The following is a 57671-nucleotide window of genomic DNA, read 5'->3' as shown; positions in this document are numbered from 1 at the left end:
TCACTGAGGATGCGATTGATCGCGACATTCGAATCGGCCGCGTCGAAGTTGTAGCCGCCGTTCGGGCAGTTGGGTGCGGCGGACGTGTAACTGCCATTGAGGCAACTGTTGCCCAGCACGGCGGCGAGATCGAAACGGAAACCATCGACACCCATCGTGTTGGTCCAATAGGCGAGGGAATCGACGATCAGGTTCTGCGCGACGGTGTTGTAGGTGTTGTAGTTGGCGCCAATGCCGGTGTTGTCGTAGTAGTACTGGTTGCCTGAGGTGAGTTCGTAATAGGTTGTGTTGTCCAGGCCACGCCAGGAAGTGATAGTTGCCGTGGTGGGATCAGAGCTGCTCCACGTGCCGCCTTCGCTGGTGTGGTTGTAGACCACATCCATGTAGACCTTGATGCCGGCGTTGTGGAACGCCTGCACCATCGCCTGGAACTCGGCGGTGGGACCGCCTGCCGCCTTGTTGTAAGCATAGTGCCGGTCTGGTGCGAAGTAGTCTTCGGTCATGTAACCCCAGTAGTTCTGGTTCGCGTCCGAATTAGGCGCGACGTCGTTCGCGTCGTTCTGCGTTTCCTGCATCGGCAGAAATTCGACGGCGGTGATGCCGAGGCTGGCGAGTGCGGCGGCCTTGAGTCCGGCGCCGCGGTAGGTGCCGCGATAAGCGGCCGTGATGCTGCTGTCCTGCTCGGTCAGTCCGCGCACATTCACTTCGTAAATCACGTCGTCCTTCTGCGCTCGCGTCGGCTTGGTGCCGGTGCTTTGCGTACTTGGTACCAGCACGATGCCTTTCGATGCATATGTGCCACTGTCGGTATTCCGGTAGCTGGCGCCCGAAGCAAAGATGTCGGCATTCTGGTTTGACGCGTTAAGCGGATCCTGGCTCATCTCCTGCGCGTAGGGGTCAAGCAGCAGCTTGTTTGGATTGAAGCGGTTGCCACTCGCATCAACATCCGAGATGAAGCCTGCCGCCGAGCCTTTGCCCCAGCTCGCGCTGTAGGGCCAGTTCGGCCCCCAGGCGCGATAGCCGTAATACACCGATCCGGTAATCCCTGCCGCCTGGATCGACGACACCGGCACGGTGACCGACCAGACCCCATCGCCAACCGAGCTCAGCACATAATTCGCGGAATCCTGTACGCCGTAACCGCTGGCATACAGGTACAGCATCATTCGCGTGGCCTGAGAGGAATAGACTCGGAAGGTGATGCTGGTTTTCTGGGCGTTGTAGCTCGCGCCAAGCGTCATGCTGTTGATGGCAGCATGTGTGGGCATGATCGGAGCGCCGGCGAGGCTGACACAGACGAGCAACGCGGCGAGAATCTTTGGACGCTTCATTCGGGTCTGCCTCCATCCTGTTTCGTTGACGATCAGGTGCTACAGAGTCGACGTGATGGAGCGTATGTGAGGTGTCGGGACAATCTGGCGTAACGGGCTGCGTTTGCCGCCGTGATGTCAAAGACCACTACTCATCGCACGTCATGGGCGCGATAGAAGTCATGCGGCGCTCAGTGCATGGATAGTAGGTAGCATCGCAATGCAGCAACCAGCGTCTGCATACGTATTCATTGAAAAGAGTTCGGAGATTGCGAGGAGATAGAGCTTTTTGCTTTGTCGTCTCAGCGGGCGTGTTTTTGCCTTCCGCTGCGGCTCGGCGAAGATGGATCGCCGAAACAGGCTTTGTGGGCGCACATGGCTGCGGGCGAGCTCGAGTTTGCCTTGTCGTTCTCTATGGAGTGCTGCTTGTAGCAGCGTGCCACAAGTGGCTACATCATCTGCTTGCCATAGCGATACTCCGCCAATAGCCAGAGCTTGCGCTGGTTCACGGTGAAGCTGTCGGCGCGGTAGTCGCCGTACTGCAGCTCGAGGGTGAAGCGCGTACTGACCTGCGCTTTGACGCCGACATCGGTCTCGCTGCCGTAGCGCGCACCGCCGCCGCTTTGCGGATCAAATTCGTGATGGGTCACCAGCCACGTGAGCGAGTGCCAGGGCAAGACGCCATAGAGGCCGGCGTAGCGATCGCGCAGACCATGTGCCGGGATGCTGAAAACGCCGACCCAGCCATCGAAGCTATGTCCCGAGCCGTAGGCGATGTTGAACGCCGTTTTGCCGTCACCGCCCAGCGACTCTTCGCCAAGACGTCCAGAAATGGCGGGCAGCCCGTAGCTCAACTCGAACAGGTGATAAGGCAGACTGAAATGCGCCGGGTTGTTGGCGTAGTCGTTCTGATGTGCGCCTTCGAGTGTCCAGCCCAGGTTGGTGCCGGTGTCGGCCAGCGGCGCGGTACCAGTCCAGCGCGCGCCAAACGTACGTACAGAGTTCTTCGCCAGAGTCAGGTTTTTCACGAAGTAGCCGTAGGCAGTCAGCTGCCCAAGCGGAAGCACCTGATCAAGGTGTATCAGGTGACCGTCGAGTTCCCATCGGCGCTGGGTGTAGTCGGGAAAGTCCGCGCCGACGGTGCGATTGACCTGATTGATCCAGTCGTAGCTCAGCGTGGTTTTGTCGGCGAGCTTGACATAGGTGGTGATGCCATCGAACGACTGTGGATTCTGCCGCCAGTAGTTCGGGCTGAAGAAACGATTGTTATCCAGGTGCAGGTATTGCCGTCCGACTCGAATGCCGACATCGCCGTTGTCGTAACCCAGCCATGCGCTGCTGAGTTCGGTCGAGCGCGGGTCGGGCTCGGCCGGATACGGTGTGCGACGACCGGTGGTGTCGTCGTATTGCCGACCGAATAGTGGCTGTACCTTGGTAACTTCCGCGTACGCCGCAAGGTGCGGTGTAAATGCCCAGAGGTAGCCGAGTTGGAGCCGCAGCGTGTGTGCGCGACCGGTCTTTTCGAAGCTGTCCGAATGCAGGGTGCTGTCGCGATAGCGTAGACCCAGGTAAGGCGAGTTCACGTAAGTGTTTTCATCGGCATGGATCACCGGAGAAAATACGATGGCGGCGGCAAGGGCTGCGTAACGTGGGATCGTCATAGATGATTTATTTGGCGGTATGGACGTCCGTTTTATCGTGTATTGGCTATTCGTCAAAAACATATTTCGTCATATCCACATGACCGTGCGGCATGTGTGATCAGCTACATCAGTCTTTCATGTGGTCAGCAAAGGCTTGTTTGTAATCCGGATGCCAGCGTGAGAGCGCGGGGCGGTTCTTGATAATGTCATCGGCAGCCCAGCGAATGCGCTTCTCATCGGTGACGCGCGCCACGTCATTGTCGGGACACAGGATGTAGAAATCGCCGCGCGCGAGCGCTGGCCACATGAACTCAACGACTTGCTCGGCCGTCCACGCGGCGGCTGGCTTTTCCTTGATGCCGCGTGCACGGGTAAGTCCGGTATAGGTAAAGCCCGGGATCAGCAGGTGAGCGCTCACACGATCGTTCGTCGCCAGCAGCTCGTGCGCCAGCGACTCCGTCAGCGCGCGCAGGGCAGCCTTGCTGACGTTATAAGCGGTATCGCCGGGCGGCAGGGTGATGCCCTGTTTCGAACCGGTGTTGATCACCATGCAGGGCCAGTTCACGCTAATCATGTCAGGCACGAACAGCTGGATGCCGTGCAGCACGCCGCCGACGTTGATATCGAGCGTGGCCTTCCACTTGGCAATATCGGCGAACAGACCATCGCCACCTTCACGTGCGGCGTTGTTCATCAGTACCGACACTTCGCCGAACGCATCAGCCTCGGTCTTGACGCGCGCCATATCTTCGCCCCGGCTCACATCGGCCCTCACTGCACGCGCGTTGATTCCGGTCGATTTGAGATCGGCGACTGCACGTTCCAGCGAATCGGCGTCGATATCGACAAGCACAATCCGCATTCCGGCTTCGCCCAACTTGCGGGCCGCGGCAAGGCCAATGCCACTGGCAGCACCGGTGACTACCGCAACGCGGCCGGAAACAACAGCAGAGTGGTTCGACATGGTCGGTTGCTCTTCGCAGGAAATGTGATGAGTAAATCTAGCGGCAGCGGTGTGATCGTTTCCTGTTGATCAAGCTGCGGTTCACTGGGGGAAGCTCGGATACACCATGCAGCGCGTCAAGCATTGCGACTGCCGAGGTGGTTAGAATCGGAGGCTCTGATGCCGCGACCGTGGGGCCGCGACGCGCAATGAGGAGAGCTGCATGCCTTAAGCCGCCGTCAACGGACAGAAGTTGTATTACGAAGATACCGGCGAAGGTGCGTCAGTCCTGGTGTTTTCGCACGGTCTGCTGATGGACCACACGATGTTTGCGCCACAGGCCGAGGCGTTCAAGCATCGCTATCGCTGCATCAGCTGGGACGAGCGCGGCCATGGTCGCACCGCCAACAGCGAGACATGCGAGCCTTTCAGCTATTACGATTCCGCCGACGATCTGGCGGCCTTGCTCGATTATCTCGGTATACAGCGTGCGATCCTGGTCGGTATGTCACAGGGCGGCTACCTGTCATTGCGCGCGGCGATCAAACATTCGATGATCGTACAGGCGATGGTGCTGATCGATACCCAGGCGGGTCCTGAGGATCCAGCGAAGATGCCAGGCTACGCAGTCATGATCAACGACTGGGTGACCCATGGATTGAGTGACCAAACGGCGGCGATCCTCGAACACATCATTCTCGGCGATGGCTGGGGCGGAGCGGCGGCCTGGAGGGAAAAATGGGCGGCGTGGCAATCGCACAATCTGCTGCAATGCTTTCACACACTGGGCTCGCGCGATGATATTCGCGACATGCTTGGTACAATCAATGTCCCAGTGCTGGTGATCCACGGCGATGTTGATGTGGCGATTGAGCCAGAGCGAGCCAGGGCCATGACGGATGCGATGCCCAACGCGTGCATGGAGCGGATTGTCGGCGGCGGACACGCGTCGAACCTCACGCATCCCGATCGAGTCAACCCGTTGATCGAGGCTTTCGTTTCACAGCTGAGCCGGCCGCTTCATCACATGGGATGATTGTGAAGTACCCTGGTGCGTGACATTCGCCCATCCACACGTTTGGGTCCGACTACTGCGTCAGATTGAGCTCGAACGGATCGAGGTAGGGCGCACGTGGCGGTGCTGGCACTGTCCGGTTCTCCAGCACGCCGGTGATGCAATCGGCAAGGGTGCCTTTCGGTTCAAGCACGACGCGGTAGTGCGTCGCCGACGTGAACTCGAAATAGCCATGCAGAGAAGGCTGGCCCGGATTTTTCATCGCGCAGTCATGCATTGCCGAGACCAATCCAGGAAGGCTCTGCATGGCCGTACCCAACTGCTGATCGTACCTCGCACCTGCGCCACCTGCAGCGTTGGCCTTTGCCTGAACGTATTTTTGTTCAAACGTAGACGTCTGTGCATGTGAGTAGAGTGGCAGGCCGATGCAGATCATGGTGACGAGCAGGGTGATATATGGATTGCGCATCTGTGACTCCATTCGGATGTTGTGACACAACAAAAGGGTTGAGCAAGAGTTCTGGATTCTGTCAAAGCAGCGATCAGCTATCGAACTGTTTGAATACGCCTGACGTGATATTTCCGTTTCCGCCGAACTGGGCTGCAACAGCTATCGACCTGCGGAAATCGGTGGTGGCATGCTTGGCTTGGCTTGAAGTTGTTGTCTTGCCAACTGCAGACGAACAACTCGCTCAAAATCTGCGCTCGCCCGCTCTGGCTGACGGCGACAAATGCCACTGATGTTCCGAGCTATCTGGATTGGTGTGACCAACAACCCCCAGGGAAACCCCCACCATCCCAAAGCGGCGGCGTAAAACGCGCTGCCAATTTGTCCCCGGCGGCCGCAGCGACGGCAGCAGACACTGCGCTGAGTGTGCCATTGCGTCATCAAGACGAACGAGTGAACGCGGTGATGGGAGTGAACATCGATGGGGCCATCCTGGCGCTTGCAACGAGGGCATGGGCCGTTACGCCATTGCTCCACATATTGCTGCAAGATATTTGCGGGAATCTGCTCTGCTGCCCTATGTAAAGGATGTGACTTGCTGCAGCTCGCGCCGCAATAGCGATAGCCTTCCATCGTGCGGCCACCGAACAAGATGGATTTGCCGCAGTTATTGCACTGGCTCATGGTCATTCCCTGAATTTCCCCAAGGCAAAAGTACTTGATTCGGAGATGATTTCCAATTGACGGCGCAGGTCATTGGGACCGGGCCGATTTTCGGCGTTGCGGCGCAGCCTTGGCTTCCTCTCTCAGCGCGCGCAATCAAGTCAGCAAACGGCGCAGATTTTCCAAGGCCTCTCGGATATCTTCGGGTGCGCGCATCGCCTTGCGCGCGGCGCCAAGGGTTTTGCGCACGCCGCCGGGTGTTTCGCCGCTCTCGATTAGCGTGACGGCATGCGCACGACAGGCAATCAGGGCGTCTATCCAGTCCGCCGGCTGCACGGTGCGTAAGTGTCGTGTCACCAGTCGGCTTGCGCGGAATGCCGGAGCGACCTTTTCGACGCGAGCGAGTGCCTCCACAAAATCATTGGATGGGCGCGTTGGCGTCACGGGGTCCAAAGCGTCGGCCAGCGTGGCCAGCGCATCGGCGATCCGCCGGCGCAACACGCCAGTGGATCGAACGGGCAGCACGAACCACGCGGCAGCTACGCCGATAATCGCGCCGATAACGATTTCCTCCAGCCGCAACCAAAGGACGTGCTGTGCGGAGGGGCCTTCGATGCCCTGCAGCAGCGCGAGCGCCAGCGTGACAAATAGCGCCCACCACGCGTAGCCAAGTGGACGCAACCACATGCCAAGGAACACCGCGGCAAGCATGAGCACCACCGTTGTCGCATCATGCGATCCGGCGTGAACGGTAAACGTCAAAGCCGCAAGCGTGCCGGCACCAGCACCGAGTACCCGCAGCACGCTTTTGTACGCGACATCCAGACGTCCCTGATTTCCGCTGCCGACGATATAGGCGGTGAGCACGATCCAGGCCCATCGTTCGGCAAAGAAGACGTAGCCGACGATAAAGGCCACAGCAAGAGCAATGCCCATCTGGATGGCCATCCGGCTGCTTGCCATCGGGCGCATGGAGCTGGTTCGCGTTGGTGTTTCAGCTACTTCTTTCGATATACGAGTGGGCGGCAGCCAGTGCAGGCGACGGGCGAGCAGATGAAACGCGGAGACCCACAGGAGCGCCAGCAGCGCGACGATGATCGGCAGAAGTAGGGCCATCCCGTGGCCGACGCGCGTTGTTGGCACGTAGGGTGTGGTGAGGATGACGACAAAGGGAAGTGCAATGAGCGATCCAGCGCGACGCACCATGGGGCCGAATCGTCGCAACCAGATGGACAGCGACATGCCCGCGACGAAAACCACCGCGCCGATCCACGGTGCGCGATGCAGCAGTGTGGCGACGCCGAGCGCGGCAAGGCTGACGGCGGGTAGCGTGATCGCGGCCTCCAACCGGCCACGCAGGTCCCGATCGAGCTGGCTGCGCGACAGCGAAAGGCAGAGCACGATCGCGAGTATCGCTGGGCCCGGTTCCGGGTCGATTGTCAGTGTACACAGCATTGTGGCCAATGCCGCCAGCATGGTCACGATGGCTTCTCGCAAGGAGCGGAAGATTACGTCAGCGGTCATGGCTTAGTGTTGCTCCGCCCTTGTCGATGCTTTGGGAATGACTCTCGGACGAGAAGGTAGCAATTACTGCCTGTGTGCCGCCATAAAAAAGACCCGGCTGGTTGGCCGGGCCTTTTTTCCCCAATGATGCGCATCCCTGCGCGGGACAAGTTACTGCTTGGGCGTCGTGCCGCTGGTATTGTTGGACACGCGCGAAATGGCATTCGTGCTTGCGCTGCCGATGTTCGCCGATACGTTGCCGACATTGAGGCTGCCGAAACCGGTGGTGTAATCCCAGCCCACGGCGGCGGTCTCACCGTCGTTGTTGCCGGATGTGACGTCGTGGAAGTCGCCCGAGTTGGCAGCGGCATCCGCGTAGATCAGTGGTGCGGCAAAGCCCAGGCTGCCATTGGCCTGCAGAATGCGCGCCCACGAACCGACGAACAGTGGTGAAGCGAGGCTGGTGCCGCCGATCTGTTGATTGGTTTGCCCGTCGACGACGACCAGCGAGCCAGTGTCCGGACTGGCGTCGAAAGCCACGTCCGGCACACCACGAAAGCTGGAGCTGCCGTTTTGCCCTACGCCCTGCTGCCAGCTGGGAATCGACTCGATCGTGCTGGGGCTGCCACCGGTGGCGCCTTCGTTCTCGCTGAGGTTGTTCCAAACGGTCTCCCTGCTGAAAGTCGTGGTGTTGGTGGTGTACAGCTCAGTACCACCCACGGCCACCACGTAAGGTGAGCTGGCTGGATAACTTGGCGTGATACCGCCATTGCCACATTCATCGGCACCGGAATCGCCAGATGAAACCGAGAAGGTTTGTCCTTGCGACTCGGCTTGCTCAAAGATCTGGTCGTCGGTGGAAGTGGCTGCATCTGTCTCGCATTCGCCCAGCGACACATTGATCACCGGTACGGCGTTGGCCGACACCACGGCGTTGTAATCGGTGCTCAGATCGGCATCGCTTAGCGAAGCGGCGTCGTACAGAACAAGTTGCTGCACGCCGCCAGTCATGCCGATGATGTCCTGCGTATCCAGGTCCCACTCGCCATCGCCGCTGGTATCGCTGCTGCCGCTGCCGACGACCTGCACGCTGACAGTGGACAGTCCGTTGTTGGATGTAAACGTCTGCAGGTCGCTCTCGACGTTGCTCATGCTGCCTTCGGTGATCACGCCGACCGAAATGGAGGTGGCAGGTGCAAGATTGCTGGCATTGTAGATCGAGGCAAAATCAGTTGGGTTATGCGCGACCGCCGAACCGCTGGCATTGGTATGCACGGCATTGGGGTTGATGCGCTTCGCGAACGTATGCGCAATATGCACGTTCTGCAGACCGACGACTTCCAAAACAGAGCCCTGCAGTGATGCGGGAATCTTGACATCATTATCGTTGGCGTAAGCATCACGACCATCATGCGTATGTACATGCACGAAGGTGGTGTTGAAGGCGGCCTGCGCCGTATCGGCATGACCGTAACCCTCAACCAACATGCGATTCGGCGCGATCGTCACATGGGTGAAGCCGGCCTTGGTCATATAGGCAGCAACGGCTTGTGCCTGCGCAGTGGTGGGGGAGTACTGGGCACCGAACTGCGCGGGGGTAAGCGGCTTGTGTCCCGGTGTCTTTAGATAACTCTGCAACTGCGCCTGATTGCGCAACTTCAGCGACATCACCACGTGCATCGGCTGCGAGGAGGCCAGTGCCCCAACGACCGTATCACCTTGACGTAGCGTGGTGGCGTGCGCGACGGTCATCAGTGCGGAATTGCCTATCGCGCTGCTCGGCGAATCGGCATGGACGGACGAGACGACGGCCAGACTGATGGCGGCGATCAGTGTTTTGGTACGAATATGACTTGGCATTATTTCTTGACTCCCACTATTTCGAGGACAGCCGACCCTGCTGCGGTCGCGAAACCCCATGACAGTTGTGTCGCGCGCTAACGCGACGGCGTAATTCGAGATTGCCTGGCGATTCCTTGAGCTTCGACGGGCTGCTGACCCCCTGCAGTCCTCATGCAGGCAGTGCCGACGTAACGCTCGAACGTCGCATGATTCCAACCTCATGGTATGCGGCGAACTGGAACCATTCGTCGCGTATTCCCTGTGACGAATGCCGACAAACTAGTTCACTGGAAAATAGGTGTCTATAAGAAATAATCAGAGATATAATTAAATTTCTATATGCAAATTAATTAGTATTCATAATCGTGAGTATCGAGTAAAATTTAAGTTACGCAATAAATCGTATTCATACTTTATTAATGGTCAATAATAAAATTATTTATTTCGTAATTGACTTGATTGCACGCCAGTGGCGAAGCCGACCATAGACGTCGGCGCTGACTCGTGATTTGGCTCGCGCGATAGGGTGTCCGCCACGCTGCCCCGCATCCACGTGGTTCTGACGCTACTACCGCCCACACGTTGTGTGCATTGTCGAGCCGTCAAGACGGCTCGCCTAAAAGGCGTGTGTGTCGATGGGTGGCAATGCAACCCGACACGCACCTGCACCGGTAGCGAGGGTTCAAAAAAGGCGATTGCCCCGTTCATAAAGAGCGGCAGGGCTGTTTATTGCCGTCAGAGCGCATGGGCCCGTGTACCAAACCGGAAGATTTCGTATAGTCTTAGTCTGATGCGCATCACATTTTGCTGGTGCGGGTGAATACGCATCGCTCAACTTGGCCGTGACTCTAAAAATGTCGGTTTCCGCTCATGGCGCGTTTCGTGGCTTGTTCGGTCGTGACTGATGCAATCTGTACCTGTGAGGTAGTGCGCTAATGGATTCGCAAGCCGAGTTCAAGCTATCCCCAAGCCGCCGGCTGCTGGACGGCGTCAACATGTTCTTCGCCATACTTCCGGATAAGGAAGCCAAGGCCGAGATCATTCGCATTGGCGAGCGCTTCGTGAAGTCGCATCGGCTTGGGGCCTCGTCAGTCGATATCGATCGATTGCACATCACGCTTAGTCCCATCGGCAAACCGGATCGCCTGCGTCAACCGTTGGAAGGTGCTTTACTGGCCGCCGCAGAAGAAGTACGAGTGAAAGAATTCAAGATCACGCTGGATAGCGCCATGCGCTTCAGCAGTGCAGGCAAGGATGGCCGGTTTCCGTTTGTGCTTTGCGCGGATACGCTCACGACCGAAGTGACGCTGAAGTTGCGCAAAGCGCTGGCCGATGCGCAATATGCGCAGGGACTGCATGTCGCTGGCGTATCAAGCTATCTACCTCATGTAACGTTGCTTTATGCACAGGGCGTGGAAGCCATCGAACAGCCGATTCCGCCGATCAGCTGGATGGCCCGCGAGTTTGTGCTGATCCGCAGTTTTTTCGGCCAGTCCAAACACGAAGTGATGGGTCGCTGGCCACTTGGTTCGGGAGATTGATACCAGTGAGCTATGTGCGTTGATCGCGTGCGATCCAGCTACACGACGGATCGCTCGTCGCTAGCGATTGACAGTGCCGTGCTATCGAAATAAGTCGCGCAAGATCATCAATGATTTCCGCAATTTTTAATGCGGGGTCTCGCACCTGTCACACAAATATGGACGGTGATCGAACAAAATGTTGCTTGTTGTCAGTCGATTTGTTGTCTACTGCATCGGCTGAGCGAACGCGGTGGGATAGATGCACGAATCTCTCTTCAGCCGTTTGATTTAGGAACGGTGCGCGTAACAGCCAAGGCATTGGCAATGGCTTGATGCCTGGCAGTCCGTACACCATGAAGGAAACTGCAGGGCATGTCGTTCCAGATGCTGCACCCGAGCTATGACGATGGCGGAGTGTTGCTATCCGTACTAATCGCCGTCTATGCGTCTTACGTGGCGCTGGATCTGGCACGGCGAGTTCGCGACAAGAGTCGTGGCTCGGTCATCCTGTGGACTGTTGGCGGTGCGTTGGTGATGGGTAGTGGTATCTGGTCGATGCACTTCGTCGGCATGCTGGCGATGAGTCTGCCAATCTCCATTACCTACGATCCGCTGTTAACGCTGCTGTCATGGTTGGTTGCTGTTAGTGTATCGGTCATTTCGCTACGAATTGCTGCGCGCGACCAGCTCGCGCCGTCGGCATGGCTCGTTGGTGCCCTGGTGATGGGGGCTGGTATCTGCGGCATGCATTACATCGGCATGACGGCGATGCTGCTGACACCGATCATCATCTGGAATATGTGGCTGGTGGCTGCCTCGGCGGGGATTGCGATACTGGCATCGGCGGTGGCGCTGCGCGTGCTTTTTTCCATGCGCCAGCTGCACGGTCTACGCGCCTATCTCACCCAAGGTGCTGCAGCGCTGATCATGGGCGCGGCTATCGCGGGCATGCACTACACCGGCATGGCGGCAGCAAGTTTTCCGGCGGGCGCCATCTGCCAGACAATCAATGGCTTGGGTGGACACAATCTCGGCACGATGGTGGTGCTCGCCTCGTTGATCCTGCTGTCGATCACGCTTCTCACCTCCATATTCGATGCGCGGCTGCAGGCTCGCGCGTTCACCATGGCGCAGTCACTGGAGGAGGCCAATCAACAGCTGCAGGGCGCGAATGCCGAACTGCAGCGCATGGCTTTTCGCGATCCGCTGACCGGGCTGGCCAACCGAGCCCTGCTTGAGGACCGCCTCGAACATGCGTTGAATCGAATCAGCCAACAGGCGACGTTTCCTGGCAAGCGCACGTTTACCAAATTGGCCGTGCTATTCATCGATATCGATGGCTTCAAGCCGGTCAATGACAGTTACGGTCATACCGCCGGCGACCACGTGCTTCGGCAAGTATCCGCCCGCTTGAGTGAGCTGGCTCGCGATACGGATACCGTCGCACGCATTGGTGGCGACGAGTTTCTGCTCCTGCTGGAGGATGTGCAGGGTGCATCGGACGCCGTGGTGCTGGCCGACCGCATCCTGCAATCGCTGACTGTTCCGTTGCAGCTGATTGATCGTGAAATATCCCTCTCGTGCTCCATCGGTATCGCACTATTCCCCGATCACGCTGCGCGGGATCGATTAATAAGTTGCGCAGACGCCGCGATGTACGTAGCCAAGCACAACGGTGGCAATACCTATGCCATTTATGAGCGCCACATGCAATCCGGTGCATTGGGCCAGATGGATCTGCAGCAGGCGTTACGTGGCGCCATCAGCCGAAACGAATTTCAGTTGCATTACCAGCCAAAAATGGATGGCAGTAGCGGAAAGCTCGTGGGCCTGGAAGCGCTGCTACGCTGGAAAAACAGCAGCTTGGGTGCCGTGCAGCCGGAAGTTTTTATTCCACTTGCCGAACGCTTTGGTCTGATCGTGGCGATCGGTGATTGGGTGATAGAAGCGGTCTGTCGACAACTGGAGCGCTGGTCTCACGAAGGCATCCACATGCGCGTCGCGATCAATCTTTCCGGCTACCAGTTACGCCAGCCCGATCTTGTCGCACGGATGTGCCAGCTGTTCGAACGCTACTCGGTCGACCCTAAGCAGGTGACATGCGAAGTCACCGAGTCGGTAGCGATGGAAGACACCGCGTCGACACAGCGCGTTCTGCGCCAGCTCTCCGAGCTTGGCGTGTCGCTTTCCATCGATGACTTTGGTACCGGCTATTCGAGCCTTGCCTATCTCCGACAATTGCGCGTACAGCAGCTCAAGATCGATCGCAGCTTTATCAGGGATCTGGACACCTCCAGCGACGCACGTGCCGTCGTCGATGCAGTGATCCGGCTCGCGCACTCGTTAAGCCTGCGCGTGGTTGCCGAAGGCGTGGAGACCATCGAGCAATACACGGCTCTGGTCGAGCTGGGTTGCGATGAGCTTCAAGGTTTTTATTTTGCCCAGCCCATGACAGCGGATGCGCTCATTGAGTCCGGTCTGCTCACGTCATTGGCGTAGTCCTGATCGAGCACAACCGTCAGTGCGATTGATCGCCAGGATCGGGCATGGCATGTCCGATCCTGGCAAATTTTTTTGCGCAGGCTACGACGGCAGGCTCGCCAGAAATACTGCGGATTTGATAAATGAACCGCTTTCCCACGGTTGCGGGATTCAAATGCAACGCACCTGAACTTGCAAGGTCTGCGCTTACATACAGCTTTTCACTTGCTGGAAAAACCAGGTGTCGTCGTCGGGCATCTGCGAGTAGTACTTGGCAGTCGTGGTTCCTCCGGCTGTAGGTGTAACGTCGACGAGTGCCAAGACTGGGCCACTGTCGTTTTCTCGAAGCTGAAGGCTTGTTCCGCTCGGGAGTGGCACGGTGTCTATTTGAAAATGCTTCGTCGCCCATGCATTTGATACACAGGAAATGACATCGCTCGCGCTGCTACTTCCGACGTAGACGGCTGTAGGTACGGTGTCACGTAATTTTCCTGCGCTTGAGCACGCGGACAACAGCGTCACGGCAATAATGCCGGCCATGTATCGTTTCACGGTTGCCACCTTCTGTTGATTTTGCATTTCTTTAAGATACCGATTTCGAGTTGCTGTATGCACGCCATATTAGCGTGTCGCGGCATGGCACCTTACCTGTAACCGTACCCATCATCAGCTCTGGATGAGTACTCGTATCAAGGGGATTCGGGATTTCCGGTACCCGCGTCATTGGGCATTAGCTTGATCACGATTTAGCCGCGCTAGCCACGCTCACATCCAGAGCTGCATTGGCAAACTTGAATCGTAAAACCTAAGTTCGCTGCCCAATTGGGTAGCATTTCTTGACGCCAATCACAGTGCGGGACGTAAGAAATTACACAGCCAGGACTTCCTAAAAGTCCTATTGCCAACGCGTGCAGCGCTATCTAGATTCGAACGGCTGCAGCACGAGTCATGGGGCGCAGTGAAAGGCAAATACGATGCTCGATGGCATCGTTTACAACACTAAAATGGGAGAAATGGATTGTGAAATTACTGCCAAATAGCTCGGCAAATCGCAAGAAAACCGTTCTCAAGAAGTCTGTGCCGGCGTTACTTTTTGCTGGTGCGTTAGTCTTTGGCTTCGCCGCGCAAGCTGCTGAGACAGTGGCTGGAGCCAACCACTTGCTCAGCACCAATCTGCCGGCCGCGGTGTCATCCGGACAGGCTGCACATGTAGGCACCATGGCGCAGACGCAGAGCATGAAGCTTGGGCTGATTTTACCGCTGCGCAACGAGAGCGAGCTGGACAGCTTGCTGCTGCAGCTGCGTGATCCGCAAAGCCCCAATTATCATCACTACCTCTCCTCTGCCGAGTTTACCGAGCGCTTTGGCGCGACCCAGAAGGATTACGACGCCGTGGTGGCCTGGGCCAAGTCCAATGGCCTGACCGTGACGCAGACCACAGCGAATCGCCGCGTGGTGGACGTGCAGGGTTCGGCCGCCACCGTCAACCGCGCGCTGCACATGCAGCTTTCCAACTATCAGCATCCAACAGAAAATCGCGTCTTTTTTGCGCCTGATCGTGAGCCTACGATGGATCTGGCCGTGCCGCTGCTGGGCATCACCGGTCTGACCAATATCAGCCTGCCAAAAAATCATCTCGTGCATGGAACCAATGCGCAGCATATGGAGGCCATTACGCGCACCCACGGCTCGGGTCCGTCGGGTGAATATCTGCCCAGCGACATGCGCGCGGCCTATTACGGTTCGGGTTCGCTCACCGGTTCCGGCCAGACGGTTGGCATCTTTTCGTACGATGGCTACAAGACCGCTGACGTCACGCTGTATTACACCAAGACCGGCATGACGTCGTCGGTGCCAGTCAAGAATGTGCTGGTCAACGGTTACAGCGGTGTTTGCGATGCTGGCGATGGCAGCGGCACCTCCACTTGTGACGACGGCGAGCAGGTGCTCGATATCGTCAACGTCATCGGCATGGCGCCAGGGCTCACGCAGGTGATTTTCTACGAGGGTTCCAGTGCTACTGACATCCTCAACCAGATGGCCACGGACAACACCGCCAAGGTGATCAGCAGCTCGTGGGGCGGTGGTGATTTCGGCAGCGCCGACGACGCCATCTACAAACAGTTTGCCGCGCAGGGTCAGACCTTTCTCAACGCTACTGGTGATGACGGCGCTTACAACGCCGATACCTGGGCGGCGCCCTCACTGGATCCCAACATCCTGGATGTCGGCGGTACCGATCTCACTACTACGGGCCCAGGCGGCTCATGGAGTTCGGAAACCGGCTGGACTGGCAGCAGTGGTGGTTACTACAAGCCGGCTGGCTACACGATTCCTGCCTATCAGACGCTTGCCGGCGTGATCACCAGCACCAACAAGGGCTCGACCACGCTGCGCAATGATCCAGACGTGTCGGCCGAAGCCAACTTCGATAATCCCACCGTCGTCAACGGTACCTTCGAGACCGGCTACGGCGGCACCAGCTTTGCCGCGCCGCGCTGGGCTGGTCTGTTGGCACTGGCCAACCAGCAGTCGGTTGCTGCGGGTAAAAGCACACTCGGCTTCGTTAATACCAAGATCTACAACATCGGCGTGAGTTCGACTTTTGCGAGCGATTTTCACGACATCACCAGCGGCAGCAACAAGCCGGACGAAGGCAGTGGCGCTGGCTTCAAGGCGGTAGCCGGGTTCGATCTGGTCACCGGCTGGGGCAGCCCGCAGGGGCCAGCTCTGATCAACGCGCTGACGCAGTGATGTAACGTATGGAGTAAGTCACAAGCGTTTTGATCAAGCGCTGTCACTCAAGCTGTAACCGAAGAGAGTCGCCATGTGCGGCTCTCTTTTTTGTTCAAGAATGGCATTCTGATCGTATTCGTCATCAAAGCTGGATACTGGCGATTGTCACGATGCAGTGCATGGGTCGTGATGGTTTGACGCCACCCCAACCGGATCACAGCGATGCAGTTCCCAATCAACCGCGCTTTGCTATCAGTGATTCGACGTGCGCGTGCAATGCTGGCGAATACGCTGAACTCCGTTGCGTACGTGATGCTGGTTCTGGTTGCCATGTCATCTGCCGAGGCCACACCCGTCGATGCCCCTTCAACGGGAAACCCCGATGGTTACGTGCTCAACGAGCAAGTCAATTATTATTCGGTAACCGGTGATGACGGCAGCACACTACGTCGCTCACTCGACAGTCAGGGCCCGGTCGGAGTCGACGGCAAACGTTACGACGGCTATACCCGGTGGAATGTGCACTGGGACTATGTCACTGAAAGCGATGCGTCCAACACCTGTGCCGTAGTCTCTTCCAACATCGTGTTGAACGTGGAGATCACGTTGCCGCAATGGCAGCCCGCGATCGATGTGCCGGACTCACTGCAACGGCGGTGGTCGCTTTATCTGAAAGCGCTGCGCGGGCATGAGGATGGCCACCTGGAAAACGCCGAGATGGAGGCGATGGCGATCGATCATCTGCTGCAAACGATCGGTCCGCAGTCGGACTGCCAGATACTCGATGAAAAGCTGCAGACCCTTGGTCAGCAGATCCTGCAACATTTCAGGGACAATGACGTCGAATACGACCAACGTACCGAGCACGGTCGAACGCAGGGCGCTGTATTTCCTTGAGTGCCGGCATCCTCATTACCAATACCGGAGAGAAACGATGCGCAAGAAATGGGTAAGTGCGGCGACCGTCATTGCCAGTGCGGTGAGTATGGCCCATGGCCAAGCAACACCTGTAAAGTCGCCGGCCGTCGAGGCCTTCGGCAAGGGTGTGCAGATCTATACTTGCAAGGCAGCGGGCACCGACTATGCGTGGACGTTGAAAGCACCCGAGGCAACGCTGAGCGACGTGAAAGGCAAGCTTATCGGCAAGCATTTCGCAGGCCCGACTTGGCAGGCCAGCGATGGCAGCGCCGTGGTGGGCGAGTCGCTGAATGTTTCGCCATCGCCGAACGCAGGCGCCATCCCATGGATCGTATTGCACGCGAAATCGCATGAAGGCGATGGCGTGATGGCGACTGTCGACTACGTGGTTCGTACGCGCACCGAAGGCGGCGTGGCGCCTTCGACGGGGTGCAACGCTGGACGTATCGATGCAGAGGTGCGCGTGCCTTACAGCGCAATCTATCTGTTCTTTCGGCACTGACACAAGCATGCATCCCAGTCTCGACAGTGGCACTCGTGCTTTCGCCACTGTGCATCCGTCATTGCTGCTGTGTCTGAAAGACGAAGGCCGGCGGGACCAAGTATTCGCAGAATTTGTATGACATCAGTCGATGATGTGCGATGCGATCGGGTATAGGGGTGCTGGGCTGAGTTGCGGATAGCGGCGCAGCAACCATCGGATGCTCAGGGGAATTTGATTGGCCATAAATATTTGCAACTCAGATCGCTCGGCGAGTGCACCATGATCCGATCATAAAAAGCTCCCTGAGCGGCGACGACCGCATTGACGTCTTCCGGCAGTAGCTGATGAGCCGCGACAGCTTTGTTCGCTGCGGCTTGCGTCTGTTCAATGAAGGCGGCTCTGGATTTATAGCGAACCGCGAGCGACGGACGCGGATCACCGGAAGATGCTCGCTCGGCTTCGGTACGGGCGAACGGCTGAAAGGATCCCTCGAAGCGATCGAATGCCCAGTCAAAGCCGGTGGTTGCGCTGCCGGGATTCCAGCCGGTATAGGTGCCAAGCGGAACGCTCACCTCGACCGGCCGCAAACCGGCGATATCGGTACCGTCGGTATCCGGCTTCGGCACCAGCACCGAGTAAGGTTGGCCATGTTTGGGAGGCAGTCGATCAACGAGGCCCTGGCTGTCAAAACGAGCGCCGAAATCGAGGCGCTCTGGGACGAATGGATCACTTGGTGGTGTAAGGCCAATACCTTTGGGAAATATTTGCGCATATTGCATCGCCGTTACCAGCGTTCCGTTACCCAGGGTCGGGTACGCATCGGCTGGTGGCGCTGATCCATCACGAACCCACCGGTCGAGATCAATCAATAGTGCCCGCAGGGTCGGTAGATCATCGATCGGATCCGAGCAGTTGACGGTGCTTCCGCGAATGGGACTCGGGGAGAGGAAGTGCTGTATTCCGGTGAGTAGATAGCGACGTGTGTTCGGATTTTCCGAAACGTCAGCGCCACCGTCAGGTGTTGTTTGCAGCAGTGACGCCGAGCGACCCCAGAATTCGGTCGATTTGTTGACCAGAAAAAGCTTGGGAGTCTTGCCATTCGCGTCACGCGCATGCGCCAGCAATGAGCCCGTTTGTCCGGTGATACTGTCGCGTTCGCCTGCCGTGGTGAACGGAAACAGATCAGTCGGGTAGTCACGATCCACCACCAGATTCGCGGCCCGCGTGGGAAAGGCGAACCGGTGATTGAAACTGCCTCTGCCGCTACCTGCAACGAGGCTGAGGGCACCATCGAACACCAGCTTGTTCTGTTCGTCGACATCAAAACCGTCATAAAGCATTTGCGTGATGAGTCGGCCCGTCTGGCTGGCCCCGAATAGCAGCACGTGCCTGGGTGGTGGTAGTCCGGCGAAGGGATGTGTGCGAAACCACGACAACAGGTCGCGGATGCTGGCCAACCCCGCACCGACGACGTAGGGATCGCGCGCAGTGTAAGTCAGTTCGTAGATCAGTCCCGGCTTGAAGCCGCCTTTCAAAGCGATCTCAGTCGGCGGCTGTTTATCCGTCGCGGCTACGAAGTGCCACAAATCGCGACCGACAGCGATACGTGGGTCGTCAGGATGAGCACGCTGCGTCAGGACTGCCCTGGCGTCATCAGCGATCGCGGCAGCGTAGGCACGCCCGTCGATACCGACGAACGATGCCGTATCGACAGGTTTTTCAACGGTAAATTCGTTGGCGACTTTCCCTGTGATGGTACGGCCGTGATCGGTTGCTATGGGCGGTGTGAAAACCAGTGGATGGTCATCTGCATTCTCCGGCTTCACGTCCCATTGCCAGGCGGATGCCAGTACCGTGAATCCGTTACGCTGCAGAAATCCGGTATCAACAAAGGGCGGTTTCTTGTTCAAGTCCAAACCAAAGTTGAAACTGTCAGTGACTTGATGGCCGCGATTGTTGACGTCGTATAACAGGGTGGAATCGATCGCTTTGGTCGGTCTTACCAACACGAAATCTGCCGAGAACTCAACAAGGCCTTCATGATCGCGCGGGGCGTATTTGAGATCGACGATGCGGCTGTTCGCCTTGCTGTTAGGATCGAGCTTGAACCATGCGCGCCCGTGAATTTCTTCGTAAGTTCCTATGCCTGGAAAAATCTTGCCATGTTGAAACGGCTTGCGTTCGGTCACATCGACATGGTCTACCCCAGCCCGTGCGAGATGCGGCACGCTGAGCGCGATTAACGCGAACCCACACACCCAGGTCCAACGGACTATGTGCAGCGTCTTGACCGTTCCATTCACAGATATTCTCCGAAGGCGGTGCAGGTAATGACTCGGAAGAGTAACGCAGTGATGCCGTATGCGCTGCCCCGTTTTGATGGCGCCGCCATCACGCGTTGACGGCGACTATGGACAATTGTCGCGATCGACATAAAGTCCACAGGCGATCCTCAGAACTGCCCACCATCGACCAAGAAGAGCATCCATCTTGAATAGCCCGCCGAAGCCGCACGAGTCCGACAAGCCGCAGTCGATATCCACCGCCCTGGTGATGAGCGCGCTAGGCGTGGTGTTCGGGGACATCGCGACAAGTCCACTGTATGCGCTGCAGGCGGCGTTCGACGCGCATGGCGTGGCGGCGACTCGCGACAACGTGCTGGGTCTTTTGTCGCTGGTGTTTTGGGCGCTGATCATCGTGGTGTCGTGCAAGTACGTAGCTTTCATCATGCGTGCGAACAACAACGGTGAGGGCGGCATCATGTCGCTGACGGCGCTGACGCGTGATGTTTGCACGGACAAGATTCCACGTCGCCTGCTGATGGTCGCGCTCGGCCTTGGGCTGATCGGCGCGGCGCTGTTTTTCGGCGACGCTGTGATCACGCCAGCGGTGTCGGTGCTCTCCGCGGTCGAGGGGTTACAACTGGCTGCACCTGCGCTCAAGGAATGGGTGCTTCCGATCAGCGTGGTAATTCTGCTCGGTCTTTTTTTCGTGCAGCGGTTCGGGTCCGCTCATGTTGGCAAGGTATTCGGGCCGGTGATGGGACTTTGGTTGCTAGTGATCGCGGTGCTCGGCGTCTATCGGTTGATCGACCGACCCGACGTGCTGATGGCGATCGATCCGATATATGCGCTGCATTACTTCGGGCAGAACGGTTTTCGCGGATTTGAAACGCTGGGCGCGGTGATTCTGGTGCTCACCGGTGCGGAGGCGCTATATGCGGATATGGGCCACTTCGGCGCTGGCTCGATTCGCGTGGCATGGTTTGCGTGGGCGCTGCCGTGTTTGCTGTTGAGCTACTTCGGACAGGGCGCGTTTTTGCTGGGTTCGCCAGCGGCGGCGGTGATGCCGTTCTATCGCATGGTGCCGCATGTGCTGCTATATCCGATGATCGTGCTGGCCGCGATGGCGACGGTGATTGCCTCGCAGGCAGTCATTGCAGGTGCGTTTTCGATGGCGCGCCAGGCCATGCTGTTGGGTTATCTGCCGCGCATGAGCGTGGAGCACACCTCGCATCATGTGGAAGGGCAGGTCTATCTGCCCGGCATCAACCTGATGTTATTGATACTGGTGATGGCGGCGGTGCTGATCTTCCGCTCTTCCGATGCGTTGGCATCGGCTTATGGTATTGCCGTCAGTGGCACGATGCTCGCTACTACGATACTGGCATTGCTTTACGCGCGTTTCGGATGGCATTGGCGTTACGTGGCGTTGATTCCGTTGGGTCTGGTGCTAATCACCATCGATAGCGCTTTTTTCGGCGCGAACATTCTCAAGATCCGTTCGGGTGGCTGGTTTCCACTGCTGCTGGGCGCAGTGATGTATCTATTGATGTCGACGTGGCATCGCGGCCGGCGCATTCTGATAAGTCACCTTAGCCGCGACGGCCTGGAGCTCAAGAGTTTCGTTACCAGCATCATGGCGCATCCACCTCATCGCATCGAAGGCACGGCGGTCTTTTTAACGGCGCGCAGCACGGGTGTGCCGGTCGCGTTGCTGCATAATCTCAAACACAACCAGGTTCTCCATCGCACCAACATCGTGCTGACCCTGGAGTTCGCCAATGTGCCGTTTGTGCGAACCAAGGATCGTATCCATCAGGTCGAACTCGGTGAAGGTTTTCATCAGGTGAATCTGCGCTTCGGCTTCGCGGAGGACACTCACGTGCCTGAGGCCCTGAGCGGCATGGAGATCGATGGCGCTGCTGTCAATCCCGAGCAGTTCACCTACTTTGCCAGCCGCGAAAATATCGTCGCTTCGCGGATGCGTGGCATATCATTGTGGCGCGCGCACTTGTTTGCACTGATGGCACACAACGCCCTGCCGGCCACCACGCACTTCGGGTTGCCCGACAACCGCATGGTGGAGATCGGCATGCGCGTTGATGTGTAAGGCCAGATCGCGTGTGGATCTTGCTATTGGGTGACTGTCGCGCGAAGCCTTGCTGATGCTGTGGCGCGGGGCTTTCTCGTAGTAACGGTCTTGCCGGTGGTGCAGTTGCCATCGGACTGGCTGCAGCAATGGTCGGTGAGATAGCTGATCAGATCGTTCATCGCGGTAATCACTGGCGAGTAGTAAATAAACCGCCCCTCTTGCCGACTCGCAACTAGCCCCGCATGCGATAGCTCCTTCAGATGGAAAGACAGCGTGGCGTTAGCCAACCCTAGCTTCTGCGCGATTACGCTGGCGGCCAGACCATCGGGAGCGTGCTCGATCAGCAGGCGATAGACCGCCAGTCGCGACTCCTGCGCCAGCGCGGAAAGGATGTTGACGGCCTGTTTGCTCTGCATGGTGATGGCGGTAACTCCTCTGCAGTTGGTTGGTTGCAAGAATCACTGTATAGGCTTGGTCTCTATTGAATCAATGATTGGCATCCGTGCTGCCGTCCGGCATGTGCCCCATTGCTTCCAACCGGCTGGACAGCGTCAAGCGGTCCAGCGCGGCGATGTTGAGATTCAGCATGTGCGAGATTCGGTGAGCGCTGGGAAACTATGTAATTCGATATTTCCATAATGATAGAATTGTTGAATCGAAGCAACGGTATCGAATTCACCCATGACCAATCCATTCATGACGATTGATGATTTGCCGAACATCGTGGCCGATGCGCTGGACCTTCCCAGCAACGTCAAGCTAGGCCTGCCCGAAGGCGCAGACCATCCGCCGCGTATCCTGATTCTTTACGGATCGCTGCGGCCGCAGTCGTTCAGTCGCAAGCTGGCGCTGGAGGCGGAACGCATTCTGCGGCGACTGGGTGCCGAAACACGCGTGTTCGATCCGCATGATCTGCCCATGCTGGACAGCGTGGCGAATGATCATTCCAAGGTTCGCGAACTACGTGAGCTGTCGCTGTGGTCGGAAGGGCAGGTATGGGTAAGTCCGGAACGCCACGGTGCGGTGACCGGTGTGTTCAAGAACCAGATCGACTGGCTACCGCTGGAGGACGGCAGCGTGAGGCCGACACAGGGGCGTACGCTGGCAGTAATGCAGGTCTGCGGTGGCTCCCAGTCGTTCAACGTGGTCAATGCGCTGCGCCTGCTCGGCCGCTGGATGCGCATGGTGACCATTCCCAACCAGTCCTCGGTTGCCAAGGCCTGGCAGGAGTTCGATGATGCCGGCCGCATGAAGCCCTCGCCTTATTACGACCGCGTGGTGGATGTGATGGAAGAGCTGTTCAAGTTCACCCTGATGGTACGTGAGCGTAGCGATTACCTGGTCGATCGCTACAGCGAACGCAAGGGCGCGGTCGAGGCGGGCGTGCTGTCGCAAGCGGCAGGTGTGGTATCTGCCATCAAAACACCAATTCGCGGAGAGACGTGATGCAGAACCTGATCGCCACTATCTATCACAACCCTGCCTGCGGCACGTCGCGCAACACGCTGGAGTTGATCCGGCATGCGGGCATTGAGCCCACGATCGTTGAATATCTGAAGCATCCGCCCAGCCGTTCGCTGCTTATCAAGCTGATCGCGGATGCAGGTCTGGTGCCACGTGCTGCGCTGCGCGAAAAAGGCACGCCGTATGCCGAACTGGGCCTGGCTGCTCCCGATCTCAGCGACGATGCGCTGCTCGATGCAATGATCGCGCATCCGATCCTGATCAACCGGCCGTTCGTGGTCACGCCTCTTGGCACACGGCTTTGCAGGCCATCCGAAGCAGTGATCGATATTCTTCCGGCGTTCGCCATGCCTTTCATCAAGGAAGATGGCGAGGTTGTTGCGCCACGCCAATAGAGTGAAAGCACTTGCGCTCATCGATTTGATCGACAATCGAAGCAGTCATTTCGGATTCACCGCATGACGGTGAGCATTGGCATTCCGGAATCATGAGGATGCTGCTTTGATCATTGCACTCGCCATGGCCGCATTTGCCGGCGCGACAGCTTTTCGGGCGGCGTCGGGCTCGGCTTTGCCCGACTGCATCGCATCCCAGGTAGCGATCAACTTCGATAACAAAGGCGGAATTTTTTCCGGCATGTCGCAGTCCGGAACGTTGCTGGTAGTGCGCAATATCAGCACCAGCGCCTGCCGAATGCCGGCGCTGCCCATGCTGCATTTCGAAGATGCTGCACACCACTTGCTGTCGATCGTGCGACAGGTACCCAGGGGCATGCATCCCGGTCCTGTCCTGCTACCGGTGAGTATGGCGCCTGGCGCCGAAGCTACCGCCGAACTGCACTGGGTATCCGGTGATGTCTACGACGGTCATAACTGTGTATCGCCCACGACGGCCGTCGTGCAGGTTGGAGCCGATACATATCGCCAGCCTTTTTCGAACCGGTTCTGTTCAGCGGCCAACGCACCCGCGACGTTCACCCAGACGTGGTTGAAAGCCGATGCCGTCGTGACGACATCCGACGGCAGGCCTGCGGTGGCAAAGTAGGCAATCGATTGGCACAACAGTCTCGCGAATACAGGCAGCAAGACTCATGGCCACCTGTCGCGAGGAAACGGCTGTATCCGCTTATTGCGAGAAGTCGAGATTTACCGGGGCATCGGGGATTTGTGCAGTGGTGTCGGTGACCGGAACATTGTTATCGACGATGTCCAGTTGAAAGCTGTCGCCCCACACTTCACCTTTGCCTACGAGGAAAAAGCCGAAAGCGATATCTTTCGCATCAACAGGCACATCGAGCACGATCTCGCAGCGACGCCAAGGCTGGTCACCCTGTAGCGCGCGCTGCTCCATGTTGTCGAAGCCCAGGTTTTTCCCGGCAGTGTCGCCGTCAATGCGCATCCACATCTGCCCTTTGCCAGCATCATTGGTACGCAGGTAACCTGATAAACGAACGCGTTTTCCCCGATAGTGGCCTGCTTTGATGATTTGCATCAGCCCGCCGAATCCATCGCTGTTCGTCTTGGCGTGGATGAAAGCGTTATGGCTGCCCGGTCTGCGTGTACCCGGTTCGCTGCCAAAGATGAAGTCGGCAGACTGCGACCCTGTGATGAACCATCCCTTGGGCACATTTGCATAACTGTTGCCGGCGAGCAGGCAACCGATGCCGAAGGCGATGGTGAGGGTTTTCTTCATGTGGTTCTCCTGGAATATGGGTGTGGTTGCTCAATGGGATGGCGTGTTTTGCATCAACAGATAATGCGCTGTGGGCGAGCGTGGTGGTGCGGTATCCATGCTCAGAAGGTAGGCGCGTGTGCGGCCGTCGAGATATCCCGGTGTAGCATCATCAAGGGAGAGCCGCGCCGTTGGTGACGGACGCGATGCCGTTTGATGTCCCACCAGCCATAAAACGGCGGTGGCGGCGATGGCGGCGGCAAACCATGTCCAGCGCTGATTTCGGTGACGGGCGTTGCTTGCACTTTCGGCAAGCTGGAGCATCCGCGCATCGACGTCAGGTCGTGGCGCCTCACGGGCTGCTTTGCGATAGCGCGCAACAAGATCGTCCATCGATTCATCATTCATCGCCACGCCTCCAGCGCATCACGCAGTCGTCGCTGGGCATAACGCAATCGACTCTTGACCGTCTCGCGCGACACCTGTGTCGCCATCGCGATGTCATCGAGACTGAGGTCGCCGTCTGCCTTCATGAGGAAGGCTTCCCGCTGTGGCAGTGGAAGATTCCTGATCGCTTCGAGCAGAGCCAGACCCATCTCGTCGTTGTGGGCGAGTCGTTCGGGCGTGTGTGTAGCGACGGCTGGGCGTTGTTCGAAATCCCGGTCATCGTCGCCATGACTTTGCCAGTCGGGCGCGTGCCGGCTGAGCGTGCGCCAACGATCGGCTGCACGACGATGGGCAATGGAAAACAACCAGGCGGCAAAAGGAGCGCTGGGTTCGTAGCGATCCTTGCCGCGAATGACGGCGACCCAGACCTCCTGAAATACCTCTTCGGCTTCGATGGAACGATCGGCAAGTCGCAGCAGGTAGCGATGCAGCTTTTCTCGGTAACGAAGATAGAGCATCTGAAACGCCCGGTTATCGCCTCGCCGGTATCGAGCCATGCAGTCTTCGTCGGTGACATGGTGAGTTTCGGCATTTGGTGTTTCAGACAAGCCGACCTGCTTGTGCCACGGCAGCTGCATCTGCAGAAAGGCAAACATATCGACGACAGTCCAGTCGTTTGGCATGGTTGGGGTGATGAGCATGGGACTCCGATCCCGTGGTGATACCTGATAATCGCTGTAAACCCGTCAGTGGGGTTAAAAGTCGGCATTTGCCAACATGCTCTGGCAGAATCGACGAACCTGCATCGTTGGGACATCTGTGGAATGACTGTTGTCGAGACCGCGCCGGCCAATTCGCCGCGCCGCATTTTATTTGCCAGCCTGATCGGCACCACGATCGAGTTTTTCGATTTCTATATTTACGCTACTGCGGCAGTGCTGGTTTTCCCGAAGCTGTTTTTCCCGTCTGCCGATCCTGCATCGGCCGCGCTGCAATCGTTCGCGACGTTCGCGCTGGCGTTTTTTGCACGACCGATTGGATCGGCAGTGTTTGGGCATTTTGGCGATCGGGTGGGTCGCAAGGCGACGCTGGTGGCAGCGCTGCTGACGATGGGTATTTCCACCGTGGCGATTGGCCTGCTACCGACCTACGCGAGCATTGGTGTGCTGGCGCCGCTGCTGCTGGCTCTGTGCCGCTTCGGTCAGGGACTGGGTCTGGGCGGCGAGTGGGGCGGAGCCGTGCTGCTGGCGATCGAGAATGCACCGCCAGGCAAACGCGCGTGGTATGGCATGTTTCCGCAGCTGGGCGCGCCGATCGGTTTTTTCTTTTCTACCGGACTGTTCCTGTGGCTGACGCAGGGCATCGGCGATGCCGCGTTTTTTGCGTGGGGCTGGCGCGTGCCTTTTCTGGCCAGCGCCGCGCTGGTGCTGATCGGTCTGTGGATGCGATTGAAGCTGCACGAGACGCCGGCTTTTGCGAAGGCCATGGCGCATCACGAGCGCGTAAAGCTGCCGATGCTTACCGTGATCACGCAATACCCGCGCGCGCTGCTGGCAGGCACCTTCGCGGCGCTGGCCACGTTTGTGCTGTTCTATCTGATGACCGTGTTTGCGCTGAGCTGGGCGACCACCAAGCTGGGTTATTCGCGCGAGCAGTTCCTGATACTGCAGATGGTCGGCGTGCTGTTTTTCGGGGTGACCATTCCACTGTCGGCCTTGCTCGCTGACCGTCGAGGCGGCCGCTTCACGATGATTCTTTCCACGGTACTGATCATTGCGTTCGGTATCGGTTTTGCACCGCTGTTTGCCGCGGGCAGCAGCGGTAGCGTGCTGCTTTTTCTGGCACTGGGACTGGGTGTGATGGGTTTGACTTACGGCCCGCTGGGCACGATTCTGGCGCAGATGTTTCCCACGGCGGTGCGTTATACCGGTGCGTCGCTGGCGTTCAATATGGCGGGTATCTTCGGCGCGTCGCTGGCGCCGTATATCGCCACCTCGCTGGCCAAATCCTATGGGCTGGCCTACGTGGGCTATTACCTGGCCGCCGCCGCGGTATTAACCCTGCTGGCGCTTTTGGCCATGCCGCGGCAGTCGGACTGACGGGCTGGAGCCGGCCGTGGGCCTCGAGATAGAGATGCCAGGATCCTTTTCGCGGAATTAGGGATAATGTGGGTGTCGGCTCGCTGTTGCCGACGCGCTATCCGGGGGTAGCCATGAATCTCGATCTGCATACGCTCGGTGTCATCGGCATCGCTGTCGGCGTGTCCATATCGTTGAGCTTTACCTTGCTGGGTATGGTGCTGCGTGGGTTGCCGGCGCTGCGGATCTGGGCGATGGCATTCTGGGTGCTGACGCTGGCGGCGCTGGCACAGGGCCTGGACGAGTCGAGCACGCTGATGTCGGCGATTCTCGGCAACGGCCTGATCGCATTGGCGAATGCGCTGATGTTGATGGGCATTGCCGTGCACGTGCGTTATCCGCTGCGTTGGTTCTGGCCGATCGCTTACATCGTGTTTTACGTGACGGTGCAAGCCGCCTTGGTGCTGTTGCCGCAGTCGCCGAAGGTCGAGGCCGTGGTGTTTGGCACGAGTAGCATCGTCTGGGATGTGTGGATGATCTGGTTGCTGGTGTGGCACGCGCCGCGCGACCTCCGTCGTACCTGCTGGTGCACCGCACTGGTGTTTGCTGTCGATGCCGGTTTCTATCTGGTGCGTTCGGTCATGGTGTTATTCCCTGGCATGATCAGCAGCGCGATGCTCAATGAGGTGCTGGTCACCGGCAACTACATCTTCGGCATACTCTGCACGTTCCTGTTGAGTACCGGTTTCACCCTGATGCTGGCGCAACGGCTGACACTGGATCTCCGTCGACTGGCACGTACGGATGGGCTTACTGGCCTGCTCAATCGCACGGCTGTATTTGAAGAGGGCCGATGCCTTGTGGAGCGCTGCCATGCCCGGCTCGAACCGTGCTGTGTAATGGTGTTTGATCTGGATAATTTCAAAGCTGTCAACGATCGCTGGGGTCACGTGGCCGGCGATGCGGTGATCAGACATTTCGTCGAAGTTGTGCAGGATGTCGGCCTGCCGAAAGATGCGCTGTTCGCACGCTACGGTGGCGAGGAATTTGTGTTGGTGCTGCCGTCGGTTGATCCGCGGCAGGCGACCATGATTGGCGAACAGATGCGTATGCAGGTGGCACGCCGTCCGGCGCGGTTCGCGGAACACGATATCGCGGTCACTACCAGCGTCGGCCTTGCCACGGTCACGACTGACACCCGCTTCGAGGCCTTGATTATCGCCGCCGATGCCGCGCTTTATCGTGCCAAGGACAAAGGTCGCAATCGCATCGAATGGAACGAGAATGCTGATGCGTTGCCATTGGATTTGCTGGCCGATGATGCGCGTGTCGGCTGAGTCGAATACGCCGTTCATCGCGTATGGTGTCGGAAGTCAGGCATCTGAATGAGCCATGTCGGCTTGCTGGTAGTGCTTCGCCAACGCCCATATGTTCATTCCAAACAGGGCTCATGCCTGCGAGATCAGGCTTTCAGTCAATCTTCTGATGGGAGACTTTCATGGCAACCGGTTGGGCAGGCGACGGTGCGGTGCAGGACCAGATCGATGCCACCGTCAATGATGCGGTGACACGTGCGCGGCAGCAGCTGCGACAGGGTCCGGGTCTGAAGCATTGCGAGGAATGTGATGCCAGGATTCCCGAGGCGCGCCGCAAGGCGGTGCCGGGCGTTCGCCTTTGCGTGACATGCCAGGAGGCGAAGGATCAGGAGCAGGCCAGTGCCAGCACTTTCAATCGGCGCGGCAGCAAGGATAGCCAGCTGCGCTGAAGGTCATGCGCATTGCAGGCAACTTAGGCGAACAACCCATCGGGCGGCCCATGACGGGCTGCCCGATTCTTTTACATCACGATGATTCGTGAGTGGCTTACTTCGGCAGCTTGAAGATAGCGATCGTGTCGCCGTAGGCAAAGCCCATCTGGAAGTTGCCGCCGGCGCCAACGGCGATGTACTGCACACCGTCGACGCTGTAACTGATCGGCGGTGCATTGACGCCCGCGCCGAGGTTGAAGCGCCACAGCTTCTTGCCGCTGGTCGCATCAAAGGCATCGAAGTAACCGTCGCCTTCACCCATGAAAACCAGATTGCCTGCGGTGGCCAGCGCGCCGCCGATCAGTGGTTGCGCCGCGTGATACTGCCAGGCGATGTTGCCGGTATCGACGTTGATGGCAGTGAAGGTACCGTTCTGGATCGGATCCTTCGGCACGTTGGTGAACGAGCTGCCCAGACGCATCGAGCCGGGCTGGAAACCCGGATCGTCGCCGGTGGTGAAGGTCATCAGCTGGTTCATGCCCAGGATGTACACCGCGTGGGTCAGCGGCGAATACGCCGGCGGCGACCATTCGGCACCGCCGTTGGCACCGGGCAGCATCTGCACGCCTTCCTTGGTCGGCTGCGCGAACATGTTTTTCGACTGATCGACAAAAGGCTGTGATTTGCGGATCAGTTTGCCGTTGCGACGATCGACGATATAGAACCATCCTGTTTTACCCGCTTCACCGGCGGCCGGAATGGTCTTGCCGCGGCCTTTATGAGACGTGTCCTGCACGTCGAACAGTACGACGTTGCTCACGGCGTCGTAGTCCCATACGTCGTGCGGCACTTCCTGGTAGTACCAGGCCAGCTTGCCGGTATCCACGTTGAGCGCGACGATCGAATCGGTGTACAGGTTGTCACCCTTGCGGCCCGCCCCGTACAGGTCGGGATTGGGATTGCCGGTGGAGAAGATCAGCAGGCCGCGCTCCGGATCGACGGCCGGCGTGGTCCAGACCATGCCGCCACCGCGCTGCCACGCACCGCCAGCGAACGATTTGGGATCGGTCGACTGCCAGCGCCACGCCTGCTTGCCGGTGGTCGCATCGTAGGCGGCGACAAATCCACGTATCGCCCATTCGCCACCGGAGCTGCCGACGATGACCTTGCCCTTGTAAAGCTGCGGCGCCATCGTCTCCGAATAACCGACCGTGGGATCGGCTACGCCGACGTTCCAAAGCACGTCGCCGGTGGCCGCGTTCAAGGCAATCAGCCGTGCATCGAGTGTAACCACGTAAACATTGCCGTAGCCCACGGCCACGCCGCGGTTGACCGGCCCGCAACAAATCTTGAAGTTGCCGACGTTATACGTCGACTCCCAGATGATGTCGCCGGTGTCGGCGTGCAGCGCGATGATTTTCATCTTGCTGTCGACCACCGGTGTGGTGGCATACATCACGCCATTGACCACGATAGGTGTCGTCTCGAAGCTGCTGGTGATGCCGGTCTGTACCAGGGCGACGGCGGTCAGCGACTTGACGTTGCCGTCGTTGATCTCCTTCAGTGGCGAGAAACGCTGGTTGGCATAGTCGCGGCCGTGCAGCAGCCAGTCAGCAGGATGGTCAGCGGGGCTGGCCATCATGTCGTCGGTAATCGTGACACTGGCCTTGTCAGGCAGCTTGCCGTAGACCATGCGGCTGGAGATGCCGATGTTCTGGATTTCCAGATTGGCGTTGGTGGTGGCAGCGTCGTTGTTCTGAGCCGGGTACGGCAGCAATGCCACGGTATCCAGATGGGCTGCATCAAGTGCCGCGCTACCCGCTGGATAGTTGTTCTGAGCGAGGATGAAAGCCAGCGTATCTTCGTACTGGGTCTTGCTGAGCGAGCCCGGGTTGCTCACTGGCATCTGGCTGGAGATGAAACCGTAAAGCTTTTCGGCGGTCGGATAGTTGGTCTTGAGCGATGCGCCAAAGGTGGCTCCACTAAGCGCCGGTGCGGCGCCACCCTGCAGCTTCGAGCCGTGACACACCGAGCATTCCTGGCTATAGACTGCTGCGCCGGCCTGCGCCTGAGCAGCGGTAAAACTCCCCGAGCTGGCTGCGCTGACAGCGGTTGGCAGATAGACGGCTAAAAGTGAAAGCGCCGCCAGCGCAAAGCGTTTGGCCCGGTGGCGATGATCGACCCAACGACGGATGGCCCAAAAACCGGGCCGTTCGGAACGAGCGGCAAAACGTTGCGTTTGCATGATCTCGACCCCTATGTGATGGTATGTGCGGGTACAGCCTCCCTAGTAACCCGCCCTGATTATCACGCAGCAATTATGAGATCAACGAATCCTTTTTTATGAAATCAGACAGGTGACCCCGTGGCCACAGGCTGCGCTCGGTCACGGCAGACGAAACCGCCGGATTTCGAGACGGAAGGTGTTGGGGCAATCGTTACCAGGATTGCGACTGCGACTGCGATTGCCCGGATTCGGCGATCGACACTTCGACTTCCAGCGACTCGGCAATACCACCCAGTCGTACGCCACGCACCGGTGCTGCATCGCGGTAGTCGCGACCGCAGGCGATGCGGACATAACGCTCGTTCGGCGATTGGCGATTGGCGGCGTCGAAACCCAACCAGCCCAGATCTTCGACAAAGATCTCAGCCCAGGCATGGCTAGCCGCGGCGGTACCTTCGACGGGACAGAGATAACCACTGACGTAGCGCGCCGGAAAACCCAGTGAGCGGGCGGCGGCAATCAGCACGTGCGCATGGTCCTGGCACACGCCAGCCTGCGCGGCGAACGCTTCAACGGCGGTGGTTTCCGCATCGGTCTGATAGGGCAGGTAGTCGATGCGGTCGCGCACGCCGTTGTTGAGTCGGTGCAGGCGCTCCAGTCCGGTGCCGGTACCGGAGACGGATCGGGCGAGGTCATCGATCTCTTTATTGCTTTCGGTCAGCGGTGTGGATGACAGGTAGAACATCGGCGGCAGCAACTCTTTGCGGTCACCATGTACGCCGTGCAGATCGCGCGTGTTGACCGAGCCACGTACCGAGAGTCGCAGGGTTTCCACACTGCGGTCGATGGTGTGCGTGGCCACCGGGTTGCCAAAGCCGTCGCTGCAGGTTGGCTGCAATCGCCGGCCGTCGACGTTGACACGCCAGTCGCCGATGGTCTGCCCGGCGCTGGGTGCGGGCCACATGCGCAGGGCCTGGATGATCATGCTCGCGGCTTGACCATAGCGATAAACGGTGTCGTGAACGATAGTGAGTTGCATGATTAAAGTTGCCTGATCAAAACAGGTGTCCCTCGGAGATTTGCGAACCCAGCGCTTCGGTGCGCACGATCAGGTCGGTCAGGTATTCGTGCAGGCCGTTGTTGATGACGTCGTCGATCTGGCCGTAGCGCAGATTCGTGTAGATCGCATGCGCCTGTCGCTTGGCTTCCGCCGCGCGCTGCGGATCCTGGTCTTCGATCAGGTCCAGATGCTGGGTGATCTGGTTGTAGCAGAACGCCAGCGAGCGCGGAAACTCGCCGCGCATGATCAGCAGTTCGGCCACATGTGCGGGTTCCACCGGCCCCTTGAACATCACGCGATACGCGCGGCGTGCACCGACCACGCGCAGAATCGCCAGCCACTGGTAGTAATCGATGACACCGCCAACGTCGCTGACCGATGGCAGCCGCACGTGATATTTGACGTCGAGCAGACGCGCGGTATTGTCGGCACGTTCCAGATACTGGCCCACCCGCACGAAGTGAAAACCGTCCCGGCGCAGCATCGCGTTCGAGCACACGCCGTGGAACAGGCCGACGCGTGATTTCACCCATTCGAGAAATTCGGAGAGCAAATCCTCGGTCATCGGCGTATTGCGATACGTGGAAAGCTCCTGCCAGGTGGTGTTCACCGCTTCCCACATGTCGGCGGTCAACGCTGTGCGCACGGCGCGCGCATTGCGACGCGCGACCTCGATGCAGTTGACGATGGATGAGGGGTTGTCCGCATCGAAGGCGAGGAACTGGATGACCGACGGTTCGTCTGCTTCCGTGTGGCGGGCGTAGTAACTGTCGCTGCCGCCAGCCGCAACAATTGCCGATTCCCACTCGCTGTTGCGGTCGCTGTCGACGCGAACGGCATTCATCTGACCCGTCACCTGAAGCAGTCGCGCCACGTAATCGGCGCGCTCCATGTAGCGCGATAGCCAGAACAGGTTTTCTGCAGTACGTGCCAGCATCAGTTTTCCAGTATCCAGGTGTCTTTGGTGCCACCGCCCTGCGATGAATTGACGACCAGCGAGCCTTCTTTCAGCGCTACGCGCGTGAGGCCGCCCGGTACGACGCGGATGCGATCGGCACCGCAAAGCACGAACGGTCGAAGGTCGACATGGCGTGGTGCGATGCCGGAGTCGACGAAGGTCGGCACGGTGGACAGGGCCAGCGTCGGCTGCGCGATGTAATCCTGCGGACGCGTTTTCAGCAGCACGCGAAAATCTTCAAGTTCGGTGCGACTGGCGTGTGGTCCCACCAGCATGCCGTAGCCGCCGGAGCCATGCACCGCTTTCACTACCAGTTCGTTGAGATGGTCCAGTACGTAGCGCAGTTCGTCGGGCTTGCTGCAGTCATGGGTTGGCACGTTGCGCAGCAGCGGCTCTTCGCCGAGATAGAAACGGATCATTTCCGGTACGTGGATGTAAACCGCCTTGTCATCCGCAATCCCGGCGCCGATGGCATTCGTCAGCGTGAGGTTGCCCGCGCGATTGGCAAAGTGCAGCCCCGGCACGCCGAGCATCGACCCGGGCTTGAACACCAGCGGATCCAGATAGTCGTCATCGATACGGCGATAGATTACGTCGACACGCGACAGGCCGGCGGTGGTGCGCTGGTAGCAGACGTCTTTGTCCACCACCAGATCGGCACCTTCGACCAGATCGATGCCCATTTCGTCGGCCAGAAACGCGTGCTCGTAGTAGGCGCTGTTGTGGATGCCAGGGGTTAGCAGCACCACGGTCGGTTCACCGGGACAGTTTGGCGGCGCCAGCGAACGCAGCGTGGCAAGCAGTTCGTCGGGATAGTGCGCGACCGGTGCGACGCGATTGCGACGGAACAGGTCCGGAAACAGCCGCTGCATCACCTCGCGGTTCTCGACCATGTAGGACACGCCGGATGGCGTGCGGCAGTTGTCTTCCAGCACGTAGTAGTCGTCGGGTCCGGTACGCACCATATCGATGCCGGCAATGTGCGAATACATCTGGCCGGGCAGATCGAGGCCGGCCATCTCCGGGCGAAACTCGCTGTTATGCAGAATCAGCTTCTCGGGAATGCGGCCGGCACGAACGATTTCGCGGTCGTGATAGACGTCGTGGATAAAAGCATTCAGCGCCTTCGCGCGTTGTTCCAGGCCCTGACGCAAGCGCACCCATTCGGCCTGCGCCATGACGCGGGGGATAAAGTCGAACGGGATCAGGCGCTCGGGATCGCCGCCTTCGGTATACACCGCAAAGGTAATGCCGATACGCCGGAACAGCACTTCTGCCTCGCGACGCTTCAGCGACAGCTGTTCGGCGGGCATCGATTTCAACCAGGCATCGATCAAGGCATAGGGTGCGCGAACGTTGTCCGGCCATCCCATCTCGTCAAACACAGGTGTTGCGTCGGCCATTAAAACTCCTGGTCAGGACGTCTACAGCAGCGAACAGATATTGGTTGTGGGTAGACATTACCGCGGGTGACCGACCGGTGTCGAAGTGTTTCGTCAACACCGCCAGCAGGCCATGCACATTCCGTCAAAAGCTGGGCAACGATGACAGAATGGAGGTGCCATTCCGGTGTAGCGATGGATGCGTGTTCGTTGCTATCGGGGTATCCCGATCAGGGTCGGGTTCATTGAGTCGGGCATCTATATACTCCGCAGTTCTTCAACGATCCCGATGGACAAAGGCATGTCTGACTTTCCTGCTTGCCCGCAGTGCGCGATGGAAAATACCTATCCGGACGGGGACAGCGTCGTATGTGCAGAGTGCGTCCACGAATGGCCCATCGCCGCAAGTGTGGCAACCGATATCGACACGCTGGTGAGGGACGTCAATGGCAATGTGCTTGCCGCCGGTGACACCGTCGTCGTGATCAAGGACCTGAAGGTCAGGGGCTCGTCGATCCCGTTGAAGCAGGGCGCGGTGATCAAGAACATTCGTTTGGTCGAAGGCGACGACGAACATATCGAAGGCAGTTCGGACAAGATCAAGGGGCTGGTGCTGAAAGTCTGCTTTTTGAAGAAAGCCTGATTAGAAGAAAGCCTGATTAGAAGAAGGCCTGACGCAGCGCAAGGGTGTCGTCCGCTCTCCACTCAGTACACATAGATAACGTTGTCATTTCACGCCCTCATTCGTGATGGTCGCCGAATAAGGTTTAGCGTCATGACGCGGCAGGCGAAGATTTCTTGTGGGGATGCGACATGGTTTTGCTCAATTAGATCCACCTCCTAATTTTTGCACTCACTTTCGGGCACGCCTGGAAAGCGCTTCGATCTGCCGAGGCGCGATCAACACTGCTGCAGTGCGATATCAAGCCAGTCAAACAGCAGAGCCACTTTCGCTTTGAGATGCTGCATAAGCAGCAAAACAGAAGCGAGCTATTGCCCATCCCGAGGCTGCATCAGCGCCCTACGGCGTTTCACGCGCACCGTCACAGTTGGGATTTTTTCCAATAGACAACGTTGTCATTAAGGTCTATCACGGGACATATCTCACGCATAACAAGCGGTAGCGTGCAGGGACGCGATGAGGCACATCCCCACATGGCTGATCGGATTGCGGCTGTGAACTGCCTTGGTAACTCACTCGTATTGATGCAAGTCCATCTGGAGAGGATTCCATGTCAGTCAAACCACCATCACCCTTTGTAAAACGGCCCGCCCTGCGCTTGCGTCTGGCACTTGGCGCTTTCGGTAGCGTCGCAGCGACAGGTTTGTCCATGGCGTTGCTGGCCGCAGTACCCGTGCAGACGCTGCAGGCGCAGACTGCGCCTAGTTGCGCGGCGGCCTGGAGCGCGTCGCAGGTTTACACCGCCGGCAATACTGCCAGCGAAAACGGCATCAACTATCTGGCGAACTGGTGGACGCAGGGCAATGACCCGGCGACCAACAATGGTGGGGCGGGCTCCGGCCAACCCTGGACATCTCAAGGTTCCTGCGGTGCGGCTCCTGCACCGGCGCCCGCGCCAGCTCCCGCACCGGCCCCCGCTCCTGCACCAGCCCCTGCGCCAGGCAGTCTGCTGTTCAGTCCGTACAAGGACGTCACCATCAATCTCAACTGGAACACCAACGTGATGCAAACGGCGGTGACCGGCACAGCGATTCCGGTGGTTGGCAGCGGTAGTCTTGTCTCGACCGTCGAACCCAATCTCGGCGCAATCACGCTGGCTTTTGCAACGGGCGAATGCGGCAGCGAGAACTGGGGCGGTATTCCCGCGGCCAGCTTTGCCAGCGCAAACATTCAGGCGCTTTCCAATGCGGGCGTGAACTACGTGGTCTCCACCGGCGGTCAGGCGGGTGTTTTCACCTGCTCGACGCCATCGGGCATGGCCCAATTCCTTTCGACCTACAACTCATCGCATCTGGTCGGCATGGATTTCGATATCGAAGGAGGCCAGACCCAGGCGGAGATCACCAGTCTGGTGACCGAGGCCGCGTATGCGCACACGCTGTATCCGAATCTGCGCATCTCCTTCACGCTGGCCACATTGGGAGCATCGGATGGCAGTTACGGCGGGCTCAACTCGCTGGGCGATATGGTGGTCAAGTCGATCAAGAGTGCCAACCTCAGCAGTTACACGATCAACCTGATGGTGATGGATTTTGGTGGGGCCAGTTCCAGCGTCTGCGTGGTATCCAACGGCGCGTGCAACATGGGGCAGTCCGCGATCCAGGCAGCGGAAAATCTGGAGCATACCTACGGCATTCCGGCCAGCCAGATCGAGCTGACGCCGATGATCGGCATGAACGATGTCTCCAGCGAAGTGTTCTCTCTCACCGATGTCGATACGCTCACCAATTACGCAGTGAGCAATGGCCTGGTGGGCATCCATTTCTGGTCGCTGGATCGCGATACACCTTGTTCAAGCAATACCGGTTCGGCGTCGGCAACGTGCAACTCGGTCAGCGGCAGTACGTCGTTGCAATACACCAACCGTTTCCTGCAAGACTTGGGGCGGTAAGAAGAAGTGCGGTGCGGCGAATCGATCGGCAAGGTTTGATTCGCTGGAAATAGATGGAGTGAAACTCAGGTCCGATGGCGAGAGATGACAACTCTTACCATCGGACCTTTTGTTTTCATGCGGAGGTTCACGTCGATACGATCAAGCAGAGTCGCCTCACGAGGGATCGAGCTGCTGACAGCAAGTTGATTGTCTAGGTGATCATTTAGACATCCAAACAAGCCTGCCAAGGCATCAGACATATCGCGGTATCGGCCCCACTTGTGGCGTCTGGTCGGGTAGGTCGACCAGAGTGTCATCGACAAAGCACCAGCCCCAGCCTTCGGGGGGATCGTAGCCTTCGATGATCGGATGCTTGGTGGCATGGTAGTGGGCGGTACCATGGCGTCCCGGCGACTGGTCGCAACAGCCGACGTGACCGCAGGTCCGGCACAGCCGCAGATGGACCCAGTGCGAGCCGGATTTGAGGCATTCCTCACAGCCAAGCGTGCGTGGCGTTACGTCGGCAATATCGGCGAGGTGCTTGCAGTAATCACTCATGCGGCAGGTTCCGGTAGTCGGGCAGGGGATGCAGCAAGTACCTGATGGAGGGCGGCAACGACTTGGGCGCCTTCACCTACTGCTGCGGCTACGCGCTTGGTCGAGCCAGCACGTACGTCGCCAATGGCGAATACACCGGGCACACTGGTTTCCAGCGCCAGCGGTGCGCGGGCAGCCGCCGACCATATCGGCCCGCTGGCGGTCTGGCCGGTGCAGATAAAGCCATTGGCATCCACGTCGACGTTGCAGCTCTCCAGCCATGCCGCGTTGGGATCGGCGCCAACGAACAGAAACAGGTGACGTAGCGGCCCGGTCCACTCGGCACCGGTATCGCGATGACGGAACGTGGCGCCAGTCAGTCCACTGGTCACGTCGCCCTGCAGCGCCGTGACTTCGGTACGCGTATGCAAGGTGACATTGGGCAGCGCGGCGATACGTTCGATCAGGTAACGCGACATCGATGCGTCGAGTGAATCACCGCGTACGACCAGGTGCAGATGTTTGACCCGCGGCGCCATGAAGGCGACCGCCTGTCCCGCCGAGTTGCCGCCGCCGACCAGGGCAATCTCCTCGCCCTCGCACAGCTTGGCTTCCACCGGTGAGGCCCAATACGACACGCCAGCGCCTTCGAACAGGCTCAGGTTCTCGATATCGATGCGTCGATAGCGCGCACCGGACGCAACCACGACGCTGCGCGCCTGCATACCGATGCCATTCTCAAGCCGCAGGGTAAAAAGGTCGCCTGGTTGGCGCTCATCGCCGCCGCATTCCAGCGCAGTGACATTGACCGGAATGGCAATCTCGGCGCCGAACTTCTGCGCTTGGGTAAATGCGCGTGCGGCCAATGCGTGGCCGGAGATGCCAGTGGGAAAGCCAAGGTAATTCTCGATGCGCGCCGATGCGCCGGCCTGCCCACCGAACGAGCGCGTATCCAGCACCAGCACCGACAAGCCTTCGGACGCGGCATACACTGCCGTCGCCAAGCCGGCAGGGCCAGCGCCGACCACGGCCACGTCGAAGATCCGATCCGGATCGAGCTCCGGCGTCATGCCGAGGCACGCGGCAAGGTCGACGTTGGTCGGATGCTTCAGTAGCGAACCGTTGGGGCACAGCACGATCGGCAACTCATCGTCATGTACGCCAAACCGTTCGACGAGGGCTTGACCATCGCCACCGTCAGCGACGTCGAGCAGCGAATACGGATGGCCGTTACGGGTGAGAAACCCCTGCAGTCGCACCAGCGTGGGCTCACCCGGCCGACCAGCTAGCAAGGTGCCGGCACCTTCCGCAATCAGCGCGGTACGGCGCAAAAGAAAAGCCCGCATGATGATCTCGCCGATCTCGGCCGAGCCGATGATCAGCGCACGTAGATGCGCTGTATCGAAACGCAACGCTTCGCAGCCGGAGGTTCCGGCACGCGCTTCGGCCAGCGCCGAGCGTCCACCGAGCTGGCTCACTTCGCCGGTGATGCCGCCAATCGGCAGCACGGCGATTAGCTGATCCTCACCCATTGCATGCCCGCGAGTGACCGTCACTTCGCCCGAGGTGACGATAAATACCGATGCGTGCCGTTCGCCCAGGGCATACAGTGTTTCGCCCGGCTCGAATCGTCGCGGCGGTGCCGTCGCAAAATGCTGCGCTACTGCTATCTGCACCGCACAGAGTGTGGGGAACAGCTGATCACGTCGCGTCTCGGCCAAACTCATCGATTGCTCGCAGGGTCGCGTGACTTTGCAGTGTCACCCCGTCGGGTACAGGCTGGCAAGCAAAGGCACCGTCCAACGCCGTGTTGATTACCTGTTCCATGCACCGGCCTGGTCGCGTTGATCTGGACTTTCTCCCGATATACGACCTCAAGCGATTAAACGCCTTACGGACACACATTAGCGCGTATTATGGGTTTTCCAAATGCGCACGATGCGTGTTCTCCGGACCACAGATGCCGACCGACGCACACGGTATCCAAGGCTTGCTTGCCAGACGAGTGGGGGAAGGTGCGGCCCCGACGACCATTGCCGCCGCTGCCGTTTCGATATGGCATGACATTGATGTCGCGCTAGCCCCGATTATTGGCCAGCCTGGCGTTGCGGCACTGTACAAGCGCAGCCTGTACCTGACGCTTGCCGATCATTCCTGTCTTGTCACTGCGTATGAAGGTTCATTACGCCCCGGCGAGTTTGCGGGCCTCGATATCGCGCTATCGCAGCAGACACCAGCAGAGGCGTCTGCCGCCATTATCGCTTTGCTCAACACTTTCCATGATCTTCTTACTCATCTGATCGGTGGGTCGCTGCTCGAGCGGCTGCTGCGTTCGGTAAGGGATAAACCATTCAGCGGCGATGCCGTAAAGGACACCTCGCCATGACCAGGGTCAAAGCCATCATCCATCGCCTCGCCACGGGAGTACCCGGACTGGACGAGGTGTTCGGCGGCGGTCTGCCGGAGTTTTCCTTCAACCTCATCGCCGGTCCGCCGGGCTCGGGCAAGACAACGCTGGCCCATCAGATCATGTTTGCGCTGGCCACGCCGCAGCGTCCTGCGCTGTATTTCACGGTACTCGGCGAGCCGCCGCTGAAAATGTTCCGCTACCAGCAGCAGTTCGAGTTCTTCGACACGGAAAAGGTCAATCAGTCCGTTCACTTCATCAACCTGGCCGAAGAAACCGCCACCGGCGATTTGTCCAAGGTGCTGGCGCGGATGGTTGCCGAGGTCGAAACGCACAGTCCCTCGCTGGTGTTTGTCGACTCGTTCCGTTCGGTCATTCTCGCCGGCGAAGGCGAGAGCAATCCTTTCATCAGCTTGCAGCAGTTCATTCAGCAGCTCGGCATGCAGATGACGACATGGCAGGCCACCACGTTCCTGCTCGGTGAATATTTCAGTGATGACGATCCCAGCCCGGTATTCACTGTCGCCGATGGCTTGATTTGGCTACGTCAAAGCGTGCAGAGCAATTCGATGGTGCGCAAGATGGAGATCATGAAGATGCGCGGGCAGCCGTCCCTGCCGGGGCTGCACACCTTTCGCATCAGCGACAACGGGATCCATGTATTTGCGCCGACATCGCCGGTCTCGCTTACGGATTGGCAACCCGCGCCTGCCTCCGATGTTCGGGTGCAGATGGGTGTGCCGGGTCTTGACGCGATGATGGGCGGTGGTTTGCCGCGCGGCTATTCGCTGCTCGTTGCCGGCCCGTCGGGTTCGGGCAAGAGCATCCTGGCAGCAGCTTTTCTGGCCGAGGGTGCGCGCTTGGGGGAAACGAGCGTGATCGCCGCGTTCGAGCAGCGTCCCCAGCAGTCTCGTGGTCGCGTGCTGGCCGAGCTGATCGAGAGCGACCGTGTCGGCGTGGTCGATACTCGCTCGCTCGCGTTGTCGGTGGATGAGATCGCAATACTGCTGATCGCAGAGATTCGCCGGCTCAAGGCAACCCGCGTGGTGATCGATTCGTTGTCTGGATTCGAATTGGCGCTGGCGCCTACTTTTCGCGAAGACTTTCGCGAGTCGTTGTCGCGTTTGGTGTCGGCGCTCACCGATATCGGCGTCACCGTGCTGATGACCTCCGAGTTGGAGGATCGTTACAGCGAACTGCGCTTCAGTCCCTATGGCACGGCGTTTCTTACCGACGCCATTATCGTGCAGCGATATATCGAAGTGGACAGTCGGCTTCAACGCATGATGGCGGTGGTGAAGGTGCGCGGCAGCGCGCATTCGAACGCGCTGCATCTGTTCCATATCGACGACGACGGCATCAAGATCGACGAGATGCTTGTCGGCTACGAAGGGCTGCTGGGCGGCAGACCAACCCGCAGCCACCGCCTGTTGAACGGACCGACCTCTGGCGCCGACGATGGATGAGTACAGCACCATGCCGTCGACGCCGTGAACGACCGGATCGATCCGCTCACTGAGGCCGAAGCGACGCAGACGCTTGCGTTGCTCAACGGGCAGGCCGATGACCTGCGGGCGGATCTGGTCAGGTTGCGACAGGAGCTGGCCGCCGTGCAGCTCGACGTCAGCGGTAATCGCGTAGCCCAGCTGCAGGAGGCCAACCAGATGCTGGTGCTTGCCGCACTGAGCGCGGAAGGCATTGCCAAAACGGCCATCGCCAATCTGAGCGAGCTGACCTATTCCAGTCAGCGCGATACGCTGACCCACACCGCCAACCGTGGGCTGATGTTGGATCGCCTGACGGTCGCCATTGCCTCGGCAAATCAGCGCGAGGCACACCTCGCCATACTCTTTCTCGATCTCGACCATTTTCGCTACATCAACAACACGCTGGGTCACGCCGGTGGCGATGTGGTACTGCAGCTGGTAGCCAGCCGGTTGAAATCGGTACTGCAGGATGGTGATACCGTCAGCCGTCACGGCGGCGATGAATTTCTGGTCCTGCTCACTCATGTTTCCGATGCGTCCGATGCCGCACGCATCGCTGCTCTGCTGCTTGCTGCCGTCGCCTTGCCCAGTTCCATCGGCATGGTGAGAGTGCAACTTTCCGCCAGCCTCGGCATTGCGATGTATCCGGAAGATGGCCTTGACATGGCCACTCTGATCGATCGGGCTGATCTTGCCATGTACCGTTCCAAAGGCCTCGGGCCCGGTGGATTCCAGTTCCACGGTGAAGTGCCATTAGGTGAGCCAGGTCCGCGCTCGGCAGGGATTCACCTGCTGCCGTTGGTCCGTCACGAGTCATTGCCAGTCGCGGAAGAAGGTCGCTTCGCCGATTTGCGCGATGCGAACGAGCAGCTGGTGATGGCCGCGCTGACTGCGCAGGAGCTGGAGGCACATGCCCGCGAGGCGCACCGCCAGCAGATCAAATTCATGGCGATGGTGGCGCACGAGCTGCGTAATCCTTTGACACCGATACGCGTGGCCGCCAGCCTGATGATCGATCGTGATACCAACGACGAGCTATCGCTGGCGCGGTTGCAGGTGATCATCGACGGTCAGGTGACACATATGTCCCGGCTTATCGGTGATCTGCTGGAAGGCTCGCGCATCAGCACCGGCAAGCTGCGGCTTGAACGCGGCAGCGTGGAGATGATCGGCGTGCTGCGCATGGCCATCGAGGCTTGTCGACCGGCGATGGAGGCAAGAGAGCAGCATATGACGAACGAGCTGCCGTCCGCGCCGATCGGTTTTCATGGCGATCCGGTACGGCTGGCGCAGATATTCAGCAATCTGCTCGACAACGCATCCAAGTACACGCCGCAGGGCGGTGAGATTTCGCTGGCGCTGATCCTGCGCGATCAGTCGATGGAGATTATCGTGTCGGACAACGGCATCGGCATCTCGGCCGAGGCATTGCCGCACATTTTTGACTTGTTCGTGCAGGACGAACGCGCGCTGGATTATTCCAGCGGTGGGCTTGGTATTGGGTTGGCTGTGGTTCGCGAACTCGTCGAGGCGCATCAGGGTAGCGTGACCGGTCGCAGCGCCGGACGTAACCTCGGTAGCGAATTTATCGTGACGTTGCCGATGGATTGTCGACTACAGATTGAATCAGACCTCATGACATGACGAGTCGAGGTCGGTCTTTCACTTCGCTGTACGGATTCTCGTAAATGGCGACTGCATCACAGACTTTCTGGCGCATTACATTTCAGACATATTTACATTTCAAATACTTTCAAATAACAAAACTACACCTATGTTCGCTATCGAAAGAGCGTATGTCGCGTTTTCTTCAGAGCACAGATGCAGCCAAGACAAGATGATGCACACGGTATTGGAGCCATGCTCTCAAGGCGGCTCGGCGCCAACGCAGATATTACCCAACTTGCGGCTTTTGCAGTCTCGATATGGCATGAAGTGGACGCAGTGCTATCGCCCATCTTTGATGAAACCGGTGTTGTCGCGCTCTACAAAAAGAGCCTTGACCTCACCATAGACCACCATCCTTGTCTCGCGACGGCCCATGAGCAAGCACACAGCACCGGCAAGTTTGCCGGCTTGGGAGCCGCATTATCGAAGCAAACGGCCGAGTACGCCTCGGCAGTGATTGTCTACCTGTTGAATACCTTCCACGATCTGCTCACCCATTTGATCGGGGGCTCGATGTTCGAGCGACTGCTGCGATCCATATGGGACAAGCCGTCCGGCTATGATGCCTTGCAAGACGGCTCATCGTGATCGTTGCCGAATTTATCCGTGAGCAATAGCCGTTGGCGCAATTATTTGCGCCGCGAAGCGCTCCATCTCCTCCAGCTGCGGACTCATTTGCAGCAATAGCAGGTCGAGGCCTGCCGCAGAAAATGCTTCGATGCGTGCGCGCACCTGCTCCGGCGTGCCGACCAGCCCCGGCCGCAGGCCGCGATTGGAGACGGAGTATTCCTTGATCTTCATTTCGCGCTCCAGCTGCGTGCCGGAAAGCCACTGGTCGAAGTTGGCAAAGCCGGCGGCCTCGGGATCCAGCGTGGTGATCCGCTCGACTTCGGCCAGCGCCTCTTTCTCGGTATCGCGCACGATGGCGTAAGCGGCCATGCCGTAGATCATCGGCGGCAGGCCTTCACGCTCGCGGCGGGCTCGCATGTCGGCAATCTTCTCGGCGATGAATTCCGGCTCGTCGCCGTGCATCACGTAGGCATCGCAGCGTTTGGCGATCAGCGTCTTGGCCGCTTCGGATTCACCACCGGCGTAAATGGTCGGGCGGGGTGAGGAGAGTGGTTTCGGTTCGCAGATTGCGTCCTTCAGCTGGTAGCGCTCGCCAGTGAAATTGAAAGGCGTCTGTGTCCACAGGCCATCGACGACCTGCAGCCACTCGTTGGTGCGGCCGTAGCGATCGTCGTGCTGGTCGAACTGCAGGCCATATTGCGTGGCCTCGTCAGCCCACCATGAGGACACCACGTTGAGCGCGAGGCGGCCGCCGGAGATGCGGTCGATATTCGCCGCCTGCTTGGCAAACAGCGCGGGTTGATGAAAATTCGGGCGTACAGCGACCATGATCTCCAGCTTTTTCGTCACCGCGGCCAGTGCTGCGGCGCTGGACCATGCGTCGAGTGCCGGTTCGGTCACGCCCTTGATATCGTTGAGGTTGAGCTCGGCGATCAAGGTAAGGTCGTAGCCGATCTGTTCGGCGCGGATGCACAGCTTGCTGAGATAGTCCCAGCTCGCTTCCATGTTCTCGTTGCGAATATTGCGCAGCCAGCCGCCGAATACCGGTGCCCAGAAACCGTACTTCATGCCGCTTTCTCCTGCGTGGATGCGATGACGTTTTCCAGGTAGTCGACCAGCTTTTCGTGCGGGTCCCAGCCCAGCACGTTGAGCGGATCGGCCACGAAATTGGACAGGCCGTTGATGTCGTAGAAGCGACGTGCGCCGTCGCGTTCGTCGATCATGAATTCGATGCCGCCGATATCCAGTCCCGACGCACGGGCGATGGCTTCGGCTGCGCGGATTGCCTCGGTGTCAGGCTTGAACTCCTGCACGGTGACGGTGGGCTTGTCGATCAGGCATACATCGGCGGGGCACAGATCGAACGTGCCGCCATCGGTGTTGAGCGAGATGGCATAGAGGAACTTGCCGTCCAGCGTTTCCATCCGGACCATGTGCTTGTCCTTCGCGGGCACGTACTCCTGCACCAGCAGCACGCTGTCGATGCCCTTGGGCGTGCTGCCATCGGCGATGGCCTGCTTCAGCTCATCAACACTGTCGTAGCGCGAGACGCCTGCGCCCGAACCACCGATATTCACCTTGACGATCACCGGAAAACGCAGGCCTTCGGTTGCCGCCACGATATCGGCCTGTCGATGCACCACACGTGTCGCCGGAATAGCCAGCCCCAGCGACTGGATCACCGAGAGCTGGCGCGCCTTGTTCGCATCGATCGTCAGCGCCTTGCTGCCATTGATGACGTGGGCGCCGTTCAACTCCCAGTGCGCGTAGAGCGCTTGCGCGTAGAAGATCGGGTGTTCGTCCTGGCGCAGGAACGAACTCATCGCCAGGCGGCTGAACACTACCGGTGCGGGTGCATGTTTTTCGACGAGATCGAAGCGATGGTTTTCGAACCGAAAGGCCTTGTAGTCGATACCACGACGATCGAGCGTGGCGAAAAGCGGCTTGAACCACTCGGGATGCTCGTACACGATTGCCAGTGCTGGCTGTTTGGACATGAAGAGTGATTTCTTGGCTGGATAGACTTGCATGGTCGACATGACTCGAGCGGATTGTCAACACACAGACGTTTGGACGTTTGTACGGCCATATTTGATCGGTTATGTGTTTCGTCAGGCAAAACCACGGTGATGGCTAGTCGTGAAACCTTTCGCTATGGCATAGGCCACGGTTACATCGCTTTGATCGGCACACCGCACCCGCTGCTGCTGATTAACCGGCTGCATCAATGCACGATCAGCTCACTGCCGGGCCTCAAGCCGAAGTCCGCGCGGCGTCAGCCAGCGCTCGATGCCTTCGAACAGGCCTTGTGCCAGCAGCGCCAGCAGCGCCGCAGGAATGGCGCCTTCGAGGATCAGGTTGATGTTATCCAGCCTGATGCCGGTGAGGATGGGTTGGCCGTAGCCACCGGCGCCGATCAAGGCTGCCAGCGTGGCAGTGCCGACGTTGATCACCGCAGCGGTCTTGATGCCGGCAAGGATCGAGCGCGTCGCCAGCGGCAGCTCCACCCGGCGCAACCGCACGCCGCGCGGCAGGCCAAGCGCGGCGGCCGACTCGCGCAGCTCCGGTGCAATGCCGACCAGCCCGGCATGCGTGTTGCGTACGATGGGCAGCAGGCTGTACAGAAATAGTGCGGCGATGGCCGGCCACGTGCCGATGCCAAAAATCGGAATCATGAAGACGAACATCGCCAGCGACGGTACGGTCTGCAGAATGCCAGTCAGCCCGATCACCAGTTGGCCCAGCCGCTTCAATCGGGCTGCCAAAATACCCAGTGGAATCGCCAAAAGCACGGCCATGCCCAGCGACAGAACTACCAGCTTGATGTGATCGATGCTGGTCTGGAGCAGGCGCGACCACAGTCCGGCATCAGCGCTTGTGTCTGCGCGGATGCCGAGAAAGGCTGCGACCACCACGTCCTCTTTCGCGCCCTGCAACTTCACTTTTGCATTCATCTGCCGCATGGTGTTTTCGTCGATGCGGCCTGCCAGTTTCTGCAACGCGGTGACGAATGTCGGCGCACTCTGCAGCAGCGCCAATCGGTACAGATACACCGCCTCGTAGCGCGGAAAGTAATGACGGTCGTCGTCCAGCGTGCGCAGGTGGTAGTAGGGGATTTCCGCATCGGTGCTGTAAAGATCGATCGCATCGACTCCGTTGCTGGCCACCGCGCGATACGCCAGCGCGTGATCCAGCCCGCGAACCTGCGTTTGCGGCAGGCCGTAGCGCTGTCGGATGCCGGGCCAGCCGTCCGTGCGATCGATGAACTCGTTGGAAAAGCCGAAGCGCAAGTCAGGGTGTGCGGCCAGGTCGGACAGCTTGCTGATATGCAGCTGCGCAGCCTTGTCGGTCAACATGCCGATGGCATAGGTATTGTTGAAGCCCAGTGAATCGGTGATGCCGATGCCGAGTGGTTTCAATCGTTCGCGCAGGGTCGGGATGTCGGCATCGGGTGCCACGTTTTTCAGCAGTTCGTGGGTGATCGTGCCGGTGTATTCGGAATAGACGTCGATATCGCCTTGCTGCAGCGCCTTCCAGAGAATGCTGGTGCCACCCAGTTCGCGCTGGTGCACGGCATTGACGCCTGCCTGGCCGGCGATGGCTTTCGCCAGTTCACCGAGGATCACCGATTCGGTGAAGACCTTGGAGCCGATACGTACGGGCGAAGCCTGGGCCAGCATGGGCACAAGCAGTGCGCCGATGCTGAAGATCCAGCGCGTCGCGCGGTTCACGCCGGCACCCTGGGCAACCGTCGTTGCGCCTCGACAAAGCGGGTGACGAACGGATCGACGGGACGCTCGCGCAAATCCTGCAGGCTGCCGTCCTGCACTACTGCGCCGCTGCGCATCAGTACCAGCCGCTCGGCGAACCAGGCGGCCTCGGCCAGATCATGCGTCACGATGATCACCGTCTTGCCGAGCTGCTCGAAGATGCGTTTCAACTCGTCCTGCAGCTCGTGCCGCACGATCGGATCGAGCGCGCCCAATGGTTCGTCCAGCAACAGCGCATCGGGGTCGGCCATCAGGGCGCGCATCAGGGCCACGCGCTGGCGCTGACCGCCGGAAAGCTCAGCGGGATAGCGTCTGAGCACGTCGAGCGGCAGGTGGGTCAGTGCGGCGAGTTCTTCCGCACGCTGGCGAATTTTTTCGGCGCTCCAGCCAAGGTGGCGCGGCAGCAGTGCCAGGTTGCCCTGCGCGGTGAGATGCGGAAACAGCCCACCTTCCTGGATCACATAGCCGACTCGCCGTCGTAGCTCGAGCACGTGCGCTGAACCGAGCACGCGACCGTCGACCTTGATGTTGCCCGCGTCGGGATAGTCCAGTCCCAACAGCAGCCGCAGCACCGTGGACTTGCCCGAGCCGCTACTACCGATCAATGCAGTGGTGCTGCCGGCAGTAAAGTCCAGATTGATGTTGTCTAGCGCTTGTACGTTGCCGTAGCGCTTGCTGGCGTGTTCCAGTGTGAAGCCGATACGCAGCGAGGCTTCAGCGCCTGCCATGATCACGCTCGTTGGCTAATTCGGTGGCGACTGTAAAAGCTATGCATCGAATCATGAGGCTGCCGGCGTGGATTTGACGTATGTGAATTTGAAGCGTGCAACGAAATCCGCCGCCGGCTCCAGACGTCCCAGATAATAGCCCCGGCCGTCATCGCAGCCCATATCGGCCAGCAGATCCTGCGCGGCCTATCTTCCACACCCTCGGCGGCCAGGGTCTGATCCATGTCGTGGACATGTTGACGATGGCACGAACCCACATCGTCGTCTGCGCATCAGCCCCTATAGCGGCAACCGGCGGCTGGTCAATCTTCACAGTTGGGTAGCGCGAAATCTTCGCCTTACGCCACGGCGACAGAACGTTCGGTTCGGGTCTTCAGCACCAGCGTCAACGCCACTGCCATCACGGCAGCCATTGCGGCGAATCCATAGACGCTATTGAAGCCCATGCCGGCTGCGATCCAGCCACCGAGTGGCCCGACGGTGACCATCGCCACATCGAGAAACACCGAGAACACGCCGATCGCTGCGCCGCGGCTGTTTTCCGGCACGCGGTTGACTGCTTCCACGCCGAGTGCGGGAAATATCAGCGAAAAACCCAGCCCCGCTACTGCGGCGCCGGCCGCGGCGATCAACATGTCGCCGGCCAGCCACAGCGTGGCCAGCCCGACGGCCTCGACCGCAAACGACACGATCGCCACGCGATAGCCGCCAACGCGCACGATCATCTTGCCGAACACGAAGCGTGTGCCGACGAACATGATCCCGAAGACGCTCAGTGTCAGCGCTGCATCAGCCCAGCCGTGTGCGGCATAGAACAGCGTGATGAAGGTGGCGATGCAACCAAAACCGATCGAGCCCAGCGCCAGGCCGATGCCATACGGCACCACTCGCGCGGCCACGTTGCGGATGGAGGAGCGCTCGCCAACCGCGATCGCCGTGGCCCGCTTGCGCCGCGCCAGCGGAAACGCAACCAGCATCATCGCCAGCGATACTGCGCCGATCGCGGCGAAACCGTAGCTGTGCGCGATCACTACGCCGAGGGGCGCGCCGGCGGCAATGGCGCCGTAGGTAGCAACGCCATTCCATGAAATCACCCGCGCCGTATGTTGATGACCAACCTGGCCCATACCCCAGGCGATGGCGCCGGTACCCGTACAGCTTTCGGCGCAGCCGAGCGCCAGCCGCGCGATCAGGATCAGGCCCAGGCTCAGGGCAGGTATCGCCACAGCAAGCGCGCCCAGCAGCAGCAGCAGCCCGCTTATGCCGCACATCAGTAGTCCGGTCAATACAGTGCGCTTGGGCCCCAGCGTATCGGCCATATGCCCGGCACGGGCGCGGCTGACGAGGGTTGCCACGTATTGCGTGCTGATCGACAAGCCGGCCACGACCGCGCCGAAACCGAGGTTGGTATGTACGAAGCCCGGAAGCACCGCCAGCGAAAGGCCAATCGTGAGATAGGTGGCAAACGTGAAGGCGACCGTGCTGAGGATCGGCCCGATCACGCTGAATCGGCGTGGTTCGACGGCCGCGAGGGACATATCTGCGGTGGCTTGAGAGGCGTCAGGCATGAGGCTAAGGGAATAAAGGGATAGGCCTGTGGGGATCAGGCGACAACAAGTGTACGCCTCGATGGCGCAATGCAACATGAAAGAAAAGTCATCCTTCAACCTGGCCCTTGTTTCCTACCGGCGTTGAACTCATGGTCATAAGAGCGCACCAACAAGACCGGCACCGGGATCGATGAAACAGGTCACCCGAGCGTTGCAAGCGTTGGTATGTGCTTCTATTTCCCACCATTTCCCGATTCAAAAGGACCCACCATGGATTACAGACAACTCGGCCGCTCCGGCTTCCGTGTGCCCGCACTCAGCTTCGGCACCGGTACTTTCGGCGGCAAAGGTGAATTTTTTCAGGCCTGGGGCAGCACCCAGGTCGATGAGGCCAAGCGGCTGGTCGATATCTGCCTGGAGGCGGGCGTCACAATGTTCGACAGCGCCGATATCTATTCCGGTGGCGCTTCGGAAGAAGTACTCGGCGCCGCGCTGAAAGGGCGTCGCCACGAGGCGCTGATTTCGACCAAGGCCACGTTTCGTTCCGGCGAAGGTCCCAACGACGTCGGCTCATCGCGCTTCCATCTGATCGAGGCGGTCGATGCCGCGCTGCGCCGGTTGCAGACCGACCATATCGACCTGTTCCAACTGCACGGTTTCGATGCGATGACGCCAGTGGAGGAAACCCTCTCTGCACTGGACGATCTGATCCGCGCGGGCAAGATTCGCTATATCGGCTGCTCCAACTTCTCGGGCTGGCATCTGATGAAAGCACTGGCGACCGCCGATCGTTACAACTTGCCGCGCTATATCGCGCATCAGGCCTATTACTCGCTGATCGGCCGCGACTACGAGTGGGAACTGATGCCACTGGGCCTGGATCAAGGCGTGGGCGCCGTGGTTTGGAGTCCGCTGGGCTGGGGGCGCCTGACCGGCAAGATCCGCCGCGGCGAGCCGTTGCCGGCCAATAGCCGCCTGCACAAGACCAGCGAAGCCGGCCCGCCGGTGGATGATGAATACCTCTACACCGTGGTGGATGCGCTTGAGGCCGTCGCCGAGGAGACGGGCAAGACGGTGCCGCAGATTGCGCTGAACTGGCTGTTGCAGCGCCCGACGGTGGCTACTGTGGTGATCGGCGCGCGCGACGAAACGCAGCTACGAGCCAATCTTGGAGCCGTCGGCTGGAACCTTTCCGCGGAGCAGGTGGCCAAGCTCGACGCTGCCAGCAAACCGGTCAAGGCTTACCCGTACTGGCATCAGGCACAGTTCGGTGAGCGCAATCCGTCGCCGGTTGGTTAGGACGGCTAGACGGCTATCACGTCAGGAGGTGCTTGCTCGGTCTGCGCCTCCTGACATTGCTGCCAAAGCTTTGATGACGAGCTACGTTGAGTGGGCTCTTGCGTTGTCACTCGTGACGATTAGATAAATCGCAGTCATTGGATATTCCTGAATAGATGGCGGCAAGCGTCAGATAACGATGGTTGGACGTACTGTAGCCAAGCTTCAGAACACGATGTCGATGCGATGAAGTGCGAACTCATCGCATCAGCCATCGTCGTCGCTATCGTCCTCACCCGCTTTCCAGTAGCCCTTGGCTTTCAACCAGTCTTTGGGCACGTTGCGCTCCAGACTGAGCCACTGCCGCATGCTGCGGGCGCGACGCGATTCGGTGGCAATCCAGTAAAAGGTGTCGCCGGCCGGAATGCGCAGCGCGCGCAATGCGTGTTCCAGTAATTCGCTGCGATCGGCCGACGTGCCGCGGCGTTCCAGCCAGGTGAGGGTGACCTGCGCAGGCGACGGCAATGGCTGACGATCCTCGGCATCGGGAATTTCAACCAGTACGTCGACCGTTGTTGTTTCGGGCATTTCCGCGAGCCATCGGCCGATAGCAGGCAGCGCGGTCTCATCGCCGATCAGCACGTAGTGATCGAAATCGTTGGCGATCACTACCGAGCCGCGTGGGCCGCCCATGCCGATTTGCTGGCCCGGCTCGGACCGCGCAGCCCAAAGCGAGGCAGGGCCGTCACCGTGCAGCACGAAATCGATCGTCAGTTCGTTGCGTGACGTATCGTAATGGCGAGGTGTGTAATCGCGCATCGGTGAGTAGTCGCGGCCTGGTGGATATTCCGGGCCGTTACTGCCCATTACAGGCGTCACGATGTCGCCGCTCGTATTGGGGAAAAACAGCTTTACATGATCGTCCGGCGCAGCGCTGATAAAGCCTTGAAGTTCATCACCGCTGAAAACAACGCGCTGCATATGCGGTGTCAATTGCTCGACGCGCAGTACCTGCAGCGTGCGAAATTTCAGAGGGTGGCGCAAGGTTTGATGGGTATGAGCAGTCATCGGCAGAATCTCCGTGAAGGGGAAAGGTTGCCGGCTAGAGGCTTTGCATCATCCGGAATATCTGGATGAGCAAGCGGTGGCAATGGCGAAGTGGGTGATGTTGCGAAAGGCTTGGTGCGACGTATGTTAGGCGAGTCGATAGCCGAGGTGTTCCGCGATTGCTCGCAACACATCGAATGTGGCGGTGGTGGAGGGAAGGTTCGTTTCGATGCGTGCGGCGGAAGCAGGCGGTACGGGTTGGGTGAGACGCGCTTCGGCAAGGCCGATATTTTCCAGGTCGCGCAGAAAATTTTGCAGCTGCCGCCGCATCACGCGGAGATTGTCCGGGTTTTGATGCTGAGGCATTGCATTTGTCTGCTGCGAGTCGGCCAGTTGCCAGCGCAGACGCGCATGCGGTTGCGCGTGGGCATAAGCCAGACCGCATTGCTCCAGTTCGCGCAACAGCCGATAGACCGTGCCCATGCTGGTGGCGGCGTGATGTTCACGCGCAGCCTGCAGTAGCGTTACGGCATCACGCGGCGCATCGAGCGTCGACATCGCGGTGAGAATCGCCCGACGCGGTGCCGTCATCAGCAGGCCGTGCGACTGGCAGCGTACTTCCCACGCAGCGAGTGCTTCGCTGCCCGTTTCAGTCACGGCGTTCACCGGTAGCAATGTCGCTGGCAGCGCGGTCCAGTATCTCGGCGATGCGTTGGCCTTCGGCCTTGCTCCAGTCATTGCCGCGCATCAGCAAGGCGTGCTTGAGTGCATGCATGGCCTTGCGTACGGCCATCGGTGCGGCCATCTTGGCAGCCATCCGGGCGCTGTGTTCGGTACGTGCTGTGACGGCATCCACCGCCTCGCGGTTTTCGTCGAGGTAGGCGCGGCCAGCGGTGGTGATCGCGTAGAGCTTGCGACCGCCCTGTTCGTTGGTGACCTCGGCATAGCCGAGTTCTTCCAGCATGGTCAGGGTGGGGTAGATCGCACCGGGGCTGGGCGAATACTGTCCGTGGAACATGTCCTCGATGATGCGGATCAGTTCGTAGCCGTGACGCGGCTGCTGCTCGATCAGGGCTAACAGCAGCAGCTTGAGATCGCCGTGACCGAACATGCGACTGCCACCGCGCCGGCCGCCGCCACGCATCTCGTTGAAGTCCGCAAAGAAGTCACTGCCGCCGCGACCGCCGAAGCCGCCGCGACCGGCGTGGCGCTCGTGCCGGTTGCCCTCATCCTGGGAGCCCTCATTCCAGCCGGCCTCGAAACCGGAAGCGCGATGCGAGTGATCGTGGTGGTGGCGGGAATGCAAGGCATTGAAAAACATATGGCGCATAGACATGGGAAGTTCCGATATATCGTTAGAGTGCATCTAAGATATATCGCAAGTGTATCTAAAGCAATACGCAACAGCTTCGATAAGCAATGATTCCGTTCAGCGAGGGTAGGGCTGACCGTTCTTGTGTGTGTAGTCGTCTCCGTCGGCATGCAGGTCAATATCCGGGTAGTTGCAGACATCGTTTGCCGAGCGGGTGCCGATATCCAGGTAGATCGCCCTCTCATGGCTGCGGTTGATCATGTGATGGCCGTCGGGCGTGTTCTTCGGAAAGGCCGCGCAATCACCTGCGCGTAGCAGCTGTTCGCCGACATTGGTGATCAAGGTCAGTTCGCCGGATATCACGTAGACGAATTCGTCTTCCTCACTGTGCCAATGGCGCTGGCTTGACCACGCACCGGGCGGTAGCTGCGTCAGGTTGACGCCGAAATCTTTCAACCCGCCGGCAACGCCAAGCGCCTGCTTGATGCGCCCGGCGGCACGTTCCGCAAACGGTGCGGGATAGTTCGAGCCCTCGCGCCCGGAGATATTACGCAGGTCGAGTTTGGGCATGAGTCAAAACCTCGATATCGATGATAGGAAAAGGTTTCGCGGTACCGCACGTCATGAAATCAGGCGACGCGAGATAAGACGATGCGCCGGAGTGACGATACGCCTGTCACCAGTGTGACCGCCTTTTAGCAGGCGACGCCGGCGATAAACAGAATCGACGCAGGCTTGCCGGTATTTGGATGCAGCGGCTCGCGTACTTCTCTCAGGTCTAGCCCACTCTGTTCAAAAAGACGTATCCACGTTTCCACGGTGCGGAAATACCACGGAGCTGGCCTGACGAAGTCGTCACTAAAGCCAGCCCAGGAGCCGGGTCGCCAGCCATCCGTATAGGGCTGATCACCGCAGGCGATCAATGGATGCAGCGTCTGTACGATGAATGCGCCGCCAGGGCGCAGCATTGATTTTGCCGACGCGATTATTCCGTCCACCGATTCCTTGCCGATCAGCGAAAAATTGCAGACAACGGCGTCAGTCACTACACCGAGTTTCCCCGCCGCGACGTCTTCATAAGAGGCCACACGAAAATCACCGCCGCCCGCCGATTGCGCTTGTTCAATCAGCTCAGGTACCACATCAATTCCAATCACCCGAATGCCTCTGAATGACAGGGCACGGGCAAGCCAGCCCTCGCCGCAGCCCAGATCGAGTACCGATTGCGGCGACTGCGAAAGCACCGCGTCGAGTATCGCGTCATCAGTGATCAGGCGGCGGCTCTCGATATCACCGCTGCGCACCGCCGTTGTCCACGGCGTGGCATTGGCATGCCATGCATTGATGATTTCCGCGTCGCTTAAAAGATCACTGATCATGATGTTCTTTAGCTGCAAGGCAGGTGGGTGATGACACTGATGGTTCCATACCGTCGCAGGCGTGTCATCAACACCTGCTGCAATGGCCGTTTAACCACAAAGGCAATCGACATGGCACGCAACTTGAAACGCTTGATCGGCGCATTGGCGATCAGCATGATTGTTTGCACGGGCGTACAGGCGGCCACGTCGCGGCCCAGTTTTGTCGTGAGCGACATCTACAACTACAACCATCCCTATGCAGCAACAGACAGCGGTGACCTCGCGACCAAGATGCAGCTGATGAGCACCAGCGCGTTCTACTTCTATCGCGGTACGGCGGACATTTTTTATCGCGATACGACCACGCTGCCCGCGTCGAGCTATACCTCCAATGCCACGGCTTTCACCTGGATCGGCGGCGATGCGCATCTTTCAAACTTCGGTGCCCAGCGCGATAGCGCGGGTACCGCAGCGTTTACCACGGATGATTTCGACGAAGGCTATCTGGGTCAGTACGTGTGGGATTTGCGTCGCGCGGCGGTGAGCATGGTACTGGCGGGTCGCGAGAACGGCCTGTCCGACAGCCAGATCACTAACGGCATCAATACTTTCGTGGCAGCTTACGTCATCCAGATCAACAGCTTCGCCAAGGGCAACGGCGAGGCCTCGTTCCAGCTGACCTCAGGCAATACCAGCAGCGTAGTCAAGGACACGATCTCCGATGCCAACGATGGCTCGCGCTCGGATCTGCTGTCCAAATACACCGGCACCAAAAACGGCGTGCGCACCTTTCAGAATGCCTCGAACCTGGTGGCAGTGAGCAGCGCGAACTACACAGCTATTAGCAATGCCGTGGACAACTATATCCAGACCATTTCTTCGTCGAAGCGCTACACAGCCAGCTATTACGCCATCAAGGACATCCATCAAAAACTGGGCTCGGGTACGGGCAGCCTTGGTCGGCTACGTTATTACGTATTGATCGAAGGTCCGTCGACCTCGACCTCCGACGACGTGATTCTGGAACTGAAGCAGGAGGCCTCGAGCAACGTGGCGCTTGCCGCACCGGGCCAGCTGCCGCCGGCCGAATACGGTTCCAACGAAGGCGAACGCGTCGCGCTGACCAACAAGGCGCAGCTGCTCAATACCGATGTGCTGGTCGGTTACGCCACCATCAACGGCGCACCTTACTACGTGCACGAAAAGTCGCCATACGAAGAGGACTTCGACTACACCCAGCTCAGCAGCAGCTCCAAGTTCAGCACCGCGATGACGTATGTGGGTCAGGCATTGGCCAGCGCGCATGCTCTGGCCGATCAGGATTACAACCCGGCCATCGTCCCGTACGATATCGATGCGCAGATCAGCGCCGTGGCCAACAGCAGCGGTCTGCAGACCGAAATTTCAAGCTTTGCTTTCAGCTATGCCGATCAGGTGAACCTGGACTGGCAGGCGTTCGTATCGGCATATAACGCAGGTACGCCGCTGTACTGATTTCGTGGCGATGGGAAGCAAAATAGACACTCGTTGTCGGCTACTTGGTTTCCTGTGTCGTGGTTTCCCATTCGTGCAGGCACATTCGGCATTGGTTGTAGTGGCGTACGGCGGCAACGCGCCCGCGCATCGGTTCGGGAATAGCGACGTTGTTCGTCATTGCGCGCTGTCGCAGGCCACGGCGGCGATGCGTCGATAACTCCGAAGGATCGTTCGCGAGATTGCGCTGGTCGATCTCGATCTTGGCGAACCAGTGATGGCAGCTGGGACATTTGCCGCAAACGTTGGTCAACATCTGCCACAAAAGAATCGCTGCAGACATTATGCCTGCCAAAAACCAAATGGAATTCCTGTGCGTGGTGTGCTCTTCCACGGTAAGTGGTCCGGCCGCACGTTCAAGTTGTGCAGTAGCGCTTTCGACGTCTAGGTTCGCTGGCTGCTGCGCTGAGGCAGGAGTCAAAAGCTGTGCGGGCGCATGTCTGAGAAACAGATGCTTGGTCGGCGCATTGGGCGTATCAGCGGCTGTCAGGGGTTTTTCAGGCAGCGGCAGCGCGGCGAGATAAGCGTTGCGCTGGCGATAGACCTTGATCAGGCATGCGACGTTGCCGTTGCAGCGGTCGCGTAGCGTGGTCCATTCGAGTTGGCTCTGCTTCACGCCAGGGGCGTCGGTAACGAGTGGGTAACGCTTGTCCATGCGGGCTGCCAGCGAGCGCAGCGATGTCGAAGCGCATACGGCCTGTTCCGAATTGTTCAACGCGCTACTGGCACAGTCGATAGCCTGCGCTCCGGCAACGCCTGAAACTCCCAATAGAACCAGTGCAAGAAACCCGGATAGTCGCAACAGCATAACGTCTCCCCGATGATCAGCTTCGGCGCATCTCCATATCGCCTAGCAGACTGCAGAATCTACTGTCTTTTTGGTCGGTGTGGTTGAAAATAGTTTGAAAATGCGCATTGGCGGCGCTTGTCGGCCAGTTCAGGGCTCATTATCACTGCCCAGGCACCGGTTCTCGTCACAGGTTCGACAAGACGGGCAGTTACCGTGAAGTA

At 59.1% G+C, this 57671-nt stretch carries 50 protein-coding genes (1 of these 50 cut by a window edge); 21 read left to right on the top strand and 29 right to left on the bottom strand.

Features of this window, described 5'->3' with window-relative positions; all coding sequences use genetic code 11:
- The 3 genes from HDE79_RS17050 to HDE79_RS17040 all read right to left on the bottom strand — a co-directional run.
- Positions 1-1331, bottom strand: partial view of an alpha-amylase family glycosyl hydrolase gene (locus HDE79_RS17050; protein ID WP_184603629.1) — the 5' portion only. Its footprint begins 1000 nt before the window's first position; only the first 1331 of its 2331 coding nucleotides appear in the window; its start codon is at positions 1329-1331; its stop codon lies beyond the left edge, outside the window.
- 428 nt (positions 1332-1759) lie between these two features.
- On the bottom strand, positions 1760-2971 hold the full coding sequence (locus HDE79_RS17045; RefSeq protein WP_184603627.1) for an alginate export family protein: 1212 nt from the start codon (positions 2969-2971) through the stop codon (positions 1760-1762).
- A 109-nt stretch (positions 2972-3080) separates the two neighbouring features.
- Positions 3081-3917 carry an SDR family NAD(P)-dependent oxidoreductase gene (locus HDE79_RS17040; RefSeq protein WP_184603625.1) on the bottom strand — a complete coding sequence of 279 codons (837 nt, stop codon included), beginning with the start codon at positions 3915-3917 and terminating at the stop codon, positions 3081-3083.
- A gap of 232 nt (positions 3918-4149) precedes the next feature.
- On the opposite strand from HDE79_RS17040, the gene HDE79_RS17035 reads away from it, so the two are divergent.
- On the top strand, positions 4150-4932 hold the full coding sequence (locus HDE79_RS17035) for an alpha/beta hydrolase (protein ID WP_221440209.1): 783 nt from the start codon (positions 4150-4152) through the stop codon (positions 4930-4932).
- A 52-nt stretch (positions 4933-4984) separates the two neighbouring features.
- Here HDE79_RS17035 and HDE79_RS17030 read toward each other — a convergent pair whose 3' ends face one another.
- The 3 genes from HDE79_RS17030 to HDE79_RS17020 form a co-directional block, all read right to left on the bottom strand.
- Positions 4985-5380 (bottom strand): hypothetical protein, encoded by a 396-nt coding sequence (locus HDE79_RS17030; RefSeq protein ID WP_184603623.1) that lies wholly within the window; start codon positions 5378-5380, stop codon positions 4985-4987.
- A gap of 798 nt (positions 5381-6178) precedes the next feature.
- A complete protein-coding gene (locus tag HDE79_RS17025; RefSeq protein WP_184603621.1) occupies positions 6179-7546 on the bottom strand; it encodes an FUSC family protein in 1368 nt (455 codons plus the stop codon).
- A 150-nt stretch (positions 7547-7696) separates the two neighbouring features.
- The gene (locus HDE79_RS17020) at positions 7697-9385 is read right to left on the bottom strand and encodes a S53 family serine peptidase (RefSeq protein WP_184603619.1); all 1689 of its coding nucleotides are present in this window, start codon (positions 9383-9385) and stop codon (positions 7697-7699) included.
- Positions 9386-10302: 917 nt separating this feature from the next.
- On the opposite strand from HDE79_RS17020, the gene HDE79_RS17015 reads away from it, so the two are divergent.
- From HDE79_RS17015 to HDE79_RS16990, 5 genes are all read left to right on the top strand, one after another.
- Entirely contained in the window at positions 10303-10908 is a 606-nt protein-coding gene (locus tag HDE79_RS17015) for a 2'-5' RNA ligase family protein (RefSeq protein ID WP_184603617.1), read from the top strand.
- Between the two features lie 354 nt (positions 10909-11262).
- A complete protein-coding gene (locus HDE79_RS17010) occupies positions 11263-13389 on the top strand; it encodes an EAL domain-containing protein (protein WP_184603615.1) in 2127 nt (708 codons plus the stop codon).
- 1140 nt (positions 13390-14529) lie between these two features.
- The gene (locus tag HDE79_RS17000) at positions 14530-16125 is read left to right on the top strand and encodes a S53 family peptidase (protein WP_184603611.1); all 1596 of its coding nucleotides are present in this window, start codon (positions 14530-14532) and stop codon (positions 16123-16125) included.
- 312 nt (positions 16126-16437) lie between these two features.
- Positions 16438-17004 (top strand): DUF922 domain-containing protein, encoded by a 567-nt coding sequence (locus tag HDE79_RS16995; RefSeq protein WP_184603610.1) that lies wholly within the window; start codon positions 16438-16440, stop codon positions 17002-17004.
- Positions 17005-17041: 37 nt separating this feature from the next.
- Positions 17042-17527 (top strand): DUF3455 domain-containing protein, encoded by a 486-nt coding sequence (locus HDE79_RS16990; RefSeq protein ID WP_184603608.1) that lies wholly within the window; start codon positions 17042-17044, stop codon positions 17525-17527.
- Between the two features lie 203 nt (positions 17528-17730).
- On the opposite strand, the gene HDE79_RS22270 is transcribed toward HDE79_RS16990, so the two are convergent.
- Positions 17731-19812 carry an alpha/beta hydrolase domain-containing protein gene (locus HDE79_RS22270; RefSeq protein ID WP_184603606.1) on the bottom strand — a complete coding sequence of 694 codons (2082 nt, stop codon included), beginning with the start codon at positions 19810-19812 and terminating at the stop codon, positions 17731-17733.
- A 187-nt stretch (positions 19813-19999) separates the two neighbouring features.
- Between HDE79_RS22270 and HDE79_RS16980 the strand changes: the two genes are divergently transcribed.
- Positions 20000-21901, top strand: coding sequence for a potassium transporter Kup (locus HDE79_RS16980; RefSeq protein WP_343205991.1), 1902 nt, complete (start codon positions 20000-20002; stop codon positions 21899-21901).
- 23 nt (positions 21902-21924) lie between these two features.
- On the opposite strand, the gene HDE79_RS16975 is transcribed toward HDE79_RS16980, so the two are convergent.
- Entirely contained in the window at positions 21925-22299 is a 375-nt protein-coding gene (locus tag HDE79_RS16975) for a metalloregulator ArsR/SmtB family transcription factor (RefSeq protein WP_184603604.1), read from the bottom strand.
- A gap of 280 nt (positions 22300-22579) precedes the next feature.
- Between HDE79_RS16975 and arsH the strand changes: the two genes are divergently transcribed.
- Together arsH and arsC are read left to right on the top strand one after the other, a co-directional pair.
- Positions 22580-23329 carry an arsenical resistance protein ArsH gene (arsH, locus tag HDE79_RS16970; RefSeq protein WP_184603695.1) on the top strand — a complete coding sequence of 250 codons (750 nt, stop codon included), beginning with the start codon at positions 22580-22582 and terminating at the stop codon, positions 23327-23329.
- Positions 23330-23337: 8 nt separating this feature from the next.
- Complete coding sequence (gene arsC / locus HDE79_RS16965) at positions 23338-23742, top strand: arsenate reductase (glutaredoxin) (RefSeq protein ID WP_184603687.1); 405 nt, start codon at positions 23338-23340, stop codon at positions 23740-23742.
- A 90-nt stretch (positions 23743-23832) separates the two neighbouring features.
- Here the strand turns inward: arsC and HDE79_RS22070 are convergent, their stop codons facing one another.
- Entirely contained in the window at positions 23833-24057 is a 225-nt protein-coding gene (locus HDE79_RS22070) for a hypothetical protein (protein ID WP_255488486.1), read from the bottom strand.
- Here HDE79_RS22070 and HDE79_RS16960 point away from each other — a divergent pair.
- Entirely contained in the window at positions 23984-24391 is a 408-nt protein-coding gene (locus HDE79_RS16960; protein ID WP_255488473.1) for a DUF4232 domain-containing protein, read from the top strand. The genes HDE79_RS22070 and HDE79_RS16960 overlap by 74 nt on opposite strands.
- Before the next feature lie 81 nt (positions 24392-24472).
- Here the strand turns inward: HDE79_RS16960 and HDE79_RS16955 are convergent, their stop codons facing one another.
- The 3 genes from HDE79_RS16955 to HDE79_RS16945 are packed head-to-tail and all read right to left on the bottom strand — an operon-like array spanning position 24473 to position 26106.
- A complete protein-coding gene (locus tag HDE79_RS16955; protein WP_184603600.1) occupies positions 24473-25039 on the bottom strand; it encodes a hypothetical protein in 567 nt (188 codons plus the stop codon).
- Between the two features lie 30 nt (positions 25040-25069).
- A complete protein-coding gene (locus HDE79_RS16950; protein WP_184603598.1) occupies positions 25070-25426 on the bottom strand; it encodes a hypothetical protein in 357 nt (118 codons plus the stop codon).
- Complete coding sequence (locus tag HDE79_RS16945) at positions 25423-26106, bottom strand: sigma-70 family RNA polymerase sigma factor (protein WP_184603596.1); 684 nt, start codon at positions 26104-26106, stop codon at positions 25423-25425. The genes HDE79_RS16950 and HDE79_RS16945 overlap by 4 nt, the downstream gene beginning before the upstream one ends.
- A gap of 123 nt (positions 26107-26229) precedes the next feature.
- Between HDE79_RS16945 and HDE79_RS16940 the strand changes: the two genes are divergently transcribed.
- The 3 genes from HDE79_RS16940 (at position 26230) to HDE79_RS16930 (ending at position 29248) form a co-directional block, all read left to right on the top strand.
- A complete protein-coding gene (locus tag HDE79_RS16940; protein WP_184603594.1) occupies positions 26230-27504 on the top strand; it encodes an MFS transporter in 1275 nt (424 codons plus the stop codon).
- A 113-nt stretch (positions 27505-27617) separates the two neighbouring features.
- On the top strand, positions 27618-28820 hold the full coding sequence (locus HDE79_RS16935) for a GGDEF domain-containing protein (protein WP_184603592.1): 1203 nt from the start codon (positions 27618-27620) through the stop codon (positions 28818-28820).
- Positions 28821-28981: 161 nt separating this feature from the next.
- Complete coding sequence (locus tag HDE79_RS16930) at positions 28982-29248, top strand: DksA/TraR family C4-type zinc finger protein (protein ID WP_184603590.1); 267 nt, start codon at positions 28982-28984, stop codon at positions 29246-29248.
- 97 nt (positions 29249-29345) lie between these two features.
- On the opposite strand, the gene HDE79_RS16925 is transcribed toward HDE79_RS16930, so the two are convergent.
- The 4 genes from HDE79_RS16925 to HDE79_RS16910 form a co-directional block, all read right to left on the bottom strand.
- On the bottom strand, positions 29346-31475 hold the full coding sequence (locus tag HDE79_RS16925) for a PQQ-binding-like beta-propeller repeat protein (protein WP_184603588.1): 2130 nt from the start codon (positions 31473-31475) through the stop codon (positions 29346-29348).
- 193 nt (positions 31476-31668) lie between these two features.
- Positions 31669-32496, bottom strand: a complete 828-nt coding sequence (locus tag HDE79_RS16920; RefSeq protein WP_184603586.1) for a transglutaminase family protein — start codon at positions 32494-32496, stop codon at positions 31669-31671.
- A 16-nt stretch (positions 32497-32512) separates the two neighbouring features.
- Positions 32513-33454, bottom strand: a complete 942-nt coding sequence (locus tag HDE79_RS16915; protein WP_184603584.1) for an alpha-E domain-containing protein — start codon at positions 33452-33454, stop codon at positions 32513-32515.
- A complete protein-coding gene (locus HDE79_RS16910; protein ID WP_304625082.1) occupies positions 33454-34788 on the bottom strand; it encodes a circularly permuted type 2 ATP-grasp protein in 1335 nt (444 codons plus the stop codon). The genes HDE79_RS16915 and HDE79_RS16910 overlap by 1 nt, the downstream gene beginning before the upstream one ends.
- Positions 34789-35158: 370 nt before the next feature.
- Here HDE79_RS16910 and HDE79_RS16905 point away from each other — a divergent pair, with 370 nt between their 5' ends.
- Complete coding sequence (locus HDE79_RS16905) at positions 35159-35500, top strand: zinc ribbon domain-containing protein YjdM (RefSeq protein WP_184603579.1); 342 nt, start codon at positions 35159-35161, stop codon at positions 35498-35500.
- A gap of 589 nt (positions 35501-36089) precedes the next feature.
- A complete protein-coding gene (locus HDE79_RS22170; RefSeq protein WP_304625080.1) occupies positions 36090-37430 on the top strand; it encodes a carbohydrate-binding protein in 1341 nt (446 codons plus the stop codon).
- A 234-nt stretch (positions 37431-37664) separates the two neighbouring features.
- On the opposite strand, the gene HDE79_RS16895 is transcribed toward HDE79_RS22170, so the two are convergent.
- Together HDE79_RS16895 and HDE79_RS16890 are read right to left on the bottom strand one after the other, a co-directional pair.
- Positions 37665-37970: a UBP-type zinc finger domain-containing protein gene (locus tag HDE79_RS16895; protein WP_184603578.1), complete on the bottom strand. Its 306-nt coding sequence runs from the start codon at positions 37968-37970 to the stop codon at positions 37665-37667.
- A complete protein-coding gene (locus HDE79_RS16890) occupies positions 37967-39676 on the bottom strand; it encodes an FAD-dependent oxidoreductase (protein WP_184603576.1) in 1710 nt (569 codons plus the stop codon). Before HDE79_RS16890 ends, HDE79_RS16895 begins: the two co-directional genes overlap by 4 nt.
- A 233-nt stretch (positions 39677-39909) precedes the next feature.
- Here HDE79_RS16890 and HDE79_RS16885 point away from each other — a divergent pair, with 233 nt between their 5' ends.
- The 4 genes from HDE79_RS16885 (at position 39910) to HDE79_RS16870 (ending at position 44099) form a co-directional block, all read left to right on the top strand.
- Positions 39910-40335 (top strand): hypothetical protein, encoded by a 426-nt coding sequence (locus HDE79_RS16885; RefSeq protein WP_184603574.1) that lies wholly within the window; start codon positions 39910-39912, stop codon positions 40333-40335.
- On the top strand, positions 40332-41822 hold the full coding sequence (locus HDE79_RS16880; RefSeq protein ID WP_184603571.1) for an ATPase domain-containing protein: 1491 nt from the start codon (positions 40332-40334) through the stop codon (positions 41820-41822). The genes HDE79_RS16885 and HDE79_RS16880 overlap by 4 nt, the downstream gene beginning before the upstream one ends.
- 24 nt (positions 41823-41846) lie before the next feature.
- Positions 41847-43487, top strand: a complete 1641-nt coding sequence (locus tag HDE79_RS16875) for a diguanylate cyclase (protein WP_184603569.1) — start codon at positions 41847-41849, stop codon at positions 43485-43487.
- Between the two features lie 177 nt (positions 43488-43664).
- The gene (locus tag HDE79_RS16870) at positions 43665-44099 is read left to right on the top strand and encodes a hypothetical protein (RefSeq protein WP_184603562.1); all 435 of its coding nucleotides are present in this window, start codon (positions 43665-43667) and stop codon (positions 44097-44099) included.
- Between the two features lie 12 nt (positions 44100-44111).
- Here the strand turns inward: HDE79_RS16870 and HDE79_RS16865 are convergent, their stop codons facing one another.
- The 5 genes from HDE79_RS16865 to HDE79_RS16845 all read right to left on the bottom strand — a co-directional run bounded on the left by HDE79_RS16865 (position 44112) and on the right by HDE79_RS16845 (position 50117).
- On the bottom strand, positions 44112-45149 hold the full coding sequence (locus HDE79_RS16865) for an LLM class flavin-dependent oxidoreductase (protein WP_184603560.1): 1038 nt from the start codon (positions 45147-45149) through the stop codon (positions 44112-44114).
- Positions 45146-46078 (bottom strand): alpha-L-glutamate ligase, encoded by a 933-nt coding sequence (locus HDE79_RS16860; protein ID WP_184603558.1) that lies wholly within the window; start codon positions 46076-46078, stop codon positions 45146-45148. Before HDE79_RS16860 ends, HDE79_RS16865 begins: the two co-directional genes overlap by 4 nt.
- 243 nt (positions 46079-46321) lie before the next feature.
- Entirely contained in the window at positions 46322-47761 is a 1440-nt protein-coding gene (locus tag HDE79_RS16855) for a glycine betaine ABC transporter substrate-binding protein (RefSeq protein WP_184603683.1), read from the bottom strand.
- Between the two features lie 47 nt (positions 47762-47808).
- Entirely contained in the window at positions 47809-48579 is a 771-nt protein-coding gene (locus HDE79_RS16850) for an ATP-binding cassette domain-containing protein (RefSeq protein ID WP_184603557.1), read from the bottom strand.
- Positions 48580-48917: 338 nt separating this feature from the next.
- Complete coding sequence (locus HDE79_RS16845) at positions 48918-50117, bottom strand: MFS transporter (RefSeq protein ID WP_184603555.1); 1200 nt, start codon at positions 50115-50117, stop codon at positions 48918-48920.
- A gap of 282 nt (positions 50118-50399) precedes the next feature.
- Between HDE79_RS16845 and HDE79_RS16840 the strand changes: the two genes are divergently transcribed.
- Positions 50400-51428 carry an aldo/keto reductase gene (locus HDE79_RS16840; protein ID WP_184603553.1) on the top strand — a complete coding sequence of 343 codons (1029 nt, stop codon included), beginning with the start codon at positions 50400-50402 and terminating at the stop codon, positions 51426-51428.
- 246 nt (positions 51429-51674) lie between these two features.
- Here the strand turns inward: HDE79_RS16840 and HDE79_RS16835 are convergent, their stop codons facing one another.
- The 5 genes from HDE79_RS16835 to HDE79_RS16815 all read right to left on the bottom strand — a co-directional run bounded on the left by HDE79_RS16835 (position 51675) and on the right by HDE79_RS16815 (position 55145).
- Positions 51675-52475 carry a siderophore-interacting protein gene (locus HDE79_RS16835; RefSeq protein ID WP_184603551.1) on the bottom strand — a complete coding sequence of 267 codons (801 nt, stop codon included), beginning with the start codon at positions 52473-52475 and terminating at the stop codon, positions 51675-51677.
- 126 nt (positions 52476-52601) lie between these two features.
- On the bottom strand, positions 52602-53111 hold the full coding sequence (locus HDE79_RS16830) for a transcriptional repressor (RefSeq protein ID WP_184603549.1): 510 nt from the start codon (positions 53109-53111) through the stop codon (positions 52602-52604).
- Positions 53104-53790: a PadR family transcriptional regulator gene (locus tag HDE79_RS16825; protein ID WP_184603547.1), complete on the bottom strand. Its 687-nt coding sequence runs from the start codon at positions 53788-53790 to the stop codon at positions 53104-53106. Before HDE79_RS16825 ends, HDE79_RS16830 begins: the two co-directional genes overlap by 8 nt.
- 93 nt (positions 53791-53883) lie before the next feature.
- Positions 53884-54336: a cupin domain-containing protein gene (locus HDE79_RS16820; protein WP_184603545.1), complete on the bottom strand. Its 453-nt coding sequence runs from the start codon at positions 54334-54336 to the stop codon at positions 53884-53886.
- A gap of 125 nt (positions 54337-54461) precedes the next feature.
- Positions 54462-55145: a methyltransferase domain-containing protein gene (locus HDE79_RS16815; RefSeq protein ID WP_184603543.1), complete on the bottom strand. Its 684-nt coding sequence runs from the start codon at positions 55143-55145 to the stop codon at positions 54462-54464.
- 111 nt (positions 55146-55256) lie between these two features.
- On the opposite strand from HDE79_RS16815, the gene HDE79_RS16810 reads away from it, so the two are divergent.
- The gene (locus HDE79_RS16810; RefSeq protein WP_184603541.1) at positions 55257-56621 is read left to right on the top strand and encodes a DUF2252 family protein; all 1365 of its coding nucleotides are present in this window, start codon (positions 55257-55259) and stop codon (positions 56619-56621) included.
- A gap of 40 nt (positions 56622-56661) precedes the next feature.
- On the opposite strand, the gene HDE79_RS16805 is transcribed toward HDE79_RS16810, so the two are convergent.
- On the bottom strand, positions 56662-57468 hold the full coding sequence (locus HDE79_RS16805) for a hypothetical protein (protein WP_184603539.1): 807 nt from the start codon (positions 57466-57468) through the stop codon (positions 56662-56664).
- Positions 57469-57671: the final 203 nt, after the last annotated feature.

The organism is Rhodanobacter sp. MP1X3, from assembly GCF_014207165.1.
In the GTDB taxonomy this organism is placed as follows: Bacteria; Pseudomonadota; Gammaproteobacteria; order Xanthomonadales; family Rhodanobacteraceae; genus Rhodanobacter.
This window is presented reverse-complemented; position numbering and strand designations above follow the sequence as displayed.

Excerpts from the sequence above, each read along its gene's own strand:
- HDE79_RS17045 (WP_184603627.1), bottom strand. The coding sequence starts at position 2,971 with ATGACGATCCCACGTTACGCAGCCCTTGCCGCCGCCATCGTATTTTCT.
- HDE79_RS17040 (WP_184603625.1), bottom strand. The coding sequence starts at position 3,917 with ATGTCGAACCACTCTGCTGTTGTTTCCGGCCGCGTTGCGGTAGTCACC.
- HDE79_RS17030 (WP_184603623.1), bottom strand. The coding sequence starts at position 5,380 with ATGCGCAATCCATATATCACCCTGCTCGTCACCATGATCTGCATCGGC.
- HDE79_RS17025 (WP_184603621.1), bottom strand. The coding sequence starts at position 7,546 with ATGACCGCTGACGTAATCTTCCGCTCCTTGCGAGAAGCCATCGTGACC.
- HDE79_RS17020 (WP_184603619.1), bottom strand. The coding sequence starts at position 9,385 with ATGCCAAGTCATATTCGTACCAAAACACTGATCGCCGCCATCAGTCTG.
- HDE79_RS17015 (WP_184603617.1), top strand. The coding sequence starts at position 10,303 with ATGGATTCGCAAGCCGAGTTCAAGCTATCCCCAAGCCGCCGGCTGCTG.
- HDE79_RS17010 (WP_184603615.1), top strand. The coding sequence starts at position 11,263 with ATGTCGTTCCAGATGCTGCACCCGAGCTATGACGATGGCGGAGTGTTG.
- HDE79_RS16995 (WP_184603610.1), top strand. The coding sequence starts at position 16,438 with ATGTCATCTGCCGAGGCCACACCCGTCGATGCCCCTTCAACGGGAAAC.
- HDE79_RS16990 (WP_184603608.1), top strand. The coding sequence starts at position 17,042 with ATGCGCAAGAAATGGGTAAGTGCGGCGACCGTCATTGCCAGTGCGGTG.
- HDE79_RS16975 (WP_184603604.1), bottom strand. The coding sequence starts at position 22,299 with ATGCAGAGCAAACAGGCCGTCAACATCCTTTCCGCGCTGGCGCAGGAG.
- arsH (WP_184603695.1), top strand. The coding sequence starts at position 22,580 with ATGACGATTGATGATTTGCCGAACATCGTGGCCGATGCGCTGGACCTT.
- HDE79_RS16960 (WP_255488473.1), top strand. The coding sequence starts at position 23,984 with ATGTCGCAGTCCGGAACGTTGCTGGTAGTGCGCAATATCAGCACCAGC.
- HDE79_RS22070 (WP_255488486.1), bottom strand. The coding sequence starts at position 24,057 with ATGGGCAGCGCCGGCATTCGGCAGGCGCTGGTGCTGATATTGCGCACT.
- HDE79_RS16955 (WP_184603600.1), bottom strand. The coding sequence starts at position 25,039 with ATGAAGAAAACCCTCACCATCGCCTTCGGCATCGGTTGCCTGCTCGCC.
- HDE79_RS16950 (WP_184603598.1), bottom strand. The coding sequence starts at position 25,426 with ATGAATGATGAATCGATGGACGATCTTGTTGCGCGCTATCGCAAAGCA.
- HDE79_RS16945 (WP_184603596.1), bottom strand. The coding sequence starts at position 26,106 with ATGCTCATCACCCCAACCATGCCAAACGACTGGACTGTCGTCGATATG.
- HDE79_RS16940 (WP_184603594.1), top strand. The coding sequence starts at position 26,230 with ATGACTGTTGTCGAGACCGCGCCGGCCAATTCGCCGCGCCGCATTTTA.
- HDE79_RS16935 (WP_184603592.1), top strand. The coding sequence starts at position 27,618 with ATGAATCTCGATCTGCATACGCTCGGTGTCATCGGCATCGCTGTCGGC.
- HDE79_RS16930 (WP_184603590.1), top strand. The coding sequence starts at position 28,982 with ATGGCAACCGGTTGGGCAGGCGACGGTGCGGTGCAGGACCAGATCGAT.
- HDE79_RS16925 (WP_184603588.1), bottom strand. The coding sequence starts at position 31,475 with ATGCAAACGCAACGTTTTGCCGCTCGTTCCGAACGGCCCGGTTTTTGG.
- HDE79_RS16920 (WP_184603586.1), bottom strand. The coding sequence starts at position 32,496 with ATGCAACTCACTATCGTTCACGACACCGTTTATCGCTATGGTCAAGCC.
- HDE79_RS16915 (WP_184603584.1), bottom strand. The coding sequence starts at position 33,454 with ATGCTGGCACGTACTGCAGAAAACCTGTTCTGGCTATCGCGCTACATG.
- HDE79_RS16910 (WP_304625082.1), bottom strand. The coding sequence starts at position 34,788 with ATGCCCGCCGAACAGCTGTCGCTGAAGCGTCGCGAGGCAGAAGTGCTG.
- HDE79_RS16905 (WP_184603579.1), top strand. The coding sequence starts at position 35,159 with ATGTCTGACTTTCCTGCTTGCCCGCAGTGCGCGATGGAAAATACCTAT.
- HDE79_RS22170 (WP_304625080.1), top strand. The coding sequence starts at position 36,090 with ATGTCAGTCAAACCACCATCACCCTTTGTAAAACGGCCCGCCCTGCGC.
- HDE79_RS16895 (WP_184603578.1), bottom strand. The coding sequence starts at position 37,970 with ATGAGTGATTACTGCAAGCACCTCGCCGATATTGCCGACGTAACGCCA.
- HDE79_RS16890 (WP_184603576.1), bottom strand. The coding sequence starts at position 39,676 with ATGAGTTTGGCCGAGACGCGACGTGATCAGCTGTTCCCCACACTCTGT.
- HDE79_RS16885 (WP_184603574.1), top strand. The coding sequence starts at position 39,910 with ATGCCGACCGACGCACACGGTATCCAAGGCTTGCTTGCCAGACGAGTG.
- HDE79_RS16880 (WP_184603571.1), top strand. The coding sequence starts at position 40,332 with ATGACCAGGGTCAAAGCCATCATCCATCGCCTCGCCACGGGAGTACCC.
- HDE79_RS16870 (WP_184603562.1), top strand. The coding sequence starts at position 43,665 with ATGCAGCCAAGACAAGATGATGCACACGGTATTGGAGCCATGCTCTCA.
- HDE79_RS16865 (WP_184603560.1), bottom strand. The coding sequence starts at position 45,149 with ATGAAGTACGGTTTCTGGGCACCGGTATTCGGCGGCTGGCTGCGCAAT.
- HDE79_RS16860 (WP_184603558.1), bottom strand. The coding sequence starts at position 46,078 with ATGTCCAAACAGCCAGCACTGGCAATCGTGTACGAGCATCCCGAGTGG.
- HDE79_RS16855 (WP_184603683.1), bottom strand. The coding sequence starts at position 47,761 with ATGCTGGCCCAGGCTTCGCCCGTACGTATCGGCTCCAAGGTCTTCACC.
- HDE79_RS16850 (WP_184603557.1), bottom strand. The coding sequence starts at position 48,579 with ATGGCAGGCGCTGAAGCCTCGCTGCGTATCGGCTTCACACTGGAACAC.
- HDE79_RS16845 (WP_184603555.1), bottom strand. The coding sequence starts at position 50,117 with ATGTCCCTCGCGGCCGTCGAACCACGCCGATTCAGCGTGATCGGGCCG.
- HDE79_RS16840 (WP_184603553.1), top strand. The coding sequence starts at position 50,400 with ATGGATTACAGACAACTCGGCCGCTCCGGCTTCCGTGTGCCCGCACTC.
- HDE79_RS16835 (WP_184603551.1), bottom strand. The coding sequence starts at position 52,475 with ATGACTGCTCATACCCATCAAACCTTGCGCCACCCTCTGAAATTTCGC.
- HDE79_RS16825 (WP_184603547.1), bottom strand. The coding sequence starts at position 53,790 with ATGTCTATGCGCCATATGTTTTTCAATGCCTTGCATTCCCGCCACCAC.
- HDE79_RS16820 (WP_184603545.1), bottom strand. The coding sequence starts at position 54,336 with ATGCCCAAACTCGACCTGCGTAATATCTCCGGGCGCGAGGGCTCGAAC.
- HDE79_RS16815 (WP_184603543.1), bottom strand. The coding sequence starts at position 55,145 with ATGATCAGTGATCTTTTAAGCGACGCGGAAATCATCAATGCATGGCAT.
- HDE79_RS16810 (WP_184603541.1), top strand. The coding sequence starts at position 55,257 with ATGGCACGCAACTTGAAACGCTTGATCGGCGCATTGGCGATCAGCATG.
- HDE79_RS16805 (WP_184603539.1), bottom strand. The coding sequence starts at position 57,468 with ATGCTGTTGCGACTATCCGGGTTTCTTGCACTGGTTCTATTGGGAGTT.